56 protein-coding genes (1 of these 56 only partly in view) are annotated in these 54,742 nt (G+C 60.0%); 12 read left to right on the top strand and 44 right to left on the bottom strand.

Annotation, left to right across the window (positions count from 1 at the left end):
• Positions 1–63: 63 nt before the first annotated feature.
• Entirely contained in the window at positions 64–429 is a 366-nt protein-coding gene (locus tag BJQ17_RS05205; RefSeq protein WP_080580318.1) for a DUF3085 domain-containing protein, read from the bottom strand.
• Between the two features lie 464 nt (positions 430–893).
• Here BJQ17_RS05205 and BJQ17_RS05200 point away from each other — a divergent pair, with 464 nt between their 5' ends.
• Positions 894–1,256 carry a hypothetical protein gene (locus BJQ17_RS05200; RefSeq protein ID WP_070095668.1) on the top strand — a complete coding sequence of 121 codons (363 nt, stop codon included), beginning with the start codon at positions 894–896 and terminating at the stop codon, positions 1,254–1,256.
• 4 nt (positions 1,257–1,260) lie between these two features.
• Here BJQ17_RS05200 and BJQ17_RS05195 read toward each other — a convergent pair whose 3' ends face one another.
• The 4 genes from BJQ17_RS05195 to BJQ17_RS05180 are packed head-to-tail and all read right to left on the bottom strand — an operon-like array spanning position 1,261 to position 5,443.
• Positions 1,261–2,799: a conjugal transfer protein TraG N-terminal domain-containing protein gene (locus tag BJQ17_RS05195; RefSeq protein WP_070095667.1), complete on the bottom strand. Its 1,539-nt coding sequence runs from the start codon at positions 2,797–2,799 to the stop codon at positions 1,261–1,263.
• A gap of 9 nt (positions 2,800–2,808) precedes the next feature.
• Positions 2,809–3,114: a hypothetical protein gene (locus BJQ17_RS05190; protein WP_070095666.1), complete on the bottom strand. Its 306-nt coding sequence runs from the start codon at positions 3,112–3,114 to the stop codon at positions 2,809–2,811.
• Positions 3,111–4,466, bottom strand: a complete 1,356-nt coding sequence (locus BJQ17_RS05185; RefSeq protein WP_070095665.1) for an integrating conjugative element protein — start codon at positions 4,464–4,466, stop codon at positions 3,111–3,113. The genes BJQ17_RS05190 and BJQ17_RS05185 overlap by 4 nt, the downstream gene beginning before the upstream one ends.
• A complete protein-coding gene (locus tag BJQ17_RS05180; RefSeq protein ID WP_070095664.1) occupies positions 4,466–5,443 on the bottom strand; it encodes a TIGR03756 family integrating conjugative element protein in 978 nt (325 codons plus the stop codon). The genes BJQ17_RS05185 and BJQ17_RS05180 overlap by 1 nt, the downstream gene beginning before the upstream one ends.
• Between BJQ17_RS05180 and BJQ17_RS32005 the strand changes: the two genes are divergently transcribed.
• Entirely contained in the window at positions 5,442–5,570 is a 129-nt protein-coding gene (locus BJQ17_RS32005) for a hypothetical protein (protein ID WP_256559446.1), read from the top strand. The genes BJQ17_RS05180 and BJQ17_RS32005 overlap by 2 nt on opposite strands.
• A gap of 93 nt (positions 5,571–5,663) precedes the next feature.
• Here the strand turns inward: BJQ17_RS32005 and BJQ17_RS05175 are convergent, their stop codons facing one another.
• The 9 genes from BJQ17_RS05175 to BJQ17_RS05135 are packed head-to-tail and all read right to left on the bottom strand — an operon-like array spanning position 5,664 to position 13,089.
• The gene (locus BJQ17_RS05175; RefSeq protein ID WP_070095663.1) at positions 5,664–8,405 is read right to left on the bottom strand and encodes a conjugative transfer ATPase; all 2,742 of its coding nucleotides are present in this window, start codon (positions 8,403–8,405) and stop codon (positions 5,664–5,666) included.
• Entirely contained in the window at positions 8,405–8,824 is a 420-nt protein-coding gene (locus BJQ17_RS05170) for a TIGR03751 family conjugal transfer lipoprotein (RefSeq protein ID WP_070095662.1), read from the bottom strand. Before BJQ17_RS05170 ends, BJQ17_RS05175 begins: the two co-directional genes overlap by 1 nt.
• On the bottom strand, positions 8,787–10,295 hold the full coding sequence (locus tag BJQ17_RS05165; RefSeq protein WP_070095661.1) for a TIGR03752 family integrating conjugative element protein: 1,509 nt from the start codon (positions 10,293–10,295) through the stop codon (positions 8,787–8,789). The genes BJQ17_RS05170 and BJQ17_RS05165 overlap by 38 nt, the downstream gene beginning before the upstream one ends.
• The gene (locus tag BJQ17_RS05160) at positions 10,285–11,091 is read right to left on the bottom strand and encodes a TIGR03749 family integrating conjugative element protein (protein WP_070095660.1); all 807 of its coding nucleotides are present in this window, start codon (positions 11,089–11,091) and stop codon (positions 10,285–10,287) included. Before BJQ17_RS05160 ends, BJQ17_RS05165 begins: the two co-directional genes overlap by 11 nt.
• Positions 11,088–11,729, bottom strand: coding sequence for a PFL_4703 family integrating conjugative element protein (locus BJQ17_RS05155; protein ID WP_070095659.1), 642 nt, complete (start codon positions 11,727–11,729; stop codon positions 11,088–11,090). Before BJQ17_RS05155 ends, BJQ17_RS05160 begins: the two co-directional genes overlap by 4 nt.
• The gene (locus BJQ17_RS05150; RefSeq protein WP_070095658.1) at positions 11,726–12,127 is read right to left on the bottom strand and encodes a TIGR03750 family conjugal transfer protein; all 402 of its coding nucleotides are present in this window, start codon (positions 12,125–12,127) and stop codon (positions 11,726–11,728) included. Before BJQ17_RS05150 ends, BJQ17_RS05155 begins: the two co-directional genes overlap by 4 nt.
• 7 nt (positions 12,128–12,134) lie before the next feature.
• A complete protein-coding gene (locus tag BJQ17_RS05145; RefSeq protein ID WP_070095657.1) occupies positions 12,135–12,512 on the bottom strand; it encodes a TIGR03745 family integrating conjugative element membrane protein in 378 nt (125 codons plus the stop codon).
• A 15-nt stretch (positions 12,513–12,527) separates the two neighbouring features.
• Complete coding sequence (locus tag BJQ17_RS05140; protein WP_041167230.1) at positions 12,528–12,767, bottom strand: TIGR03758 family integrating conjugative element protein; 240 nt, start codon at positions 12,765–12,767, stop codon at positions 12,528–12,530.
• On the bottom strand, positions 12,754–13,089 hold the full coding sequence (locus BJQ17_RS05135; RefSeq protein ID WP_041167229.1) for an RAQPRD family integrative conjugative element protein: 336 nt from the start codon (positions 13,087–13,089) through the stop codon (positions 12,754–12,756). The genes BJQ17_RS05140 and BJQ17_RS05135 overlap by 14 nt, the downstream gene beginning before the upstream one ends.
• Before the next feature lie 271 nt (positions 13,090–13,360).
• On the opposite strand from BJQ17_RS05135, the gene BJQ17_RS05130 reads away from it, so the two are divergent.
• Together BJQ17_RS05130 and BJQ17_RS05125 are read left to right on the top strand one after the other, a co-directional pair.
• Positions 13,361–13,753, top strand: coding sequence for an NUDIX domain-containing protein (locus BJQ17_RS05130; protein ID WP_041167228.1), 393 nt, complete (start codon positions 13,361–13,363; stop codon positions 13,751–13,753).
• Between the two features lie 537 nt (positions 13,754–14,290).
• Positions 14,291–14,581 (top strand): hypothetical protein, encoded by a 291-nt coding sequence (locus tag BJQ17_RS05125; protein ID WP_041167227.1) that lies wholly within the window; start codon positions 14,291–14,293, stop codon positions 14,579–14,581.
• Between the two features lie 598 nt (positions 14,582–15,179).
• Here BJQ17_RS05125 and BJQ17_RS05120 read toward each other — a convergent pair.
• Complete coding sequence (locus BJQ17_RS05120; RefSeq protein ID WP_070095656.1) at positions 15,180–15,566, bottom strand: DUF1360 domain-containing protein; 387 nt, start codon at positions 15,564–15,566, stop codon at positions 15,180–15,182.
• A gap of 128 nt (positions 15,567–15,694) precedes the next feature.
• Between BJQ17_RS05120 and BJQ17_RS05115 the strand changes: the two genes are divergently transcribed.
• Positions 15,695–16,366 carry a metalloregulator ArsR/SmtB family transcription factor gene (locus BJQ17_RS05115; protein ID WP_139139749.1) on the top strand — a complete coding sequence of 224 codons (672 nt, stop codon included), beginning with the start codon at positions 15,695–15,697 and terminating at the stop codon, positions 16,364–16,366.
• Positions 16,367–16,700: 334 nt separating this feature from the next.
• A complete protein-coding gene (locus BJQ17_RS05110) occupies positions 16,701–17,180 on the top strand; it encodes a carboxymuconolactone decarboxylase family protein (RefSeq protein ID WP_012314955.1) in 480 nt (159 codons plus the stop codon).
• On the opposite strand, the gene BJQ17_RS05105 is transcribed toward BJQ17_RS05110, so the two are convergent.
• Positions 17,173–18,609 carry a PLP-dependent aminotransferase family protein gene (locus BJQ17_RS05105; protein ID WP_012314954.1) on the bottom strand — a complete coding sequence of 479 codons (1,437 nt, stop codon included), beginning with the start codon at positions 18,607–18,609 and terminating at the stop codon, positions 17,173–17,175. The two genes, BJQ17_RS05110 and BJQ17_RS05105, sit on opposite strands and share 8 nt — an antisense overlap.
• A gap of 90 nt (positions 18,610–18,699) precedes the next feature.
• Here BJQ17_RS05105 and BJQ17_RS05100 point away from each other — a divergent pair, with 90 nt between their 5' ends.
• The 3 genes from BJQ17_RS05100 to BJQ17_RS05090 all read left to right on the top strand — a co-directional run bounded on the left by BJQ17_RS05100 (position 18,700) and on the right by BJQ17_RS05090 (position 20,439).
• Entirely contained in the window at positions 18,700–19,182 is a 483-nt protein-coding gene (locus tag BJQ17_RS05100) for a GNAT family N-acetyltransferase (RefSeq protein ID WP_012314953.1), read from the top strand.
• Between the two features lie 30 nt (positions 19,183–19,212).
• Positions 19,213–19,878 (top strand): FMN-dependent NADH-azoreductase, encoded by a 666-nt coding sequence (locus BJQ17_RS05095; protein ID WP_070095655.1) that lies wholly within the window; start codon positions 19,213–19,215, stop codon positions 19,876–19,878.
• 111 nt (positions 19,879–19,989) lie between these two features.
• Positions 19,990–20,439, top strand: coding sequence for a carboxymuconolactone decarboxylase family protein (locus BJQ17_RS05090; RefSeq protein WP_012314951.1), 450 nt, complete (start codon positions 19,990–19,992; stop codon positions 20,437–20,439).
• A 125-nt stretch (positions 20,440–20,564) separates the two neighbouring features.
• On the opposite strand, the gene BJQ17_RS05085 is transcribed toward BJQ17_RS05090, so the two are convergent.
• The 18 genes from BJQ17_RS05085 to mobH all read right to left on the bottom strand — a co-directional run bounded on the left by BJQ17_RS05085 (position 20,565) and on the right by mobH (position 43,296).
• Entirely contained in the window at positions 20,565–21,293 is a 729-nt protein-coding gene (locus tag BJQ17_RS05085) for a TIGR03747 family integrating conjugative element membrane protein (RefSeq protein ID WP_070095654.1), read from the bottom strand.
• A 34-nt stretch (positions 21,294–21,327) separates the two neighbouring features.
• A complete protein-coding gene (gene traD / locus BJQ17_RS05080) occupies positions 21,328–23,454 on the bottom strand; it encodes a type IV conjugative transfer system coupling protein TraD (protein WP_070095653.1) in 2,127 nt (708 codons plus the stop codon).
• Positions 23,455–23,463: 9 nt separating this feature from the next.
• The gene (locus BJQ17_RS05075; RefSeq protein ID WP_083285007.1) at positions 23,464–23,883 is read right to left on the bottom strand and encodes an integrating conjugative element protein; all 420 of its coding nucleotides are present in this window, start codon (positions 23,881–23,883) and stop codon (positions 23,464–23,466) included.
• Positions 23,880–24,434: a transglycosylase gene (locus tag BJQ17_RS05070; RefSeq protein WP_070095652.1), complete on the bottom strand. Its 555-nt coding sequence runs from the start codon at positions 24,432–24,434 to the stop codon at positions 23,880–23,882. The genes BJQ17_RS05075 and BJQ17_RS05070 overlap by 4 nt, the downstream gene beginning before the upstream one ends.
• Positions 24,416–25,135 carry a TIGR03759 family integrating conjugative element protein gene (locus tag BJQ17_RS05065; RefSeq protein ID WP_070095651.1) on the bottom strand — a complete coding sequence of 240 codons (720 nt, stop codon included), beginning with the start codon at positions 25,133–25,135 and terminating at the stop codon, positions 24,416–24,418. The genes BJQ17_RS05070 and BJQ17_RS05065 overlap by 19 nt, the downstream gene beginning before the upstream one ends.
• 10 nt (positions 25,136–25,145) lie before the next feature.
• The gene (locus BJQ17_RS05060; RefSeq protein ID WP_070095650.1) at positions 25,146–25,817 is read right to left on the bottom strand and encodes a hypothetical protein; all 672 of its coding nucleotides are present in this window, start codon (positions 25,815–25,817) and stop codon (positions 25,146–25,148) included.
• Positions 25,814–26,323, bottom strand: coding sequence for a PilL N-terminal domain-containing protein (locus tag BJQ17_RS05055; RefSeq protein WP_070095649.1), 510 nt, complete (start codon positions 26,321–26,323; stop codon positions 25,814–25,816). The genes BJQ17_RS05060 and BJQ17_RS05055 overlap by 4 nt, the downstream gene beginning before the upstream one ends.
• Positions 26,324–26,453: 130 nt before the next feature.
• On the bottom strand, positions 26,454–27,170 hold the full coding sequence (locus tag BJQ17_RS05050; protein WP_070095648.1) for a hypothetical protein: 717 nt from the start codon (positions 27,168–27,170) through the stop codon (positions 26,454–26,456).
• A 65-nt stretch (positions 27,171–27,235) separates the two neighbouring features.
• On the bottom strand, positions 27,236–27,730 hold the full coding sequence (locus tag BJQ17_RS05045; protein WP_070095647.1) for a JAB domain-containing protein: 495 nt from the start codon (positions 27,728–27,730) through the stop codon (positions 27,236–27,238).
• Between the two features lie 66 nt (positions 27,731–27,796).
• The gene (locus BJQ17_RS05040) at positions 27,797–28,054 is read right to left on the bottom strand and encodes a hypothetical protein (protein ID WP_070095646.1); all 258 of its coding nucleotides are present in this window, start codon (positions 28,052–28,054) and stop codon (positions 27,797–27,799) included.
• A gap of 67 nt (positions 28,055–28,121) precedes the next feature.
• Positions 28,122–28,634 (bottom strand): STY4534 family ICE replication protein, encoded by a 513-nt coding sequence (locus BJQ17_RS05035; RefSeq protein ID WP_070095645.1) that lies wholly within the window; start codon positions 28,632–28,634, stop codon positions 28,122–28,124.
• Positions 28,635–29,376: 742 nt separating this feature from the next.
• Complete coding sequence (locus BJQ17_RS05030) at positions 29,377–31,314, bottom strand: DNA topoisomerase III (protein ID WP_256559436.1); 1,938 nt, start codon at positions 31,312–31,314, stop codon at positions 29,377–29,379.
• A 120-nt stretch (positions 31,315–31,434) separates the two neighbouring features.
• The gene (locus BJQ17_RS05025; protein ID WP_070095644.1) at positions 31,435–37,377 is read right to left on the bottom strand and encodes an ATP-binding protein; all 5,943 of its coding nucleotides are present in this window, start codon (positions 37,375–37,377) and stop codon (positions 31,435–31,437) included.
• Between the two features lie 207 nt (positions 37,378–37,584).
• A complete protein-coding gene (locus BJQ17_RS05020; protein ID WP_070095643.1) occupies positions 37,585–39,141 on the bottom strand; it encodes an IS66 family transposase in 1,557 nt (518 codons plus the stop codon).
• An 18-nt stretch (positions 39,142–39,159) separates the two neighbouring features.
• Complete coding sequence (gene tnpB, locus BJQ17_RS05015; protein ID WP_019437365.1) at positions 39,160–39,519, bottom strand: IS66 family insertion sequence element accessory protein TnpB; 360 nt, start codon at positions 39,517–39,519, stop codon at positions 39,160–39,162.
• Positions 39,520–39,910: 391 nt separating this feature from the next.
• A complete protein-coding gene (locus BJQ17_RS29670) occupies positions 39,911–40,339 on the bottom strand; it encodes a hypothetical protein (protein ID WP_083285006.1) in 429 nt (142 codons plus the stop codon).
• Positions 40,317–41,183: a hypothetical protein gene (locus BJQ17_RS05010; protein ID WP_070095642.1), complete on the bottom strand. Its 867-nt coding sequence runs from the start codon at positions 41,181–41,183 to the stop codon at positions 40,317–40,319. Before BJQ17_RS05010 ends, BJQ17_RS29670 begins: the two co-directional genes overlap by 23 nt.
• 394 nt (positions 41,184–41,577) lie before the next feature.
• The gene (gene mobH, locus BJQ17_RS05005; protein ID WP_070095641.1) at positions 41,578–43,296 is read right to left on the bottom strand and encodes a MobH family relaxase; all 1,719 of its coding nucleotides are present in this window, start codon (positions 43,294–43,296) and stop codon (positions 41,578–41,580) included.
• Positions 43,297–43,517: 221 nt separating this feature from the next.
• Between mobH and BJQ17_RS31995 the strand changes: the two genes are divergently transcribed.
• Together BJQ17_RS31995 and BJQ17_RS05000 are read left to right on the top strand one after the other, a co-directional pair.
• Positions 43,518–43,712, top strand: coding sequence for a hypothetical protein (locus BJQ17_RS31995; RefSeq protein WP_028700071.1), 195 nt, complete (start codon positions 43,518–43,520; stop codon positions 43,710–43,712).
• A 126-nt stretch (positions 43,713–43,838) separates the two neighbouring features.
• On the top strand, positions 43,839–44,204 hold the full coding sequence (locus BJQ17_RS05000; RefSeq protein ID WP_070095640.1) for a histone-like nucleoid-structuring protein, MvaT/MvaU family: 366 nt from the start codon (positions 43,839–43,841) through the stop codon (positions 44,202–44,204).
• 78 nt (positions 44,205–44,282) lie between these two features.
• Here the strand turns inward: BJQ17_RS05000 and BJQ17_RS04995 are convergent, their stop codons facing one another.
• From BJQ17_RS04995 to BJQ17_RS04990, 3 genes are all read right to left on the bottom strand, one after another.
• Complete coding sequence (locus BJQ17_RS04995; RefSeq protein ID WP_070095639.1) at positions 44,283–45,221, bottom strand: ArdC family protein; 939 nt, start codon at positions 45,219–45,221, stop codon at positions 44,283–44,285.
• Positions 45,222–45,307: 86 nt separating this feature from the next.
• Positions 45,308–45,634 carry a hypothetical protein gene (locus BJQ17_RS30870; RefSeq protein ID WP_139139748.1) on the bottom strand — a complete coding sequence of 109 codons (327 nt, stop codon included), beginning with the start codon at positions 45,632–45,634 and terminating at the stop codon, positions 45,308–45,310.
• A 297-nt stretch (positions 45,635–45,931) separates the two neighbouring features.
• Positions 45,932–46,297: a DUF3085 domain-containing protein gene (locus tag BJQ17_RS04990; RefSeq protein WP_046856157.1), complete on the bottom strand. Its 366-nt coding sequence runs from the start codon at positions 46,295–46,297 to the stop codon at positions 45,932–45,934.
• Between the two features lie 457 nt (positions 46,298–46,754).
• On the opposite strand from BJQ17_RS04990, the gene BJQ17_RS04985 reads away from it, so the two are divergent.
• The gene (locus tag BJQ17_RS04985) at positions 46,755–47,114 is read left to right on the top strand and encodes a hypothetical protein (protein WP_070095638.1); all 360 of its coding nucleotides are present in this window, start codon (positions 46,755–46,757) and stop codon (positions 47,112–47,114) included.
• Between the two features lie 4 nt (positions 47,115–47,118).
• On the opposite strand, the gene BJQ17_RS04980 is transcribed toward BJQ17_RS04985, so the two are convergent.
• The 7 genes from BJQ17_RS04980 to BJQ17_RS04950 all read right to left on the bottom strand — a co-directional run.
• A complete protein-coding gene (locus tag BJQ17_RS04980; protein WP_070095637.1) occupies positions 47,119–48,657 on the bottom strand; it encodes a conjugal transfer protein TraG N-terminal domain-containing protein in 1,539 nt (512 codons plus the stop codon).
• Positions 48,658–48,666: 9 nt separating this feature from the next.
• Entirely contained in the window at positions 48,667–48,972 is a 306-nt protein-coding gene (locus BJQ17_RS04975) for a hypothetical protein (protein WP_070095636.1), read from the bottom strand.
• Positions 48,969–50,324, bottom strand: a complete 1,356-nt coding sequence (locus BJQ17_RS04970) for an integrating conjugative element protein (RefSeq protein WP_070095635.1) — start codon at positions 50,322–50,324, stop codon at positions 48,969–48,971. The genes BJQ17_RS04975 and BJQ17_RS04970 overlap by 4 nt, the downstream gene beginning before the upstream one ends.
• Positions 50,324–51,214: a TIGR03756 family integrating conjugative element protein gene (locus BJQ17_RS04965; RefSeq protein WP_375731029.1), complete on the bottom strand. Its 891-nt coding sequence runs from the start codon at positions 51,212–51,214 to the stop codon at positions 50,324–50,326. Before BJQ17_RS04965 ends, BJQ17_RS04970 begins: the two co-directional genes overlap by 1 nt.
• Before the next feature lie 301 nt (positions 51,215–51,515).
• Entirely contained in the window at positions 51,516–54,257 is a 2,742-nt protein-coding gene (locus BJQ17_RS04960) for a conjugative transfer ATPase (RefSeq protein WP_070095633.1), read from the bottom strand.
• Positions 54,257–54,676, bottom strand: a complete 420-nt coding sequence (locus BJQ17_RS04955) for a TIGR03751 family conjugal transfer lipoprotein (protein WP_070095632.1) — start codon at positions 54,674–54,676, stop codon at positions 54,257–54,259. Before BJQ17_RS04955 ends, BJQ17_RS04960 begins: the two co-directional genes overlap by 1 nt.
• On the bottom strand, positions 54,639–54,742 hold the end of the coding sequence (locus BJQ17_RS04950) for a TIGR03752 family integrating conjugative element protein (protein WP_070095631.1). Its footprint extends 1,405 nt past the window's final position; 104 of the gene's 1,509 nt are visible here — the last part of the coding sequence; its start codon lies off the right edge, out of view; the stop codon is at positions 54,639–54,641. The genes BJQ17_RS04955 and BJQ17_RS04950 overlap by 38 nt, the downstream gene beginning before the upstream one ends.

Here is a 54,742-nt window from a genome sequence, read left to right as displayed (position 1 = left end):
AGATGCGTCCAAAGCGGCCCGGTTAAGGTGCCGCACTGGATACGCGTGGACTTCGCATCTGCGTCAAGATTTGCCTGCGGGATCAACCTCAGCGGCCAGGTACAGGTGGGTGGAGGCGGCCTCCACCACCAGCGATCCTGCGGTACCGCGAAGGCTGGCGAGGACAGGATCATCAATGTCGAAATACTCGGCAAAATCATCGCCGCCGAACTCATCGCGGGCGCGATTCCACCAGGTGTCGAAGTCGTCGACGTTGGGGTTGCAGCCAGTGGCATAGGCCACGCGTTTGCGGCCGCCACCGTCCGGTTTGCTTTCGCCGATCTCGGACATGAGGTAAACACCGTGGTCCTTGACCAGTATCAGTCTGCAACCATTGATACCTGCCTCGGCCAACACGGCGTGAAGTTCAGTGCCTGTGAAACGCAGCATGATGAGATCCTCCAAAGGGTGCGGAGGAACGTCATCCCGTGTGGGAGAGCTCCCAGCACTGGAATGGATGTGAGTAAGGTGCAACGAAGACGCAGGTTCAATGAACCCGGGGGATTAGAAAGCGTTCATCACTGGGGATCGGTGACCATGCGAGCTGCCGAACGCGAATCGCATTTCGGGGTAACCATCACATGCGTGACGTAGCCTCAAAGGTTGTGGCTACCTGGGGTGCTGGATAACCAGCGATTGCAAAATTGGTTTACCAAGCGAACCGATGTAGCGTCAATAGCGCTTTTCGGTGGAGGCAATTTTCGCGATCCAATGAGCGCCACTGCCGATAATCCGCGTTGTCCAAGTGATCAACGGTCATGGAATTCAGCGACAGAGGAGTAAGCTAAAGCTTGGATCCAAATTAACGGTAGTGGTTGGCCGCAAGCGCGGTGACGGGTAAGGGAGGCAATCAAATGTCGACTCCAGCTTCTGCCAGTTCGGGCCGGACCGGTCTCGGCAGGTTTCTCATTAGCACTGCGGTTGGTGCTGGTCGAATGATGCAGCGACTCGAAACGAAAGTGCTGAACTCCAGCATATTGGTCTCAGTACCTTGCAAGTATCGGCGATTTGGCTTGCAGATTATCAAGTTGCTCCTCGTCCTTGCGGTTGCATCAGTTGCACTTTTCCTGGCGATCGGAATGGTTGCTCTCTGGGCCATGGCGATACTCCCCATTACGGCATCCGATGATGAGGAACCTGGTGTGCATCAGGTCAGTCACCCTCAACATCAACACAAATATCCAGAGCTGTATGACGAGTACGGGTCGCTCAAGTAGAGTCTTATTTGAGTTTCTGGACACCTGTCATTAGCTGTGTTGAGCCTCTTCCTGCTTGTGTCTGAGCGGCCTCTGTTCCACGAGTAAGAAGTGTCTGGATAGCACTTCCCACGTTATACCCCGCCCAACTCATTGCACCGATAAAGATCATCGGTAGCAAAACAAACATTGCGCCCATGACGTACTCGATCACCTGCGCGGTGACCGTTCCGTCCATGAAGCCTGCTGTCGGCAACGACAACAGCGCCTGATCTGTAGCAGAGACTTGGTTGTACAGAGTTTCCAGCATGCTCGAGTCGATCCAGCGCGCGAGCTCCCACCAGAACGTCAGCATGTGCAGCGTGAACAGCGCGAAGGTGATCGTCATAAGCGCCTTGAGTTGATAGGTACTGATCAGCAGTACCAGCGGCAAACTGATGATCGTGCCCATGATCATAAAGGCCTGGACCATCGGCAATGCCGCGCGCAGCGCATTCATCGCTGGGAAGTTGCTGAACGAGCCCAGTGCCAGGCCGGTGTTGGTGGCTAGGTTGTTCAGCCCTTGCGTCAGCGATCCGCCTCTCGCGCTACTGCCATAGTCCTGGAACACCTGCCCAGGTGCCATGCTCAATGATTGCTGCCGTGGGCTTACCAGCTCGCGTAAGGTGGCGTCTTCGACCTCCGTAGAGGTGCGCCCCGTCAGCCAGCCCCGCAGCTGCGATAGCAGCGATGGATCAACCTCGGCCACCAAGCGATCGCGCAGTCCGATTGTGCCGTCGCTCCACCACTGCTTGCAGGTGGGGTAGCCGGCGCCGTTGTCGAGCCGAGGCAGGGAGGTGTCTCGAGTTTCGTCGTATGGCCAATCGACTCGGGGCGTTCGCGAGCGGTCGGTATCGTAGTAGCCCGGTGTGTTGAGTAGGTACGTCGAGCCAATCCAGGACGCGTCGTAGCTCTGCGACTCGTCCAGCTCGGGGCGATTGGTGAACAGCCGCGAGCGCGAAAAACCGTAGCAGTCCCGGGTGAAGTCGGCGACTTCCTGTAGCAGCACCTGGTCGTTGATCCTCGAGCTGTCGATCTCCATGCGCATCGCCCGGATGTCGGGCGCGCAGGGAATCGCCGCGGTGGCAGCGGCGGTGATGCCTTTGCTCATGGCATGCACGAGGAACCACCACACCGGCACGTTCGCTGACTTCTCGCCGATGGTGTTGAAAGTCGTGGCCCAGGCCGTGTCCGCGGGCCTGGCCATGGACACCCCACAGCGCTGGCTCGCGGCATCGTCGAAAGTCACGGAGGACAGGTTCAGCGGGAAGAACGGCATGCAGCCGAACAGAATGACCACGTAGCTCATCCACAACCGGTTCTCGACGCGAGGGATCGACAGCAGGCCCTTGTTGCCTTCGTCAGCACCCTGTTGGCGGGCCGACAGCCATTCCTGCAGGATGACCGCACCGAAGGGAGCGGCGAACAGCCCGGTGTCCACCAGCGTGTTCCAGATGCCGTTGTTGATGATCCAGGCCAGCAGCGACAGGTAGTACTCGAGGTAGCTGTTGGTGCTCATGTTCATGGCTGCACCTCACACGCGAGACAGTTCGACCAGGATGATCGAGCTGAAGCCAATCAATCCCAGACGCTTTAGCCGTTGCTGGTCCACAGGCGCAGATCGCATGTGCAACGCTTTGGTCCAACCGATGAAGATCAGGGTGTACAGCAGGGCGCGCCACCCCGCGAAGTAGGCGGCAGTCGCCCGCGTTGGTGCGAGCCAATCCAGTTGGGCGGCGGGCAGTTGTAGTGCCATCCAGGCAATCAGCAACATGATCAGCATGGTGCCGAGGATCAGCAGCATTTGGGCGATCATGGACCTCACAGAAATCGGCATCATGGCGTGCTCCTTTGCTGGTCAGCCCGACGCAGTCGGTCCGGCTCCGGATCGCGCTGATCAATACTGCGCGAGGCGTCGGCGCCGCCGGCGTGGCGATCGAGGACCAGGCTGGCGGTATTGGTGGCCAGCGACTGGCGTACCTGCAGTTCGGTTTGCAGCAGGCGGATCTCCCGTTCCAGGGTTTCGACGTTGCTGTTGAGGGCGGTGGTGGCGGGCTGCGCCGATGCCACGTTCGGTTCGTGGCTGCCGGCGAACAGCGTGCGCTGCAGCAGCATCGCCTTGTAGATCACGCTGGACAGCGCGGTCTCACTGGCCAGGCGCCGGGCCAGCAAGTTCTGGTCGGGGTCATCGCGCAGCCCCTCGATGACGCCGCGGGAGACCTGCAACAAGGGGCTGGAGACCTTGCTGAGGTTCTCTGGGGTAGGCTGGTCGGCGCCTGAGACCATGTGCTGCAGGCCTTCCAGGTGTTCCGTGTAGGTTTCCTGGATCAGCGGCGACAGACCCGTACCGGCGGTTGCGCGCAGCGTCTCGCAGTCATCGCAGGTTTCCACCTCGGTTTCACCGAGCACCCGTGTCGCCCATTCCGAGGCCTCCTCGGGGCTCGACCAGGCTTGGCAGATGGCGCCATTCTGGCAAGCCGACCCGACGGCGGAGGTGTCCTCGACGGCCCGGTTGTGCAGCAAGTTGTAGCCGGCCTTGACCACGTCCGATGTCACCCGGATAGGTTGCTGGCCGTTGCCGCCAGCTTTCTGCCCGCCGACCCAGCTGACGCCGTTGTTGCCGTTGTTCGACTCGGTATCCTTCACCGCCATTACGGCATCGCCGCCGGACTGCTCGAGGTTGTGCTGCATTTCCTGATTCTGAGCCAGCGCGCCCCAGCCGGCTTGGTCGACCTTGTCGGCCATTTTCGCCGCCATCGCCTGGCAGGTGAGCTTGGAACGATCGAAGTCGATGCGTCCCTGCAGCACGCCATTGCTCAGCAGCTCATACAGCCCGGGGTTGGCGCGCTGGATGATCATCGCCGGCAGCGACATGACCGCCTGTGTGGCGTTCTGGATGACGTTGCCCATGATCTGCTGAAAGCCCTGGGTGGCACCATTGAGCTGGTTCTGCAGGGTGTTCGAGAGGTTCATGTTTCCGCACATCATGTTGGCCCGCCAGGACATGCCCACGCCGAGGCCATTGGGGCGGTAGAGCGAGGAGGGCGCTCCCGCCGCGGAACCGCCGCCGATGGTGTACATCACGCGGTCATCCAGGACCGGCGCCTGGTCACCGAGGTGGTAGCCGTTCTCGGCAGCATGGCCTGCGGCACACATGAGGAAGCACACCAATCCGAGCGTGATGTTGTTCATCATTGGCCTCCATCAAAGTCGATGCTGAACAGAAACGTCTGGCCCATGCGCTGGCAGCAGCGGTAGGGCCGCCACAGCGACCAGGCATAGGCGCCGTCGGCGCTTTGGACCGTTGGGCTAGGGAAGATGGCGCAGGTGTTCTGGATGACCGGGGTGAGTAATTGCCAGCGATGATTGTTGACGTTGTTCTCCATCACCGGCTGCGGCGGCCAGTAGCCGGGAGCCGGCATCGGCTGCAGCGGTAGATAGACATGCGGCTGGCCGACGCGGGTGATGAAGTCGCTGGCGCGCTGGGCCATCACGGCAGCTGCCTTGAAATCATCGGGCTGCACCAGAAAACCGTGCCGCGGATACACGCTGCCCCACATGTCGCCGAGTGCCTGATTGCCGATCTCACGCATTCCCGGGACCAGTGCCTGCGGGTAGACCGACTCGGGGATCGCCTGGCGCCACGCCAACGGGTCGAGCGTGCTGAGGTAGTAGGGCGCAAATGGCACCGCCCCACTTGGGCAGGCATAGCCGAACGTATGCGCCAAAGCGGTGAGAGCTGCCCCGCCGGGATGGCCAATGCCGTCGACATTCTTGAACCTGGGCAGGTTATCGCGCTGCGGCGAAGGCGTGATCAGGTTGCCACCCCCTTGCGACGCCGGCGTCGGCGCCGATAGCGCCGACATCTCGCTCCAGGGATTGGCGCCGGTGTCGGCATAGCTCGATACCACCAGCTCGGGAATGAAGTGACGGATCTTTGGTGAGGTTCGCATCGTGCAGCCGAAGGGCGTACAAAGTAGCCAGTAGCAGATGCCGACGACTCGGTACTCCAGGCACTGCAGCGACCCGACGGAGGCGATGATGGAAGGCGTGGTCAATGCCAGACACTGCTCGGCGGCGACCAGCAGAGCTGCCGCGGTGAAGGCTCGGCTCCGGCGAGCCGTTCTGGGTTTCGGCGATCTGCTTCGGGTGAAGGCGGTGACGTTCATGGGCAACGCTCGGCAGGTGACAGCGGTGTGCATCCGTGCGCCAAGTTTCAGCATCCCGGATCCGGTGCTGGAAGAGGGCGGACAAACCGAGTCCGGGGTGATCGGTTTCGTCGGGCGCTCGATTTAGCGGCGCGAGATGAGCAAACTGCCAGAGGAAAACAAATGTGCTCTTTCCGATTCTTATTGAGCAGAAGGGCTCGAATAGCCCTGACGGTGTCATTCATGAGATGCCGCGCAGGCGATCAATCTCCGCCGCGACCTGAAGGGCGGCCTCCAGCTCTGTCTGTTGCTGCTCCTCCATCAACCGCCAGCGCTGGGCTTTTTCCTCCGGCTCGGTCATGGCCAAGGCGAGGTACAGACTCGGTGGCACCGCCCGGAATAGCGTCTCCAGGTTCTTCGACAGGACCACGCCCTCGGTGTATTTGCCCGAGGCCTTGCTCGCGGAGAGCAGCAACGCTTTCTGCGCCGGCGTGAGTTTCTTGAATCGGGCTATCTCCTCGATTTCCGCCGGCGGCATGTTCAAGCAGATCCACCACTCGATCATGTTGAGCATGGTCTGCGCCGCATCGGGCAAGTCGGCCATGTTCTGTGTTGCCAGCCAGAACCAGGCGCCGAGCTTGCGCCACATCTTCGTGCCCTTGACCACAAAGGGGGCCAGCAGCGGGTTTTTGGTGATGATGTGGCCTTCGTCGGTGACCATGATGATCGGTCGCCCCAGGTACTGATCGCGCTCGGCGATGTTGTTCACCGTGTTCATCAGGCTGATGTAGCTGATGGACATCTGCGCCTCGTAGCCCTCACGGGCATAGGTGGCGAGGTCGACGATCGTCACGTCGCTCTCCGGCCAGGGTGTGCCGGGCCGGTCGAACAATGCACCTTCGAAACCCTGGCAGAACAGGTCGATGGACTCGGCCATCTCCTGCGCACGCTCACGGCGCTTGTCGGGCAGGTGGGTGTCGCTGGCGACCTTGCGCAGGGCATCGCGGACATGGCGGGTCAGCACCTGCTGCTCAGTCGTCGCGCAGTACCGGGCGGCATCGAGGATGCACTCGCGGATTAGACTGCGGTCCGCCCGGGTCAGGCGCGCCTCTTCCTTGGCTTCGCCGCCGGTGATCATCAGCCGAGCGGTGATCTCCAACTCGCCCAGCACATCGCGCTGCTCGTCACTGTCCGGCGTGGACTCATCCAGGTCTTCGGTCGACAAACTGGCGACCTGGTCCGGATGCTCGATCAGGCGCCGGGCATGGGCGAACGGCGCCAGGCTCACATCACTGCCCGGTTTGAGCTGAACCTTGTTGACGGTTAGGCCGAGGGTGGCGAAATAGTCGCCCTGCAGGCCGAAGGAGTTGCCCGCTTCGACGATGAACAGCCGCGGCCGGTACACGGCCATGACCTGCATGAGGATCGAGACCAGGGTGGCCGACTTGCCGGCGCCGGTCGGGCCGAACAACAGCAGGTGGCCATTCATCGAGCGGTCGAAGCGTGACAGCGGATCGAACGACAGCGGCGCACCGCCACGGTTGAAAAAGGTGATGCCCGGGTTGCCGGTACCGATGCTGCGTCCCCAGAGCGGCAGCAGGTTGGCGACGTGCTGGGCAAACAGCAGTCGGGTATACCAGTTGCGTGTGTCCCGCGCCGGGTTGTAGACCATCGGCAACCAGCGCAGGTAGCTGTTGCACGCGGCCACTTCATCGCCCTCGCGCACCGGTTGTAGGCCGGCGCCGAGCAGCACATTGGCGGCCTGGACCGAACGCTGGCGCAGCTGCTGTTCATCGCCGCCGCGCAAGTACAGCGCCAAGGTTCCGCGGTACAGCTTGTGCTGGCGGCCAATCAGCGCGCGGGCCTCTTCCACGTCCTGGCGGGTCTGGGTGGAGGCGAGGTTCTCGCCGATGGCTTTTCGCGCCAGGCGATTGAGCTGCTCCTCGAGCACATCCTGGGGCGTGATCACCAAGGTCAGGCTCATGACCGACCGCTCGGGCAACTGATCGAACAAGGCGTTCAACGCTTCGCCCTTGCGTGTTTCACCGGTCAGCTGGCCGATATGCGGTGGCCTGCGCAACTTGTCGACCACCATCACGGCGTGAGGCTTTTGATCGAAGTACCACAGGCCCTGCTCGCTATCGGAGCGCGGCTCTTGAAAGAACAGCCGCTCGGCGAAATCGTGGTCGAACGGCAGCGGCAGCTCCTCGCCGTCATCCACGTCCGGGTAGGGCACACGTCGATAGAACGCGGCGGGGAACTCGCCAGTGAGGGCTGGGGCCGGGTTGAACCAAGGCAACAACCAGGCGTAAAAGTCGCGCCCGGTCAGCCGCCGAGGGCTGACCCCGCAGGCCTGCAGCGAGGCCACCAGGCGGTCGCAGGTGCGGTTCAACAGCTGAACCGGGCTCTGCCCATCCTCGTCGGCCTGCTCTCCGAGCCAGCGGTAAACCACCAGGCGAATCCGCCGGTTGCTGCCGCGCCACGGCAGGTGGGACACCACATGGTCGTCGAACAGCCCACCCGGTTTGCCGACGGCTTCAAGATGGCGGCGCATCGACGCGAGGAAAGCCTCGGTGAACGGCGTACCTCGCGCGCGCGGCGCGATGTAGCGCTCCAGGCGTTCAAGGTACGGGGCGAAGTCACTGTCGTCCTGGCAGAAGAACTGCACCACCCAGGGCGCCTGGTCGAACTCGTCGAAGCTGTCCTGCAACGCATCTTCCAGCGCATCGCGTGCCGCCATCAGCCATTCGGGCTCACGACCCTCGGTACCGATCGGCTGCAGCTCGAACACGGCGCCCACGGAACGGTTGTCGTCGAGCAGAAAGCACTGCGCATCTTCGAGGTATTCGACCCAGGGCAAGTGGTCGGTGAAGCTGGGGTTGTGCGCGTACTGGGCGGCCTCGTCGGCCAGCGTGGCGCGCCGACGTTGCACTGCACGCCAAGACTTCCAACATGGTGGTTCGCGACTCGTGTCATCGGCCATCACAGATCGTCCAGGCGCTCGCCGGGCAGCGCGTACTGGACCTTCTCGTACAGTGGGAACACGGTCGAGTAGCCTGGCACCGGCGTCTGTTGGGTACCGGCCAGATGCGGGTAGACGTACATGACCAGGTCTGGGTTAGGTAGACGCGGGAACTGGGCACGGATTTCGTTGGCCGCCGTGCGCGTGTAGGCGCTCTGGTCCTTGCTCAGGCGCTCAGGATCCAGCACCGGGCGACGTAGTTCTCCACGCGCCTCAACTAGCTGTTGCTGAGTTCCGACCGAGCCACCGCCGTTCCAGATATCCAGCATGGTGTGATCGCCGTGGGGCAGCATTTCCTCCTTGCTGGTGGAGCAACCGGCCAGGTGCAGGCCGAGCAACAGGCTAATCCAGATCCAGTACCGAGACGGATGCGCTTTCATGGTTCACTCTCCGGCCTTTGGGTTCGTAGTCGATGCTGATTTCGTGGTCCAGGTGCAAGGCCACCTTGGCCCCAGGGGGCACGTAGATGGCGGCGAAGGCTTCGCCGTAGAGCTTGTTGATCCACTCACGGATGTCGCCAATGCCCCCGCTAATCACCGAGTTCAGCGCGCTGTTACCGTTGTTCTGGGATAGGCCAAGGCTGCCGCTGGCCGAGTTGATGAACGAGGTGTTGTTCTGCTCGCTGCCCAGGGCTGCAGCAAAGCCGGCGCCGGCCGCAGTGATCAGACTCTGGCTGCCCAGGTACTGCTGGGCGTTGGAGCGGCGCTCACCGGAAATGCAGGGGATGCCGTAGGGGTCAGAAATGTAGCCCAGGCCGCCGCGGATCTTCTCGGTGTCCGAGGTCTGGGTGCTGCTGCGATTGCGGCTGACGACCTTCTGCGGCTGCGGCACCGTGCGGACGGTGCCGTCGCCGAAGACAAAAGTGATCGACTCGACCTGGCCGCGCACGCAGGACAATGTCCAGTCACCAGCGGCGGTGCCGTTCATTACCGCGCCGACCACGTCCGGCAGGTCGATGCCGTTGGCAGTGAGGTTGTCCGGCCCCACCAGCACCTTGAACGGATAGGGGTCATTCACCGTTCCGTCTACCGGTACCCGGCCAATGAGCGCGGTCATGGCGATCGAACCCATCAACGTCGAGTTCTCGGGAATGGTGTAGACGGGGCGGGCGCCTTCGGTACGGTCCTGGGCGTTCTCCAGGTCACGTTCGCCTTTAGCGACGGCCCGTAAGCGATCTTGGCCACGGTCGATGGCGTTGTCGTCCAGACCGTGCAGATCCTTGAACTTCGAGGTCAACGACGACAGCGGTCCCTCGGCTTTGCCGGTGTTCTCTTGGCCGGCGCGGGCATTCGATGGTTCGATCCACTGCACCGCATCTGCCGGTGCCTGAGGGCCTGCAAACTGCTGCTCGTCGCCTGGCTCAAGACCGAATCCCGCAGGAACATCCGACTTTGCGGCGGGCTTACCGGTGAGCTGGTCCTTGAGCCTGGAGAGCAGCCCTTGGGTCTCGCGATGCTGCTGCTCGGCCTTCTGCCGAGCATCGTTGGCCTGCTGGCGTTGTTCGGTAACCTGTTGGGTGACACTGCTCAGCGTGCTCTGGATGCGCGTATCGATATTGCCTTCGCGCGTGCGCAGCCGGTTGTTCTCGGTCTGCAGGGCATCGTTGCCTTTCTTCAGCGTCTGCATCTCGCTGCGCATCGCCTTGACCTGGCCGATCAAAGTGGCCACGGTGTCGCGCGGAGTGTCGCCGGCGATGCCCAAGGCCTTGGCCTGTTCCGCGCTGAGCGTGGCATTCTCCGGATCGTGAGTGGGCTGGCCATCTGGGGTGGTCACCCAGGACTTGATGATGATCAGCACGATGCCTAGCAGGACCGCAGGCACAAACCATTTCAGCAGGCTGTTAGCTTTCATGATCGTCAGCCTCCGGCTTTGGCGGGGGCAACAGCAGCGCATGCTTCAGGTCGCCGCCGCGGGTGACGAGGTAGGCCACGGAGGTGTCTTCAGGCGTGCCGGCAAGGCCGAGGTCCGCGTGCTGGAAGGTTGCGGCGAACAGCGTGGCTTGCAGGTGACGCGGGTCGAGCGCGACCTTGCCGGGGCCGCGGTTTACGATCTTTACAGCCGTCACCCAGTAATCGCCCAGCCGCCAGGCGGCGAGTGCCTTGATCGAAACCCGTTCGGTGGGCAGCAAGGTGCTGAACGCGGTAGAGTCGCTCAGCGGCACACGCCGCACACCGGGTAGCGGTGCCACGGTACGCAGGGGCGCATAGAGGTTCTGCGCCGCATAGCGGGTGAGCACCACCGGTACCGGGGTCTCTGCAGGTGATGTGTCCTTCGCAGCTTCCACGTCCGGTGCCTTAGCCTGGACCACGATCTTGACCGGTTCTAGTGCCTCGCTGCCCTCGAGCGCCTCGATGTCGATCAGGATGATGTCCCCTGATTTCACCGACTGCAGTTGCAACCGGGTAGGGGGAAGGGTGTCAGAGGCGCGTAGATACACCGTACCGCCGACGGACTGCACACGCAGCTTACCGGCGATCGTGCCCGGCACCCCCACGCGAACATCCTCATCCAGCAGCAGGACGCGCTCCTGGCCCACCGTAAGTGGAACGGCCAGCGGCAGGCGATCCCAGTATTTGACCTCGACCGCACCGACTGCAGAACACCAGCCGGCGGCTATCGCCAGCATCAGGATCAAGACACGCATCATCTCGCACCTCCAGGCAGCGTCAGCTTCTGCGGTGTGCCTTCGTAGCAGTCCAGGGCCAGGCCCCACTTGTTGTGCTCGGGGTCGACGTCGAAGCGCACCACCCGTAGCGGGTAGCGCACCACCACGCGTTTCACCGGTTCGGAGGCGTAGTACTCGTCGGCGTTGAGGTCGAGCTTGACCAGCCAGCTGTGCTTATCCAGCTGCTTCACCCGCAGGTCGGGGTCGTCGCTGTAGCCGCGGCCCAGCACCTCGTATACGCCACGCACCCGCCCGCGCAGTTCGCCAGCCGCTTTGCGGTACTCGAAGTCGCCGTCGAAGAAGGTCTTGCACGCCGGTGTCAGGTAGGGTTGCAGGGCAAAGATGGCGCGGTGATAGTCGACTTCGCCGTCGGTGGGCCAGCGGTTGAGCTGGCCGAAGATGTACAGCGCGAACGCATAGATGTTTTCCGGGGGTACATCCCACCATTTGCGTGTGCTGCCGGAGCGCAGGTCGGGCGGCACGTGAATGGTCAGCTCGGAGGGCGAGGACTGCCAGCCGTACCACAGCCCGCAGCACAGCAGTGCCAGGATCGAAACGGCCAAACGCAGGCTGAAGATATGCGCCTGCTGCGCATCCACCTTGTTGCGGAAGCGGCTCATGCAACGGCCCTCATATGTCGACGTGAACGGCGGACGGTCCAGGGCCCCGAATACAGGATCAGTCGATGGGTACCTATGCCCCAGTGCACGGCCAGGTGCCACTGTAGACGTCGGTACAACCAGGTTTCCGGGCGGGCGCGCTTGGCTCGGCGCATCAGCTTGCCGCCACCTAGCAACGCCAGCGCCATACAGAGGAACATGCAGGTAGGGAGGGTGGCGATGGAGGCTGTGGCCACCGCCAGCGGTGCACCAAGGATCACACCCAAGCCGGCCCCGACGATCAGCGCGACCCACATCTCGTCGTTGGTGAGCCCGCGCAAAACAGCCGGGTCACGGTTGAGGCGCTCGGGGAGGAAGGTCAGAGTGCCGTCAGGCAGAGTGGCTGGGGCGTCGGACATGGTGACCTCAAAGGATCGTCGCGGCTTTCGTGAGGAACCACAGGATCACCACCACCAGCAGGGCGCCGACGCCGACCACGGCACCGAGGTCCTTCCAGGTCTTGCGCTGGTTCTGCACGTCGGCGTAGACGGTGAGTGAGTGCCAGGCCACGCCTAGGAAGGCTAGAGTGGCGATCAGCAGGCCGAGCAGGATGCCACCGTCGTAGGCGTAGTTCTTGATGGTGTCGATCAGTCCCGCCCCCTCACCGCGAGACGGTGCTTCCATGGTCGGCAAGTCGGCCCAGGCCAGTGTCGAACTCAACAGCATCAGACCGCCGAACAGGGCTTTCGAACAGGATTCCCGCAGCAGAGCGAGTGGGCGATGACAATTACGGGGGAGGTTCATGGCAAGGTCTCCTGATTACGACAGCATGAAGAACATCAGCACGATCAGGGCGAGGGCCAGGCGCAGTGTGCTGCCGCCGAGCGCACCGAAGTTGAGGTTGCCGGCCGCCCAGCCGCGGTAACCGGTCCACAGGGCCCAGGTGCACCAGAGGAGTGCGAGCACCAGCACCGATGAGCGCCAGAGCACTGAGCTGAGCTGCGGAGTGAACCCGGCCACGGCAGAAAACGCGCTTAGTTGGGCGTCAGTCATGCTCATCGGATGGTCTCACGAAGGCACCTTGAGCATGGTAATCACCGGTCAGCTCAACAATGTCAGCTGGCTGCGCACGCGAGGGGGACAGGTATTTTTGGATGCCGTGGCGCATGCGTTTGAGGTCCGCCGCGAACCTCGAGTAATCGAAGCGGTAGCGGGCGCCTGCGGCGTCGACGGAGCTGCTGTTTGCGCGGTCAGCCAACAGTTCGATGGCAGTGATCTGCCGCTGCACGAGTCCGAGATCCGAGCGCTCCGGCGTACCTAGAGCTGCGGCACCGAGTGACATCAGACAAGCAAGAAAAAGGACGGAAGAGGTAGTTTTCATGGTGAATACCAGCCTTGGATCTGGCATCCACCCTGATCGGTTAGGTAGTTTTTGACATGGATTAAAGGGATCTGCGAGCTCTCGGTTTAAACCTGAGGCAACAGCGAATGTGTCCTGTGCTGATGCAATTCTCTGTTGGTCGGCTACAAACTGGCTCTCCTGCGCTCATTTCGTTGAACGAGTCGTCTTACCCATAAGTCTCTTGGGAAGAACGCCTTCTCAATTTCCCAGCGAGTCGGCTAAATCCTGATGTGAACAGTTGAGCCTGCGGATGCCAGACAGGAACAAAGGAAAGTTAAAAGCGAGAGCGACAATCATCTGTCTGCACAGCGGCAAGGTGCTGCTGGTGCGCAAGAAAGGGGGAAAGTGGAATTTCCCAGGCGGGGCGATCGAAGCGGGCGAAACTCCACTTGCCGCTGCGGAGCGAGAGCTTCGGGAAGAAACGAGCATCAACGGCCATGGCTTACTTTACTTGTCCACCATAACCGTGGAATCAACCATCCACCACATTTTCATCACTCACTTTCACGGCGGCGACAAGGTCGTAGCCTGCAATGAGATCGCGGCCTGTAAATGGTTGCCGCGCGACAAGCTGACCCCTTCCATTCTCAAGGCCACGGCAGCAGGTTTGATAGCGACTCAGCTGCCAGCCTTGATCGCTTAGCGTCCGGCCTAGCCTGGCGCCGCCGAGCGCATGACCGGTTATATCTGACTGATCGACCTTGTTCTGCGCCAAGGAGGACTTCGGCAAGCTTTGCAGGCAATAAACGCTGCAAAAGCTTTCGAGGATCAGAGACTCTTCAACTGGAGCGTTACGCAAAACACGTTCGAGCGGCATCATCAGCAGGTTGAACAACACTGCAAAGCGGGCGAGCAACAGCATGTGGGTTCGAATGCATGAGACCATAGTCCTTTCCATTGGACGAGCACCGGCATTGAGCCGAAATCAGCATAGCCTGTCAGGCACCTTCAGAGGTGATCGGCGATCCGCATCACGCTTCATATCCCCTCCCGGTAACTAAGCGATTCAGCTTCGCTACACACCGATTTCGGCCTCAAGCTTATACAAAAAAAATTATCTGTATCGCTATTCAAGCCAACTGTCTGATATTCCAGGGCGATCGTCATGCTGTCATTGAACTGCCGCCTCGCTTTGCTATGGTTAGGTTTCCGTATAAGACTAAAGTCGTAGGAGGGCGGCATGCGTATTCGAGGTGACGTTTTTTGGGATTGGGCGGATCCAGTGCTTCATCATCGTACCCATGACGAGGAGCTCGATGACGGCACCACTATCGATGTTCAGGTCAGGCTCTCGCGCACCGGTCAGACGCAAATGTTCATCGGCGTCTACGCGGGATGTGGCATGGCCCTTCACGAAGAAGCTTTCGATTCTCGACCGGGTGAGTCAATGACTAGAGCATTGGCTTGGGGTGTAGGGCGTGCAAGACGCCTCGCGACTGATCAGCAGCCTGCCGTGCAGCGGGTGGCTTAGACGTCAAAATTAGCACTTTGGTGGTCGCTGTGCCTCAGATGCCAGCGATCACTCATTCTTGGAGTGTCCTGCAATGACGGTAATTGCGGGCAAAAGAAAGCCCGCTGCTAGGCGGGCAAGATCTATCACACGTAGGGATTATTAACTTTCCCACGCTGAATGTGAAAAAGCTGTGAAGATTGTGGGAGGAGACGGGCTTTCCACCGTTTGCGTATCAAAAATGTGGAAGCTGAAACCAGTCCCTGCGGAATGGTTGGTTAACCCTGCCCAATCTCTGCCAGTCTCGAAGGACTGCCTAATCAGTCAATGACCCAGGTTACCAATCTCAATCGGGATGCGGGGCGCTAAGCGATCTGCTGTTCAAGCTCATCAGCGATGCAGGCCAAACGCTCGATGCTGTTGTCCAGTGAGTGACCTGATCCTGTTCGTTTTCAAGAAAGGCCGAGACGAGTCGAAAGCTGCCATTCGCGACAGACCGCTTCCGACCCATAGCTGCCGTTGGTGGAGGGGGAACTAACCTGTAGGTGGGCTTGCTCTAAAGCTTCGATTGCCTAGCTGTAGCTCACAAGCTGATGGAACCCAGGCATATGAACAACCATCACTTCTTGGAAAGGATTTCCTTGATTTCTTTCTCTTTGATTTTCATGGCCATCGCGACCAGGAACACCTTGAAGATGAAACCGCAGACGAAGGCGCTGAGCGTGATGGTGAAGAACATCGACACCAGGAGATCGACAGCCAGATAACCGCTGCTCAGCAAGACTGGTTTGTAGATTAGTACGCCAGCGAATACGACCCAATGGCTCATGCAGTAGAAGCAGTTGAAGAGGTAGCCGACCATGTGCCCCAGCTTCTGGCTCCAGGTCCGCACCGGGACAAACAACTCGGTCATGGTGATGGTGTAGGCGATGCTGCTGGCCGCTACCGCGATAACGAAGCAGGCCCAAAGGGCGCCCATGGTTGGATCGTTAGCAAAAGTGCTCATATCTTTTCCTGGCTAGGGTTAAGGTTGGGTATGAAGCGGCGACCTTTCATGGACGTTTCTTGTCCAGCTCTGCCGCAATAACATTCAATTGATTGATTGAATGTTATTGCGGTGATATCGTGCTGTCAATGAGCACACACCCAGTCCCACATGCCACTGAACGGTTCGTCCCCATTGCCGACGTCGCCAAGACGTTGGGCAACCCGCAACGCCTGACACTTCTTGAGCATCTGGTTAAAGGTGAGCAGTCCGTCGAGAAGCTGGCCGAGTTGTCCGGGCTAACAATCGCCAATACCTCTCAGCATCTTCAACACCTTCGCCGTGCCGGATTTGTCGCCGCGCGCCGCTCAGGTAAGCACATGCTGTATCGCTTGGGGGATGGTCCGCTTGCACCGGTGCTCGCGGCCCTCAAAGGCTTTGTCGACTTTCAGCAGGACCTTGTACGCCAAGTGGTTGCAGATAGCCGAGACCCAACAGTGCATTTGGAGGGAGTCTCTGTGCAGGAGCTTCTCCGACGACTGGCTGACGGCTCAGTGATACTGCTGGATGTTCGTCCCGATGCCGAGTTTTCCTCGGCACATGTGCCAGGCGCCATCAGCATCCCAGTTCACGAACTGGCACAGCGGCTTGCTGACATTCCTGGTGATTTCCCTGTGATCGCCTACTGCCGTGACCCCTATTGCGTACTCTCTGTCGAAGCAGTCGCGATTCTGAGATCGAGTGGCCGCGACGCAGAGCGCTTGGCTGGTGGAATTTCGCAATGGATTGCCGCAGGACAAAGGGTGGATGTAACCCGGTAAGTCCAGAAATAATGGGTACTCCCTCCGCCCGGATTGTGAAGTCTGACGTTATAACCCCATTGCCGCAGGCAACTTCTGAGAACCCATCGCCAGAGCCCGCTTTGGGTCGAAAGTGGCCGTTCGCCAGTGTCCGCTTTCGACCCATTGCGGCCATTTGCGGAGGCCAATAAACGGCCTATTGCGCCCCTTCGACCCTATCGCTCGATAGGTGATCATGGCGCACTTCGATACAGATATGGCCTAGTTCGAAGCTACTATCTTGGCCCTGTGGGGCTATTCCAAGCGTTGCTACAGTGGGCTCCATCAACCATCCACCCACTACGAGCAACTACCCATGAACAACCGCCTTGATTACTTCAAACTGTCTCCCCAAGCGTCCAACAAACTGGTGGAGCTCACCCTGCAACTGAGCAAGAAGCCGCTACTGGCCGATCTCGCCCACCTGATCATGTTGCGCGCTTCGCAGCTCAACGGCTGTTCGTTCTGCGTGGATATGCATGTGAAAGAGGCCAAGATCCATGGCGAGCGCGAGCTGCGTCTTCACCACGTGGCCGTCTGGCGTGAGTCACAGCTGTTTTCGCCAGCAGAGCGGGCGGCGCTGGAGTGGACTGAAGCCCTGACCCAACTGCCGCCTCATGGCATCTCCAACAGCCTGTATGCGAGTGCGCGTGAGCAGTTTTCCGAGCAGGAGCTGTCGGATTTGTCGTTCCTGATCGTCGCCATCAATGGCTGGAATCGCCTCAATGTGGCTTTCCAGGCGATCCCGGGCTCGTCCGATGAACTGTTCGGCCTGAACAAGGCCAACCTCAACTGAGTAACTTGCTGATCAACGCGCCAAGCTGCTCGCCTGGAGCAGTCGTGGCGCAGTTGGTAAAACTCAGGAGCAGACCTGACTGACGCTGCGATGAGGCAGCCCAGCGCGACAACGCTTGTACCGACATGCCCCTCGCCAGCACCTGCTCGGCCAGGGCGGTGTCGCTTACGTCCTCCGGCAAACGCAGTACCAGGTGCATACCGCCTGGCGAGCGTTCCACCTGCATACCCTTCGGCAAACTCCGCTCCAGTGCTTCGATGGTCAATGCCCGTCGTTCGTTGTAGAGGCGGCGCATGCGTTGGATGTGCCGAGCGAAGTGTCCCTCGGCAACGAACTCCGCCACCAAAGCCTGGGTAATTGACGGTGACCCGGCAGCAAACAAGGCCCGTCCGACGCGCTCGAACGCTGCCACCTGCGCCTGCGGCACCACCAGATAAGCCAGGCGAATACCGGGAAACAGCACCTTGCTGAAGGTGCCGGCATACAGCACGCGCCCATGGCGATCCAAGCTGGCCAGCGCTGGAAGTGGACGGCTGACGTAGCGGTACTCGCCGTCGTAATCGTCCTCGACAATCCAGCCACCGGTGCGGGCAGCCCAATCGAGTAGCAGTTGTCGGCGTGGCAGCGACAGTGCCATCGACAGCGGGCTCTGATGCCCTGGCGTCACCATGACGACCTGAGCAGCCCGAGAACCCGCGATGGCGTGTTCTACGTTCATGCCTTCGGCATCAACCGGCACCGCTTCCAGGTCCAGGCCGAACTGGCGAAGCACCTGGCGCGTAGTGGGATAGCCCGGGTCTTCCACCCAGGCGCACTCGCCTGGCTGCAACAGGGTATGTGCGACTAAAGACAGGCTATTGCGCCAACCGCTGGTGATAAACACCTGATGGGCACCGCAATCGATACCTCGGGACACCTGCAGATACGAAGCAATGGCGCTGCGCAACGCTGCCAGGCCGTGGGGTGCTGGATAGTCCAGATCTCCCAGACGCATCCCACGGAGATACCGAGCACCGAGACGCGCCCATATCTTGCGCGGAAATGCATCCAGCGCCGGTACCCCCATCTGGAACGGCAACAACTGCGGTGGGCGCCAGAGCGAATCAGGCGCGTCTTCGATCACTTGGCTGCTGACTGGTAATACGGTGGCCGCTGACACAGGCTTCTGCAGTTCAGGATTGATTACGGTGCCTTTCTGCCCGAGCGCCAGGAGGTACCCTTCGCTGGCCATCAGCGAATAGGCCAGTTCGACGGTGCCACGTGCCACCCCCAGCTCCTTAGCCATGGCGCGCGCCGACGGCAAGCGGTCACCGGGGGACAACGTGCCAGCGGCAACGGCGGCCAGCACGCGGTCGTACAGTTGACGATACAGGGGCAAGGCGGACTGCTCTTCCAAGGGAGCAAAAGGCGGCTTGGGGGAGGTCATCATGGCCTAGTTCATATCCCATTTCTTGGCTCAATCAAGTGGGTCAATGGTAGTCCAATATAGCGCCATCACCTACTGATGAGGGCAACTCCCATGAAATTCCCTTTGCACAACTTCATACCCAGCGTGCTCGACCTGGCCGACACCGCCCTGCGTCCCTTGGACAGCACCCATGACCTGTGCAGCGCATTCCCGGTAATGCAGCAATTGCGCCCTCATCTAACGAGCGAAGCCGACTTCGTCCGCCGCATCGAGCGTATGCGCCTTGAAGGCTATCGCCTGATTGGCGCTTATGACGCAGGCGTTCTTGTAGCACTGGCTGGTTATCGCTTACAGGAAAACCTGGTCTACGGCGCATTCCTGTATGTCGATGACCTTGTAACCGCCGAGGCTCAGCGGGGTGGCCAGTGGGGGTCGCGCTTATTGCAAGCCTTGGAACGACTGGCGCGCGCCAGCGGTTGTGCACGCCTGGTGCTCGACACGGGTTTGGCCAACGCCCGCGCGCAACGTTTCTACTTCCGTGAAGGCCTGTTGACGGGTGCACTGCGCTTTCAAAAACAGTTCGATACGCCATAACCCGCATGCACACCCAAGGAGGCAAACCTCATGACATCGTCCCAACAGCCACTTGCTCCTTTGCGCATTCTTCGCCTGGTCGCCAGCCCCAATGCAGAGGCTTCGGAAAGTCTGAAACTGTCCCAGCAGATACTATTTGCCTTGGCCAGTCAGGCCGGCAGAAGGGGTATCCAGTTGATCGATTTAGACCTCAACACCTTTGCCCCAGTTGATTCGCCTTACGCCCAGGCGTTGGCCAATAAGCGCGTAGTCATAGCAAGCGGTCAGAAGGGTACGTTGAGCCGTTCCGACGAGTTGATCGACCAACTACAGGCATGCGACGTACTGCTGATTGCCACGCCGATACACAACTATAGCGTGCCCGCCCCACTCAAGATGTGGATCGACCACGTGGTACGCGTGGGCAAAACGTTTTTGGGCACCGCCAAAGGCAAAGTCGGAAATCTGACGGATCGTCCGGTTTACGTCGCAATCGCTAGCGGGGGCTATATCGGCGGCCCACAGGCCCGTCAACCGGACTTTCTGCGCCCCTACCTGTCCGCCGTCCTTGCCACCATCGGTCTCACTCAGGTGCATTACTTCACCGTTGAGGGTACCGCCAAGGGGGGGGAGTCACTGAATACTGGAAGGGCAACAGGGTACGGTGATGTGCAGGCGTACTTTGTTAGGCATAGCCGTCGAGTGGATCAAGTCTAAAGTCCGCTTCAGGGCCGACATCTACTCCAAGCGTTAAGGTTTGCATCTCAACTGGGCCGTATGCCAACAAGCGGCCACGCTCTTCATCGCTCATACAAAGGAAAAGAAATCATGAATCGTCTCAATTGGTTTGAAGCTTCGCCTGGTGCAGCTAAGGCCCTCGGCGGCCTGCATCATTTCGTGACCACCGCGACAAATTTGCCAGCCTCGTTGATCCACCTCGTGTTTCTCAGAGTGTCTCAAATCAACGGCTGCGCTCATTGCATTGATCTTCACTCACGCGATCTGATCAAAGCAGGTATGTCAGTGGACAAGGTGCTGTTAGTGCCGGTATGGCATGAAGCGCAATATTTGTTCTCGGATCAGGAGCGCTCAGCACTGGCTTGGGCGGAAGAAGTCACCAGGGTAAGCGAGACACAGGTATCCGACGAAGCTTATGCAGCCGCATCGGCGATGTTTGCAGAAAAGGATCTTGTTGACCTGACAGCGGCGATTGCCGCAATGAATGCGTTCAACCGTATGGGCGTCAGCTTCCGACTCAAACCTGCGGCTAGGGCTTGATGACCTAGTGACTCGGCCTGGAGAGGTAATACTTCGAAGACGGCACCTCGCTCCTATCGCGTACCGTCTGCTTCAGGCCATTTGCTGACCTTTCCGAACGACCGCTATGGGTCGATAGCGGACTGTCAAAGATATTTTTTGAAGGTCGCAGCGGTAATCGCCACCATGCTGCCGAGAAGTGCTGCACAAGGCACCAAGACCCAGATGGGGTTGAGTGTCCAGGGCAGGGAAAGGTAGATCACCCAAGGGCTGATCACCAGCGGTAGCAGTGTTCGCTTCGCTCGGTGGTATACAAAGCTGCTCTCCCGGCCTGCCCCGAACTTGCGCAAGTCACGGCGCATCAAACCGTCAACCGCACCGGTGATCACCGCGAGCAGGAACAGAGGGGTAGCGAGTATGAGAACGGCCAGTCGTACTACGAAAGTAAAGACCGTAAACAGGGCCGCCAGCAGATAGTCCTGCATCACAACGTAGACCTGCGCGAACTGCCCCTGGATTGCCGCTTCTTGACTGAGCAGTTTCAGCTGGGTGTCGGATTGCGCCCATCCAGAGCGCACTACGAGCCAGTCGTTCAGGTGTTCCAGGACCTTGGCGGTCGCTTGCGCCGGCTCTTGCACGAGCAATGAATTCTTGAAGTTGCCACTGAGCCAGCCCAGCTCGCTCAGCCACATGGCATGGCTGTGATGCCAGCCCTGCTGGGGCCAGAACCACAGCATGCCCGCAAACTCCAGCAAAATGGAGAATATCAGCGAAGCGAACAGCAGGCCGAGCAGTCGCAGACACAGCTCGAGCATGCCGAAGATGGGCCCCGGACTTCGCTGTGGAGGAGGTGAGCTGGCCGGGGTGGTAGGCATACGGGCTCCGCATACTCGGTTGCTGGCTGCGCGACTACGGGGTGTGTCTGCGCCCGGGTGGAGGCTGCTCTGGATCGAAATCGACCGTCGGAGCGCCGCCGGTGGTGCTCCACCAACTTCCCGCATTGGCGTTGTAGGACTCGCGCATGCGCGCAGCCAGGGTCTGCAGGTCCGCTGGCATCGCGTCGTCGCTAGCCGGTTTCGGTAGCGGCATGCGCACCTTCCACAACTGTCCGCCCTCCTGGAATGAGAACATCTGCCCCTTGGGCAAGGCGATGATGTGCGCGGGTTCAATCAGTGGTACCGAATTGGTGGTGACTCGATCCTGCGAGGAAGAGGTGAAGTCGGTCCGGGCATCAGGATCGGCGGTGTCCGTCGCGCCGGAGACCAGGGTTCGGGTCTGCACGTTGACCTTGGGCAGCTGGTTGGTCAGCAGTTCTGCGGTGGCGGTCTCCCGTACCCGCAGCATCTGCAGGGTGTTGAAGTTGCCGATGACCTGACCGGCCTTGGCCCGGTTGCCGATACGCGCCTCGATGTCGCTCAGGGTCTGGGTGTAGGCGGTGACCTGGATACCGGCGCCACCACCCTTATTGATCAGCGGAATAAATTCGTCGCCCATCAGTTCGTTGAATTCGTCGGCGTGTAAGTTGATCGGCACCTTGTCCGTGGCACTGGAGGAGCCTGGCAGCCCGTGGTCAATGCCGTGCTTGTAGATATGGCCGGCGACGGAGACCAGATCGGCAAACATCGAGTTGCCGACGGCACCGGCAACTTCAGCATCGGACAGCGCATCCAGACCGACGTAGACAATGCCGCGTTTGCGGATGACCTGCAGCCAATCGAAGATCGGCCTCGGATCGTCAAGGTCGGTGTAGTTGGGGGCGAGCAGCTGCGCTGTCTTGCCGCTGGTGAGCTTTTCCAGCAGCGGCAACAGCGAGGCTACGATCTTGTCGAAGTAGGTGCGGTCGTAGCGTACCGCCGAGCGCAGGCCGTCCATCACCGGATCGAAGATGCGTTTGGCGGTCAGGTACTGCTCGATGGCGACTACGCGTTTTTCTCGGCCGATCATGTGCCGTGGGATGTTCTTCTCGTTCAGGCGACCTTCGATCAGTACGATCGCTTCCCAGGCCTGCGGGTCATGCCGGGCAAAGAAGTGCTGGGCGTATTCGATGAACAGCGCGTCGATGTTCACCACGTGCCGCTGGATCTGCAGATAGTCTGGGCGCCGGCCGAGCTCGATCAGCGCCCGGGCGATGATGTTGACGAAGCGCCAGGCGAACTCGCGAAATGCTGCCGAGTTGCCTTCGCCGCTCAGTTGGCCAGCGATGCGGGTGGCGACTTCGGAGATGCGGCCGAAGCGGCCGATGGCGTTGTAGCGGGCGGAGATCTCCGGCCAGCCCAAATGGAAAACATAGAACTCATGCTCGCGGCCGGCGCGCCGCGCTTCCACGTACATGCGCTTGAGCAGATCGGCATCGCCCTTGGGGTCGAAGACGATGACTACCTCTTGGCTCGGCCGGTGGATGTCCTGGGTGATGTACACCTCGGCCAGGCGCGTCTTGCCGACTCGCGTGGTGCCCAGTACCAGGGTGTGCCCGACACGCTCGCCCAGCGGCAAGCTGGCCTCCTGTTCCTTAGGCTCGACGCCATGCAGCAGCGGTGAGCCACCCACCGGCGGCAGTGGCCGCACCGGGTTGAGTGGGCTGTCCCAGGCCGTCAGGCGAGGTAGCAGTGACAGCCCAGGTGGGGCCTTCTCCAGCAGATGTTCCATTCGCCGCGCCCATTGATGGGCAGCCGATTGATTGACGTAGCGGGCCAGCGCCGGGTCCTGCGCCTCAAGAAGGCGCTGGGTGTGCAGTCGGGTCCAGCGAAAGCCGCGGCCCATGAACAGGCGCTTGCCGCTCACCGGAATCTGCCGGCTAGTCAGCGAATAGCGCGGCAGGCGGCGGATATTGCGCCGGTAGCGCAGAACAATGCGTGCCTCGTTGAGCCGCTTCAGGCCAAACGCGGTGTAGGCCAGTGCCATGCCGGCCCCCACCTCGGGTGACAGCGCCACTGCCCAAGGTGAGTGCAGACACAGGGCGCCGGCACCAGCGCAGATGCCCACGGTGTACAGCTCCACCGCAGGACGCAGCAGGGACTTCATCGCATGTTCGCCCATGGCGCACCCTCACTGTTCCAGGCTGGTCGGCGTGATCAGCACGGGGTAGTGCTGTAGTTCCAGGCGTTCGGCGATGTCGTCACCACTCACCGGCCAGATGTCCACGCCCGGGGCTGCCGCCTGGATGCGGCGCAATGTTTGGGCGTCGGCCACTTCAACAGCCAAGCCGCTGGCGCCCAACTCCTGCAGCTTCTGTGCATGCTGGGCCAACCATTCCAGAGAGGCGGCGTCGTGCCCGACCAGGAACAGCGGCGTCAACCCGGGCAGCTTCAATGTCCTTGGCGACACGGCACCGGGTGACAGGCGTGTGCTGTGTACGGGCAGGGCCCACGTCAGCGCGCGGGGATCGGGCAACTGGCTGGGTGCCGCGAGCGCGCCAACCGTCCACCAGAGACAAATACACAGCGTTACCCAGCACCGACGGTTCATGGCTGCGGCCCTCTCGGAGACGCCACGACCGCTTGTACACGCTGCCAGTGCTGGCTGAACTGTCGGCGGTAGCGCGCTGCAGGTTTACCACCGGCAGGGCGGTGATAGCGGCCCGCCGCCACGACCCAGTCACCGCTGTCGGCGTAGTGGGCGCGGAGCAGCTCTGCCGTCACGGCAAGGTTGGTGCGAGGATCGAGAGCCTCGCAGGCGCTGTGGTAGCGGTCCGGGTGGTAGCCGAGATTGGTCTGGCCCAGCCCGACATCGATGCGCTTGGGATCGTGACGGATCAGCGCCTGTTTGAGTGCGGCACACGCCTCATCACGGCGGGCGAAACGCTGCGGCGTACCAGCAACATTCAGGGTCCAAGGCCAAGGCATGAGGTGACCTCGCAGCGGCGTGCCGCTCTCTTGGAGGGCGATGGCGAACAGCACGGAGGCGGGGATGCCGGCGTGCTCGGCGGCCAATTGATACGCAGGCGGCGGCAGCACGCCCGCTTTAACGGCCGTGGCGCCGGATAAGGCCAGTGCCAGAATCAGTCGATGCGCTGCCATTTGCCGTCCACCTGGTGGAAGCGCGCTGGCAAGGGGCGGCTGGCGCCCAGGGCGAACCAGCGGCCACGGTCATGGTTGAGAGTGACCTGGCCACTGCTGACCTGGGCGGGGGTAATGGCCGCGCCCCGAGCCCACCGGCGTAGACGCGTATCGTCACCCTGGCTGCCGACCAGGTACACATCGAGGTGTGCGCCGCCTTGCAGCCATTGCTGGGTATCGGTGACGCAGGGCGGGCAGCGTTCCTCCACAAACAGGGTAAAGCGGCCGGCAGGGGTAGCCGCTGGATCGTCGGCCATGCCCTGCACGGGCAGCATGCCCGGGAACAGTCGTGCCCAGGCGGCGGTGTAGGCCTTCTGGTAGGCCAACTCGCGCTCGGCGCGCTTGGCCTCGAGACGGACCTGCAGCTCGGCGTAGCGTTGCCGTTCCTGATCCGAGTCGGTTTCCACGCCGAGGGTGGTGAGCGGGTCGAGCTGCGGTGACCAGTAGTGGCGAGGCCCAGCCTGCAGGCGCTCGAACTTGGCCCACTCATCATCGGTCAGCCCCCAGGCCTTGGCCCGAGCCGCGTCGGATGCCTGCCGGCCCAGTGGCATCTGTTCGCTGAACTGCGGAGCCGAGTCGACCAGTTTTGGCGCGGTCCACGCCAGTCCTGCGAATAAACAGGCGGGGAGCAGGATGAGCGAAAGGCGGGAGAACCTAGCCATAAGCACCTCGTCACGGCAGGGGCAGTGTGTGGTCGCCCTGTCCGGGGACATGGAACACCACCTGGTTCGTGCGGATCGCGCGCAGCTGCCAGCTGTTCAAGCTGTCGCCAGGCTGTAGCAAGTGCACGGTCGTCAGCGAATGCGCACCTGTGGGCAGGGCTGCCACAAACCTGACGTCACCTCGAGTCTCGATACCCAGCAGGGTGAAGGGCGGGGCCAGAGGCTTGGCCTTGGCTTTCTCACCGCTGGAGGCCTGCGGTTGCGTGTTGGCGGTTGCAGGCGCAGCAGGGCGGGCCGACAGTTTCTCGAGCGTGGCCTCTGCCGTGGCCAGCCGTTGTTCCAGCGCCGTCAGATCGTTGCTGCTTGGACCTGGCGGAGCTGCCTGGAGCGTCTTGAACGAGGCGGCCAGCTCATCCTGCTGCCGGCCGAGGGCGGCCTGCGCCGCAACGTGTCGACCTTGCGCCTCGCCCAACGCCACGACCTGCGGCTGTAGCGTCGTGAGCTTGTCGGCCAAAGCATCGATATCGCGGCGCAGGGCGGGCGCTGGATCGGCTGGGGCATTGCGGGCGGCAGCTTGAAGCTCGGCCAACTGCTGGTGATGGTTGTACGTTTCGGCGGCGAGCACCGCGGCGCCCAGGCATAGGGCACCGACCACCAGCGCCTGAAAATGGAGGACCTTCATGGCGCAATCTCCAGTGTGGAGAAGGGAGGTGCAGGCGACGGCACGCGCAGGGCATAGCACACGCTCCGTTCTACTGGATCGATGTCGAGTCGCCAGGCCGAGCCGCCGATGATGGTCAGGGCGTCCAGCAGCGAGATCGGTCCGAGCTGGTGCTGTACCGCAGGCAGCGGCCGTCGGAACAAGCGATCCACCGCTGCGCTATCGGCACACAGCGCGTAGCCCGAGCGTTGCAGCACGTGACGCAGGGCTTCACCGACGGTGGCATGCAGGGCTGGCGCGATCTGTACGTTGACCAACTGATACAGCGGCTGGCGCTGCTCCAGCGTCGGCCGGGTCGTGACCAGGGTGTAGCGGTCCTGGCGCACCCAAGCCGGAAGCGAGGTTTTCGGCTGCGGCGATGCCGCCGGCAAGGCGGGTGGTGCTGCCGGTGCCGGGGCCGGTGGCGGGGTGCTGCAGCCGGCCAGGACGAGCAGCAGCCCGAGGATGGGGAGTGTGGGTGTGTGCATGACCGGGCCTCGACAAATGTTGCCGACACGATGGCGAAGGCACGAGGCGAGTCCCTACTGGAAAACCGAATTCGGCGAGCCAGCTTTTCAGTCGGCCATCACAAAAAAGGCGCCCGAGAGGGCGCCTTGGTCAGTCTTCGGTGAATAGCGGTAGCTCTGAGAGCGGTGCCGCATCAGGGTCAAAGATCAGCAGGCGGGTGTCTGCTTGGCCTGCCAGCATCAGCAGCTGGAGTAGCACCGGCGGGACATGGTCATCGCGCATGCGCGCACAGACTTCGCTGGCGCTCCAGCCGATCCTGCTGGCTTGATGTGCCGCTACCCAGGGTGTCGAGTACAGCTTGCACCCCACGGCATGGTTGCTGTTGAGCTCGAAACACTCGAAGAAGCCCGCCGGTGAATTGCACCAAGCGCGCACCTGCAGGTACTCGAAGTCGTCTGCGGGCAGGTGGGCGCTGCTGATTTCCCAACTGCGACTGTAGTGCCCGGTGCTGAAGGACAGTTGTTCGACCAGGTGTTGCGCCGCCTCGACATTGCCGAGGTCGCCGACATGCATCGGGCGTCCGAGCTGATTGCCCATGATCTGGTAGAGCACCGTGTTCACCAGACCGTCGACCGGGCAGCGCATGCGCAGAAACTCGGGTACGCACACGCCGTCGGTGATCACCGCGACGTCGTCATCGAACAGGCACGGCTGCAGGCTGATGGCCTCATCGGGCAGCTCGTTCTGAGCCGGGTGCAGCGCGCGGTAGCACGGTGGGCAATCGTCGGCATAGCTGATCTGCAGGACACGCTCATAGCGCAGGTCTTGGAAACCGCGAAGAAACGGATTGGGCAGGGAAGGGTGCATGGTGATTCTCCGAAAGCGCCGAGGCCACCCCGAACGGGCGGTGACCTCAAAGGCAAGGTGGGCTGTCACATCCAGCCGTACTCGGCCAACGAAAGCGGGATGCCTTCGCCGACGATGATGTGGTCCAGGACGCGTACCTCGACCAGGGCCAAAGCCTCGGTCAGGCGGGTGGTGAGCACCCGATCGGCGCCGCTCGGTTCCGAGCAGCCGGAGGGGTGGTTGTGGCTGAAGATCACGGCGGCGGCATTGTGTTCGAGTGCCTTGATGACCACTTGGCGGGGATACACGGAGGCACCGTCAATGCTGCCGGTGAAGAGAATGTCGAAGCTCAGCACACGGTGGCGCGAGTCGAGGCAGAGCAGGGCAAACACTTCGTGGTGGTAAGGGGCGAGTTGCAGTTTCAAGTAGGCTGCAGCATCGGCGGGGGTTATCAGCACCTCGCCGCGCTGGAAGTGCCGCTGGTCCAGCAACTGCAGGGCCTCGGTGATCAGCGCATCCTCACGGGCGCGTTGGGCCAGTACCGAATCGAGCGGTTCGACCAGGTTCAAGGCGGTGTTCATGGGCAATTCCTCGTGGCAGATGGAGCGCCCCGTGGGGGCGTGCCCCAGGCTGGTTTAAGTGCGTGATCAAAGGCGCGTGAAGCGATGTCGCGTGCCATGCAGCGGGCTTTGGCAGCCCTCGCACGGTTGCATCGAGAAGGCCTCGATACCGGCGCCGGTATGGGGATCGAAATCGGCGCTCAGCGGTAGCAGGGCTTGCAGTTGGGCGCGCATGTGAGCGATGCGGTGTTTGACTTCAGCCTCGCTGTAGTACAGCGACAGCGCGCTGAAGTCGTCGTAGGCGACCGCCTGCAGGCAGTCTTCGCAGAGCCAGAAGCTTTCCATGGCGGCCTCCGACGTGAATGAACAACAGGCGCTCATAAGAGCGCCTGCTGCGTGCGGTCAACCTGCCTCAAGCAGACTGGCGTGCAGCGGGTGGAGTTGGCTGGCCTTGATCAGCGTCACCGTCCACCTGTTCCGACTCTGCTGATTCAGCAGCCTCAGGGGCGGCGGCGTCGGTGCGCGCTGGCGCACGGTAGCTGAATTGGCCATCGACTTTGATCCACTCGATGAAGATCAGTCGGCCTTTGAGGCTGGCGCCGGGTTGCCCCTTGCGTTCGCCTTTCTCGTACAGGAACGGATCGACCCAGATGTCGCCGATGCGAAACGCGATAAGGACCTTGCGTTCAGCTCGGACGTCTTCCAGGTGTTCACGGATCAGCCGGTCGGCTTCACCGCTGGCGACCTTGCAGTCGAAGCGGGTGTACTCGACGTCGTCCGAGGCACCGTGCAAGGCAGCGATGTCACAGGCCATGAACGCTTGGCCGCGGCGAACCGGGACTTCGCGAACACGGTTCAGGTAACCGATGCCTTGGGTGTGCAGGTTGAAGTAGGTGGTGGGGGCGTTATTGCTTGCAGTCGTCATGATGGAGCTCCTGTTCAGCAGAAACGCGGACATCCACCGGCCCTGGCGGCTGGTGAGTTCCGCAAGGGGAGGTGCAAACACATGATCGGTCGAGAAGGCGCTCATCACCGATGGGACGGTGACCGTGCGAGCTGCCGAGCGCGAGTCGCACTTTGGGAAAGAACCACCCGAACTGGGCGTAGCCTTGAAGGTCCTGGCTACCTGGGTGCTGTCAACGACAGCGAGGTGCAGCTCATCTATAAAACGCTGCAAAAGGCCCGTCAACCGTGGTTTTCGGGCGGGCTGGGCGGGCGGAATCGGGTGGCTTTCGGTGGATTGTCGGCGACGAAAAAATAGCCCGACGGTCATCAGGCTAGGAGGAGTTGGACCACCCTTGACCCGGCGATGTGGCACCGGAGTCCGTCGCAGACCTCCACTGCCGATCCACCTGGATCAACCGACCCTTGTCGTGGCCTGGGTCGGAATCAACTGGCACGCATCCGCGCACAAAAGGTGCCCAGTGTTTCGCCGGCGGGCACCGGAGATGAGCATCGTCGCCGAGGCGGATGACCCCTATGGCCTGGTACAAGCCGCACGGGTCATCCACCTGGGAGACTCGGAACGCTGAGAAGTCATCCGCGGATGCGCTGAAGTGTGGCTCCGAACTCTAGGAGTCTGACCGAGCTGCCCGGAGCGAATCGGTCTAGGTCGCCAAGCGGCGAGGGGCCAGATCACTACACCAGCGCTGTGGTGTGCCGTCAAGTCATGTGTTTTTCGCCCGCTTGGTCTTGGCCACCGGTTTGGTGCCCTTGCATTCGGGGTAGCGGATACACGACCAGAAGCTGCCGGTGCGACCTTTGCGCTGGTGCATGGCGCTGCGGCACACCGGGCAGAACGGCCCCTTGCTGGGGGGCGGGCGCAGGGTGAGTGTGGCGTTACTGCGCACCAGTCGGGTCAGCCACTCCGCCTGCTTGGCGAGAAAGGCCTCGACGCTCAGCTGGCCCGATTCGATGCGGTCCAGCGCCTGCTCCCACAGCGCGGTCATGACCGGATCGGCCACCTCCGGCGGCACCGCTTCGATCAGGGTATGCGCTGCAGCTGAGGCGGCCAGACTGCGTTTCTTCTTGATCAGGTAATCATGGTCGATCAGGCCCTGGATGATGGCCGCGCGGGTAGCTTCGGTACCAAGCCCGCAGCTGTCCTTGAGCTTCTGCTTGAGCCGCGGGTCTGCCACCTGATTGGCGATGGTTTTCATCGCTTTGACCAGCGTGCCCTCGGTGTAGGCCTTGGGTGGTTGTGTACGCTGTGCGTTGAGCGTGGCGTCGATCAGCGCCACCGTCGCGGATTCACGCAACGTCGGCAAGCGCTGCGCCTGTTCGGCCGGCTCGGTGCCGTCGGCCTCGTTGATCACTACCTTCCAGCCGCGGACCAGAATCTGTTTGCCGCGCGCCACCAGTTGGTCTGCCTGACTGTGCAGCAGCGCCTGGGTTTTCAGGTACTCGTGCTCGGGCATGAACTGCGCGAGGTAGCGGGCCCGAATCAGCGTGTACACCGCCCGCTCGCGCTCGGAGAGCTGCGCGAGATTCAGCGAAACGGCGGTGGGAATGATGCCGTGGTGCGCGGTGATCTTGCTGCTGTTCCAGGCGCGTGAGCGGCGGCTGGGGTCGACGTCCTTGAGTACTGCCCCCAGCGATGGTGCGGCTGCGGCCAAGGCGTGAAGGACGCGCGGCACCTCATCGAGCATGCTTTCCGGCAAGTAGCCGCAGTCGCTTCTCGGGTAGGTCGTAACCTTGTGGGTCTCGTACAGGGCCTGGGCAGTGGCCAGGGTCTCCTGTGCACCCAGTCCCAGCTTGGCCGAGCAGATCTCTTGCAACGTGCCCAGGTCGAACGGCAGCGGCGGACCTTCCCGCACGCGCTCGACCTCGACGCTGTCGATCTGCGCGGTGCCAGCTTGCGTGAGGCGCCTGACCGCCTTCTGCGCGGCGGTTTCGTCGTTGCAGCGTCCAACCACATCGCTGACATCGGCGCTGGGTTGCCACCGCGCTTGAAAACAAATGCCGTCCTGCTCCAGGTGCGTATCGACGGTCCAGAATGGCTGCGGCACAAAGCTGGCGATCGCCCGGTCGCGCTCTACGACCAAACGCAAGGTGGGGGTTTGCACGCGTCCCACCGGCAGCAGACCATCGAAACCGGCGCGGCGGCCGAGCAGCGTGAACAGCCGGCTCAGGTTGATGCCGACCAGCCAGTCGGCACGCGAGCGGGCCAACGCACAGTGGTACAGCGGCAAGGTCTGCTCTCCTGGGCGCAAGGCGCTCAAGGCCTGGCGGATCGACGCTTCATCCAGTGCGGACAGCCATAGGCGCAAAATCGGCCCTTGGTACTGACAGCGGTCGAGAATTTCCCGGGCGATCATCTCGCCTTCGCGGTCGGCATCGGTGGCGATCACCACTTCGCTGCAGGTGCTCAGCAGCTGGCTGATGACTTTGAGCTGGCCAGCGACCTTGGGTTTGGCTACCAGTTGCCAGCGGCTGGGAATGATCGGCAGGTCGTCCAGCGACCAGCGCTTGTAGTCTCCATAGGCTTCAGGCGGTGCAATCGCCTTGCATGATGAGAGCGGCGTGCCTTTGCGCTCACTGGGTACAGGCTCGTCCCAGCTGCTTGTTGCAGGTTTGTAGCGTACTGCGGCGCAGCGAGCATCCATAGTCCAGGTAGACGAGGTGGAATATGGCCTGGAACCGCATCAACTTGTCAGGCTGCTCGACTCCCTCGGTGCGAAGAAAAATCCGCCAATCGCTCTGACGGGGCTATTCCGATTAGCAGGTTATCGCTCAACTCGGCTCAGGTACCTTTCCGCAGGTTTATCACCGTCTACTGAGCGACAAGCGTGTACCCAGATATCTAGAGGACCTGCAACGTCTTCTAGAGTTTTACGCCCCTTCGACGTAACGACGAGCGCTACTCCTTCTCCCCAGAATTGATCTTGATCAACATCCAGCGGGGCGCCATCACGCCACCAGATTAGTTTCGCAACGCAATCGCCGACCTGATCAATGTAGTACATCCAATTATCTGGATCATGTTGCCACTCCAAACGCTGCAGCCACTCAGGGCACAACACCAATAAATGCTCTGGATAACTGGGTATGTGACTGATCGATACCCTACGGACAATTGTCGGAGATGGCTCCTCAGGCGCCCTCACTCCTTCAATCCACAGGGCGCCGGGAAGTGAGTAGCCCGTGCTCGCTCTGCGTTCCTTGTCGGCAAAGAACGGCGCTCTTGCCCTTGTCATTTCAAGGTTGCGTCTGACAAGACGGCAGTAAAAATGAGATATCTCGGCAATGACGGAGTCGCCGTTATCCATCAGTGGCGAAATGTCGAGTTCAGTCTCATCCAGCCACTGCATCTGCCCCGAATGCCACCCTGCTTCTTGGTGCACGGAAGGACGTGGCATGAAGGCTGGCCGCACCGTCGGACCAATGAGCGGTGGCGCGTCGGCTTGATAGTTCATTCCGTAGAGCAATCGGGGGATGGCGGGTGCTCCCACTAGTCCTGCCAGACGAAACTCTCCCGCAACATGGCGAAGTGCTCTGAGCGCTGCGAGCATATGCGGTCTCATGAAAGTGATCTTCATGTCCAATTTAGACAGCCCGGATTGCAGGCGCATTGTCTCGGATTGGCCAAATGCCTCCAACCCGCCCCATGACTCAATCAGCGAGTAGCAGCGATGGCGGATGGTTGCCATTGAGACGCCGGTTCGGGCCAGGTCATCGACTTGAGAGGTCAGTGCAGCTGTCCATCCGAGTGGGTCGTTCACACGCATCGCCCCGGACGAGGGGTCGGTCAGAAACGAGGGGTCGACGTCACCCTTGCTGGCAGGCATCTGCAAACGATAGAAAAATGGTAGCTCTTGTCGTGTCATTGCCCAGGCGTTTCCCCAACGATCCAGAAGACAACTTGCGAAGACAGCCACTACGTAGTCCGGATCATTTACCAACGGCGAAATCCGATCGGCCCAATCCTTCGCAGTAGCGTGCGTGTCGCGCAGAAGTAGCTGAAGCGACTCCGCTGGCTCATCCCTGTTGCCTTCCAATAGGGCATCCACCAGTAAATGGAAGGCCGCCCTGCCTTGGGTTGCCCTCGAAAGCTGCAGGGCACCAGCGCGGGCAAGATTTGTGAGTTCAATCGCAGAAAGGGAAAAGGCCCATTGGAACAGCGCGGCAATCAGTGCTTCATCTGATTCAGGGGCCTGCGTTGGGAGGTTAATCTGAGCGAGCGAACGCTCTCTGGTCGTTGCAAGTTGTTCGGCAAGAAGCTCCCACACCGCTACCCAATTTGGTGTTGCGCAGATAGTCGACAGCACATCCTTAGTGTCAAATAGGATCGGAGATGAATTGTCCGGTGCGGTAATGAGTTCCTCGAGCAAGTCTGCGTAGGCTTCTTTATGCACCTTAGATCCATCAAGCTCGATGAGTGCTTGAAAGTACTTTAGCTTCGCTGCGCCTCTCCAGTAGCTCCAACTAGGGCGTCCATCGTCATGGCTCTGGCTATCAGTCACCAGACGCCTAGCCAGTGTCTTGTCATCTTCGGCAAGCGCTCGTTCGATCAGTGAGAAGCGGGCATGGCTGTCACGTTGGATGAAGGGCCAGCGTTCAAAAATGGAAGTCGCTTCTTCCAGTGTTGCGGTATTCAAGAGGAGCGAGAATGCGCGGGCGGAGTCGTAACTCGGAGCTTTGTCGCGGCTGAGCTCATCATCAAGGAGGCTCAATGAGCCAATGTCATCGTACTTTCCTGGCGTGCCCCTATCATGAGGTATGGGTGTCTCAGCTTGCCAACGGCGCAGTGCATCATTGGCGCGTTCGTTGTTGATTCCCCTTTGCTTCAGAGCCGCGAGGAGACGCTGAAGCAACCTGACTCGTGCTGCGCTCGTGCTGTGAATCTCAATACCATCCAGCAGGTTTCCAACAACCGTGGAAAGGTCTGATTCTGGAGCAATGGCAACGACTTGGCTGACGAACTCTCCGGTTTGATCTTCCCTATAGTAAGGTTCGGTGTAGAAAGGAAGGGCAAGTGATCTCCAAGTGACCGTGCATGACACGGCCAATCCTGGATTTCGTCGGATTACTCCAATCATCAGCGCATTGATAGCGCGATCCCAGCTCAAAAGCCCCTCTGAGGTGAGCACTTTGGCGGCGCGATACCCGAGTGCAGAATCGCACAGCGCCGCCTCTGTAAGCACTCTGGAGGCCAGACGGTGAGCAGCACCACGGCCCTCCGTCAGGTTCATGCCGGCAAGCTGTTCTAGCATAAGGACTACACGCTGCGCGCGACCATCCGGATCCTGATGGTTGGCGCATTCTAGAAGATTTCCCCACAAAGAGTATTGTGGATCTTTTTTGGCCGGCAAGGCGTAGCCGAGCGTGTTGGCATGCAGCTGTTGCAACAGCTCGCGGGCGCGTTCGGTGTTGCCCATCTCAGCGAACAGTTTTGCCAGGCCTGCGATCAGATCGATGTGTTCTTCCGGGGTATTACCGTGGATCACACCCAAAAGGTCTTCCAGTCGATCGAAGGCTGCTTGCATATCGCCATTGCTGTGAAAAATCTCTTCAATCGCCGCTCTTCGGGAGGGAATGTTCTGCTTGGCGGTCCCCTTTCTATTGGCAAATGACGAGTCAAACAGTTGAACCACTGCTTTGAATTCTTGCTCTCCACACATTGAGGCGATCCGTATCATCATCTGGCTCAAGATCGGATCAATGTTGCTCAGTTGATGGGTCGCATAGAATTCACTAGAACTGGCGGCGCGAGCATTGTCGAGAAAGCCAAGCAGAGCTTGAGTCGCCTGAACGACTTCGCCTAGAGCGATTTCATGACCTGTACGTGCTCGACCCAGCAGCATGCCAATTGTGTTGGCATGGTGCTGCAGTGGTCTCAGTACCGGGCTCTTCGACTTTGCGGTATTGGTAACGGGTAGCCTAAGTGCTGCGGCGAGTGCTGCGTGTTGTATGACTGCTTGAGTGATGTTCTCCGCACTGTGCTCACCGCTAGCGTTATCCATTAATGCGATGGATGGAGTTTCCAGTCCTTCAAAAATCGTGGTGGATACTGTTTCGCTACCGAGGCGCAGGGCGAGGGTTGCCAATTGCCTGCGCATACCATTAGCAATGCCTGGGAAGCTTGGATGTGTATACGCGGCGTCGACAAATGTTTGTGCTCTATCAAGTTCTCGGCGATCGTATGCGCGTAGGCCGGCTTCTATCAGCAGGTAGGGCAGTTCAGGGTCACTGACACCGAGCTGCAGTGCCGTGAGCGATGGGTCGCTATCAGGATCAGCGAGCATGGCCGAACGGGCGATGTTGCACCGAAGTGTGGTGATGTCTACAGTGTCTAGCCCGTGTCCACCTTCGGTGGCGGTCAACTTCGCCAAACACATCTCTATCTGTTCCGCGTCCCGAAAGTGGAAGACCCGCTGTGCCCACTCTTCCAAATCTGAGTGAATAGGGGACACCTGTGAGTCCCTGGAGAAGGGGTCAATCTCATTGAATAGAGCCTTGGCACTATCGATTTCGCCTGCTACAAGAAGCGCATCAATAGCCTTGTAGTGGTCACCGATTTGCCCCTCTGCCATCGTTCGGACTCCATCAATATCGCCGAGCGCCAGCAACGCATCGACAACTGAAGGGGCTTGCTCAATTGCGGAGGAGCGGCGTTCCATTTCATCTCGTGCGAGCAGCAGACGAAAGACCGCAGATGCGTCTGGCTCGTGCTTGGCACAAATCAATGCCAAGCGAATGTCACCTTGGATCTCAGTCGCTGAGCGTGAATCTGCAAGTTGATGCCTGAATCGGCGCGGCTGTGCCAGCCTGAGTACTTCCTGGTGTAGCTCGGCGCGTGCCAGGTACCTCAACTCGAGCCAGCGCTGCGGGTTATCCGATTCAGCAAAGCGGGTGAGCTCCGCCAGCTTGCGATAGATCAATGGTGCATAGTCTGGGTCGAGTTTCCCAAAGCGAAGTTTGGGTTGTTCTAGCACAAACAGGCGGAAGCTGTTGTGGAACACACTCCAACCGTGAGTAGTCTGGCTGAGTAGATGGCTCGTCGACCTCAATGCGGTTTCTACAGCGTGCTCTGACGTAGCCACTGCCAGCAATTCGGGTGGGATTGGACCTTCAGCGCGTGCAATAAAATCGATGACCTTTCTCGCGTCTGCATCATCGGAAATTTCGCGCCAAGCCGCCTTGTAGACGCGCTCGATGTCGCCTTCAAAGCTGAAGGCCCCGTTCAACAGTGCGTCCCGACGAGCTGTGTCTGCCTGACGCAGAGCTTCTATTAAGTACCGTGCTACTAGAGGGTGTCCCTGGCAAAGCTCGTAGATGCTAGGTCGGGGCACGGCTTCGTCCAACCCAAGCTTCAGTGCCATCTCGCTGACGGCTTCTGGTGAGAGCGGTGCGATCTGAATATTGCGATCCGCCAGGGAGGCTTGTTCCCGAACCTGATGCTTGAGGTTAGTCAGTTCCAGTCGCTGGGTTCCGAGCAGGATCAATACGCCCGCTGGCAGCGTCTCTGGAAGTGGCAGCTCTGTCAGTAGTGAGCGAGCAGGGTGCTCTTCTCGGGGGATATGATCCAATCCATCGACGATGATAAGTGTGCGGATGTCTTCATCGCGATAACGGTCCCCAGCTTGGCGTAGCAGTTGCTCAAGCTCTAGCTGTCGCTCTTGTAGGGTGTTGTTGCGGGCCAAGCGTCCTGCCAAGCCACTTTGCCTAAGCTGAGTGTTGAGATCGTCGAGAAAGTCATCGGCTTCGGCACGGCCAATACCTTGGCCTTCGCCAGGCATGTAGGCAAGGTATCGCACCAACTGCCGCTTCGGCCCGCCACTGAGTGCCGATTGGAGTAGAGTTGACTTACCGGCTCCTGGAGGACCGACAAGGGCCAGGTATCCGTGGTCCAGTCGGTCAATGCATTCCAGAAGTTGTTGTTCGGTTTTACGATTGCGCTGAACGTGCTCGCCAATAGGGAATTGGTGGGGGCGGTGCACGATGAAGCGATCCTTCCAGCCAAGTTCTGCAAGCAGCTCGGCGCGGCTCCAACGATCCTTATTGCGTCGGTCGGCGACCAAGTCGGGGAGCTTTGAGGCAATTTGCTGGACTAGCTTTAACGACGCTGACGACAGGCGATGGCTCAAGATGAAGTCAGCGGCTGATCCCGTTAGAAAATGGACGGCATGCAGGAAGGTCTCGAAGTCCGTGTCAGGGAGTTTGGACGCCACCGCAAGTTTGTCAATGAAGGGCTGCCAACGGGTGGCTCGCCATTCGGATAGGGTGCGGCTGTGGTAAAGCTCGAACTCTCGCAAGAAAGCAGCGCTGTGATCGTCCTTGTCGCTTAGCAAGTGATCATTAGTGGTGGGTATGTCGTTGGTAACGAAGCGAACCTCTGTTAAGGCCTCACTATGGGATTGGCGCAGACTCGCCCATGCGGTCACCAGCTTCAGCAACATGCCTTCTGCGCCAAGCAGCAGGGCTTCAACCTGGAAAGCTTTGGGGAACATGGAGGTCTTGAATTGGTGACCAACTGCCATTCCCGGAAGGCCTAATACGAGATCGTCAGCGATGCCTGCGCTACGATCAGCTAGTCCAACCCAATTCAACTGGTCTTTATCTAACGCGGCATAGATCGCTGCTGCGCCGGATTGATACTGTTGAACGAATCCGCGTTGAGCGTTGCGTTCGCCCTCTCCTGAGGGCATGGTGTTGGCTGGCTCTGTCATTATGCCTCTCAACTATCCGTACTGTCCGTGAGTGACGGACGTTGTTCAATCCATGAAGTAAAGCAATCAGGTGGTCTTGAGTGCGCGGGCGCACTGTGGGGACAGTGTGGCGCCCCAGCGGTGATCATATCAACTCGGCTTACCGTGATGCGCAGGTATACCGAGTGCGATCCATGAACCCCACCTTCTAAAAGATAGGGCCTCAGCTTACCGTGGTATCTCTGGCGAGCAGTTCCATGGCAGCAAGGCTTCGTAGTCTGAGACCGACGACGCATACGGCAGGCGCTGAAGTACGTGGCGCAGCCACGTATAGGGCTCCTGGCCGTTGACCTTGGCGGTCTCGACCAAGCTGTATATCTGCGCACTTGCCGTGGCGCCCTTGGGCGTGTCACTGAACAGCCAAGCCTTGCGCCCAATGACAAACGGTTTTATCGCACGCTCTGCCAGGTTGTTGTCGATTGGCAAATGGCCCGCTTCGACATACCGTTCCAGGCGGCTCCAGTTGTTTGCCAGGTAATGCACCGCCTTGCCCAATACGCTTTGCGGCGTCACCTGGGCGTACGTCTTGTCCAGCCAGCTTTTCAGCTGACCGAGGATCGGTAAGCTTCTTTCCTGGCGACCGATGAACCGCTGTTCGTCGCTGACCTCCTTGAGGTCGCGCTCGATGTCATACAGCTTATTGATCATCGTCAGCGCCACATCGGCTCGTCCGGTCTTACCCTTGGGCTGCACCTTTTGTGCTTCGACGAACTTGCGGCGCGCGTGAACCATGCATGCCAGTCGCTCGATACCGGGCTGCAACGCCAAAGCGTTGTAACCCGCATAATCGTCGGTCATCACATAGCCGCGATAGCCTTGCAGCAGACGCAATGGTACTTCCTGCGCACGGCTGGTGGTGTAGTCGAACAGCACAACTTGTCGATCAGGCGGGCCACTGGCTTGCACCCACATCCAGGATTGGCTGGTCGGGTCTCGATCCGGTTCTTTCAACACCTGGACGCGAGTCTCATCGCAATGAATCACCGGACTTTCCAGCAGCCGATCACGCATCAGGTTCAACAGCGGCTGGAAGTATTTACTGCACTGGATCACCCAACGTGCCAGGGTTTGTCGTGGAACCTCGATGCCGTGGCGGGACAGCACACTTTCAAACCTGTGTAGCGGCAAGCCATCGACGTACTTGGTCGTCAGCAGCATGGCCAGCACGGTTGGGCTGGCCATGCTTTTTTCGATTAACTGGGCGGGCTTGTCAGCAGTGACAGGAGCAGCCTCGCAACCACGGCAGCCATAGATCTTGCGCACGTGTTTGAGTACGCGGATCTGCATCGGCACGATATCGAGCTGCTCGCTGGTTTCTTCGCCGATGACATGCTTGCGGCAACCGCAGGCGCAGGTCAGTTCGTGTTCGGGCAACTCATGGATAACTTCGATACGTGGCAGATTAGCCGCCAATGACTTGCGCTTGCCACGGCGCTTGACCGGGACAACGACTTCTTCATTGGCATCATCGACTACAGCCAGCAGAGGGTCATTTTCCGCTTCATCGAACATGGCCAGTTGCGGCGTTTTGGGATCGACGGTTTGCTCGGACTTGCGGCCAAAGAAACGGTCACGCCATAACTTGATTTGTTCTTTCAGATCGTCAATTTGGACGATGTGGGCCTGATTGACTTCCTGCTCGCGCAAACGGGCAGCATAGCTCTCAAGCAATAATTGCTTGAGCAGGGCAGGATCGTCTGGGAGATTGTCGGGCACGGAAATCATGCCGCGGATTATACCGGGTCAGGCGACGTAGCGCGGAGTCAAAACCTGATGAGGACGGTTGCGCCAAAGGTCGAAACCGTCGAGCAGCCAATTGAGTTCTTGGACGGTCAGGACAATCGCTTCGTCGCTGGGCTCAGGCGACATTTTGAAGCGCTCGGCTTCCAGGCGCTTGAGCCAGAGGCAGAAGCCGTTGCGCTCCCAGTACAACACTTTGATCCGATTACGCGCCTTGTTGAGGAAGACGAAGAGCACGGGGTCGAACACGGCGACTTTGATATCCAGTTCTACCAAGGCAGTAAGGCCGTCGATGGACTTTCGAAAGTCCACAGGCTTGGGGTAGAGGTAGACTTTTTCGACTTTGCTGTCGGGGCGCATCATGCAGGGCTGGCTCCAGAAGGAAATCGGGAGCACAGCATCGGGCATCAGGTAAGCGCTTTGAATGTGGGGTTCATGGAGCACTTACGGTATACCGTGCTGTAGTAGCCGATCAGCACGATTGCTGTGAATTCGTCTCTGAGAGCTGGATCGATCGACCTGTGACAGGCTCTGGTGCAGTGGGATCGGCCTGCTTGGACTGAGAACAGCGCCAAGACGGAACGTTGGCTGATCTCAATGGGTTCGGTTAACGGTGAATCGAAGTTCCTCCGGATCCTGGAGCGGCAAACCGTGAGAGATATCGGGAACTAGCGGATCACGTGGCGCTCTTTTTGAGGCAGGCTCAAAGTTTTTCTCGGATCTTCAACGAGAAGATTTGTCGCGGAGAATGTGTTCACGCAGTAGTCACGGTTCTGTGTTCGATCGCTTTCGCAGCAACGCCATCTTTGAAATGAAAAAAGCTTGCTAATGCGAACAGTCCAAGCTGTCCAAATCCAAGGCACAATGTAGGTTTAGCGATCATGCCGAAGTAAACCAAGAGGGACATGGCTACCAAAAAGAAACGTTTGGATGAGTACCAGGAGAAGTGTCGATCATCTACTGTGCGGTTTTTAATGGCGGCGCGGGATGTCCTTATCGCGATTTGACCAAATATAATGCATGATACCAGCGACCAGTCGGCAGCTAGGAATATATCTTTCCATGAGTAAGCGTATAGTTTTATCGCTACCAAAAAAACGAATGGAGTTACGATAAAAAGGTATTCAGAGCACAGCTCTGCTAGGATTGCTTTCTGCTCTTTAGAGCAAGGGTATTGTTTCATGTTGCAATCCCACGTTTCGATGGATATCAATAATTTTCACAATTTTGGCATTTGATATATACGGTTTGCCTTGGCCAGGAGGTGGGGTGTAGAGCTGAAACGAGACTTCAGCTTCCATTACATCCTTCGGGCCGATGGCTCGAACCAAGCCATTTTGATAGTCATCAAGCCACTTTACATCAATAATGTTGGCGTTGTACCGGCTGCCTGTTGTAACACTTACCATCGACCAAGCGCCTTTGCCTATGTTTACTGGGGCGCGCACGTAAAGCCGATCTATGCCGTTAAAGCTTGTTGTAATCCCAAGAAACATATTCTTTGGGTTAGCGTTGAAACGCCAGTGGGTGTTGATGGGGGTGACATTCTCTGTATCCGCCAGGGACGTTAGGACGGTTTCGTCCGGCAGAAGCTTCTTGTTGGCTTCAGAGAACTTCTGGAGGGCGAACGCTAGCTCTTTCCTGTCGATTTTAGGGTGAATCATTTGCGGGTTATCAGTTTTGGTCAGCTCGTTCTCAAGTACGGAAGCAATTGCATCGACCTCGCCTTCAGTGGCCGTACTCTCAACTCCTGAGAGGGTATCAGCGAGTGTGAAGCCCGACTCAATGATTGCGGAGGACATCCACTCTTTGAGCCGACCAGGCACAGCTTTGATGAAGCTAGCAACTGAACCCGCCTCAACGCACTCGAGTTGTAGCGCGAAGTCTTCCGGATCTCCTAGCGCATTGACCAACACTTGGCCGAGCGCTTGGTAGGCCTCAATGTAGCCGCTCATTGCCTGGAAGACCTCTGCCGGACGCTGACGCTTTTCGGCGAAGTCGATTTTGATTTTCAGCGTTTCGGACATGCCAGACTGCTTCCTTGAGAATGGTTGATGCTGCCAGCTAAGACGCACGAATTACAGCTGGCATGAGTGGCTAGTGCCAACCGGAAATCGCGGGGAGGGAAGATTCTACAGCCGATGATGGCAAAATGTCCTCAGCCGAGTTGCACTATCGTTTTTCCATCTTAGTGGAACAGGCCTAGCGGAGGATTGGCGCTGAGCTGCCGGCGTGTTGAAGCGCCTGCCGCTTCTCGGCCAGGCTATCTTGATCGGCGTACTGCCTAAATCGGCCCTGGAAGGCCTTTCTGCTTTCACACATTTGGCCATCCAGGCCTGCGCGCTCCGCTTGACGGCACAAGGGCCCGTAACGCTAATCATCATGCCGTTTCGGACACTCATTTCAAAGCGCGTAAGGAGCTCAAATCATCAACGTTAAAAAAGGATTGTTGGCAGGAGGCTCTCCTGAAATTGTCCTGGGGTCGCTTAACAAGTAGCCATTCAACGAGCTGGTGCTCCGACGGCCTCTGACTGTGCATGTCCAAATGTTCTGGCCATTGGGCGTCTTTAAATGTACATGCAGCTTCTCAAATTGACGTTGTATGCGCCGCCAGGCATCGCTCTTAGAGTCTGCGTCAGCGAAGCTTGGGTGCTCTGCTGCGTAGCATTGAAAAATGCCAGGCGTGACCAGGAAAAAAGTATCTTCCACGGTATGGACCTTGGCCTTGCTATCGTTGACCACCAAGCGATGATTGAGAACTCCATTGCGCAGCCACTCGAGAAAGGCCAGCCCCACGGCATCCTGTGGTGGAGCAGTGGCGGATTGCGTCTTTTCAGTGACTGATCCACTCTCGCGTTCGCCCGGCACTTGCAACATGTCCATGAGATCGTCGAGGTAGTCAAATTCCTGATTCTGCAGCACGGCTCCGGGTTGCTTGGCTTCTGGTGCTACTGGCGGCCGATCTTGAGTTGGCTTGCTGGTTTCACCGGTCGGCAGGGTACCATCTGTCATCTGCTCAACTTTGCCACTAAAGCAGTCTGGCCTCGGCCCATCGGCCCAAATAAGACTTGGCTGCAAGCGGAGGAAGGTAAAGCGATGTTGCCAGTCATCGTCTGTAATGGTGGCGCTCCATACCGCTTTGCCTTCTGGTGTCTTATCCACCAAACCATGTGACTGCAGTTCATCGAATAAGGCAATGTTGGAAGAGGGGATGCCATCCACCGCCTGGGCTAGCAGATAAGCACGCAGTTTGTCGGTCGCGGCTTTACTGACCAACCAAAGATACTCTTCGGTGAGCCAACCGGCGGCGCCGGGCTGATTGAGCTTGAACTCGTTCTTGACCAGATGACGCAAGCCCGCTAACAGGTGATGCTGCAGCGAATGTTTGGGTGCCTGTAGGGCCTTGGTGGGGTTGGCACCAATGTTCTGCGCGGTGGATACCCGGTCCGCTTGCAGCACCAATTCCCCGAGGGTGCCGGCATGCTCGTAATGGTTAGACAGTAGGTACAACAGATGGCCCCACAGGACAGGAAAACTGCTGAGCCAGTCGAGCTGGAGTGACGTCAAAATCTGGATGTACAGCAGCCCCGATGCGGCGCCGTGCAGCTTATAGTCGCGGCCGGCCACGTAGCGAAAGCGATAGGGCTGGGCCAAAGGCCCGTGCCAGGGGTGCCACACCTCGCCATTCTGATACTCCACCTGCAAATCCACGGCAATCTTGCCAATGTCATGGAGCAGGGCGCCGTATGCAATCGCCGCGCTCCAGGCGTCGGCTTGCGCGGCCTGATCCTCCGGCGCTGCGCCGCTGGGTAGCAGGTACGACTGGCGCAGCTTCAGGCTGCAGGCCACCAGTTCCAGTCCGTGATCCAGCATGCCGCCCGGGTAGGCATGGTGGTGGCTTTCGCTGGCGGGGAGTTGCTGCACATAGCTGGCGTACCGACGGATCGGGTCGAGGTAGAGCTGATCGAACTGGGGCTCGGAGAGCGCCGTGTATTGCCAGATGCGCTCCAGCAGCTTTTTCCGGTGGTCGGCACAGAGCAGGGATTCAGCGGGTAGGGGGAGAAGAAACCCCACGGGCGCTGCAGCGAGTGTGGGCGCCGCGGCATTGCCTTTTTGATGTTTGAGCCACCAGCGTTTCATTGCGTTACCTGCTTTGCATTCTGAAGGTCCTTTTGCCTTTTCGGATAGGCCTCTTACCCTTGTGCCCCCTTACCTTTGCCGCCGTTACCCTTTAACGCCTTGAGCCTTTTCGCGAACGCGAAAATTTGAAGCCTGGCGCATCGGGTACCTGTGGGACCGGAATGGCCTGTCCTTTTCCCGGGAGGTAGACTGTCCGACATTTTTTCGAGGATTGTGGCGTGATGACGTTGAGCGATGCCATTTTGATCGTGCTACTGGCTGATCGAATTCATGGGACGGATGCTGCTATTCGATCGGCCGCTACGCGTTGCGCGAAAAAGCTACCACGCAGTCAGCGCGACATGCTGTTCAAGATCGGCAATAGTGCCGCACCTCGTGAACTAGTGGGTCACCTTTGCCAGTTCTTGCCGGACTGATTAGTCACATAGATATGTGCATATTTGAAGGATGAAAAGTTGGATGAAGAGCGAATTAACGCTCGGCTAGTACTTTTGCCTAAGGTACTATTGCCCCACATGCCCCAACCTTAGGAAAGATTTCACATGTCCAAACTTGCCGAATTCAAAGCACTGGAAGCTCAACTGGCTGCTCAACTTCAACAGCTGGACGCGATGAAGAACGATTCCGGCCTGAAGCAAGAAATCGAGTTCGAACAAAAGCTCAAGGCCTTGTTGGATCAGTACGGCATGAACCTGCGCCAGGTCATCACCATTCTCGACCCGTCCAAGGGCGTAAGCGTGAGTACTTCCAGCGCCTCCACCGGCGCTCAGCGCAAGCCGCGTGAGGTCAAGCGCTACAAGCACCCGCACAGCGGCGAGATCGTCGAAACCAAGGGCGGTAATCACAAGATCCTTAAGCAGTGGAAGCAGGAGCACGGCTCGGATACGGTCGAGAGCTGGCTGCAGTAATCGCTTGCAGCGGCCGATGCTCGGCGTTGTATGCAAAACAAAGGCCCCGGTTGGGGCCTTTCTGTTTGAGGTGAAAATTCACGCCGTGAGCTGTTCGGTCGTCTCGCTAGACTGATCCGACTGCAGCGCCACCAGGTACTCGGATGCCTCACGTGCCTGCCCGCTGGCTCGGAAGATGGCTCGCTTATCCTCCTTGAGGATCTTCAACCAGGGCGCCAGATATTCTTCGTGGCGCAGCTCACCCTGCGTGCTGGTGAGGGCGCAGAGAAATGCCGCGCCCATCTCCGCGACCAACTCCTCGAATGCATAGGCTGCAGAGCCAAACGCGTGCCCGCCTGTGATGCCTTCACGATTGAGGCGGGTGTGGTGACCCGACCAGTGCGTCAGCTCATGCAGCGCGGTCGCGTAGTAGCTGCCGACGTCCACGAACTGGGCCTTGGTGGGCAATTGAATGAGATCCCGTATCGGTAGATAGAATGCGTCATCCCCATAGCGATGCTCGATGCGTGCGCCGCTGGCGGACAACAGACGCTCGGCAGGTGCATGATCGATGAACGCCATCGGTTCTTCACCCTCGGCGTGATGCTGCTCTTCGTTGGGAAGTCCCTCGGTCTGCTCGATGTTGAACAGGCAGTGCGTCCGTAGCAGTGCGAACTGCACCATCTTGACGTTGCCTTGCTCATCACGGACGACCTGACCGTCTTCGTCGTGTGCTTCCTTGCTCATGGGTTTGTACAGCACCGCAAGGGTCGATTGCTCGCCCTTGCGCACATGGCCGCCGGCCTTGCGCGCCTGGTTGTAGGTGAGCCAGCGATCCTGGCGATACCCACGCAAGCGCGCCTCGGCCCACAGCAGTGGAATGTTAATGCCGGCGTAGGGACGTCGGGTAATCGCGTTGATGGGAAAAGGCGAGTCATTCTGCAAGCCTGTAGTGGTCCAGGGCTTGATCCACGGGATCACCCCCTGATTCAGGGCGTTGACGATCTTGTTGGTGACGTCCAGGTAGATGTCGGACATGACGTTCTCCAGTGCAAAAAGGGGAACGCTGCCCGGCCGGGAAGGGTTCCCGGTGGGGTAGGTGGACAGTGGTGGAACGAGGTGTATCAGGCCGATGAGAAGTCGACGCTGATCTCATGTGGCAACCTGATGTGCAGAAATACGGGGCCGTTGCGCGGCGTCATCTGAGCTACCAATAGCTCTGGGATAGCGGCTAACGATGCTGAGTTGCCTTGCAGCGGTCGAGTGCGCAATCGCGCGAGCGGCAGGCGTAGTCGGCGACGACCTACACATGCCAAGGCGATGTCCATTAGGGCTTGTAGGCGCTGTCCTGATTGCTCGACTTCGTCAGTAGCCGTACCAACCGCGGCGATGAATTGCCACACCCCTGGGCTCAGGACAATGGCGGGTAAGGAGCGGTTCTTCTTGGACACTGGTGCCTCCCGGGAGCTGAGCTTGCGATGGCTTCACGAACAACTCGGGGGAAGTCCCATCGCCACAACTCACACTGTGAACTAGGCGTGTCTAGGCATTAAAACGCGCTTTTCTGAGAGGGCAATACCCGATAAAGGGCAACGAGCAGTGCAAGTTTCCACCCGTTTCCAGCAAAGGCTTTCCATTCGAAAGGTCCAGATGAACGGCTACTGTCGGCGTAAAGATTGAAGTGGGCGATATCCCAGAGAGGCACTAGCTCGTGCATCCCTGGGACATCGCGGGTGTTGCGAGAGCAGTCAGGATTTCCCGGAGCGGGCAATCTCGGCAGCGATGTACAGGTGCGTGGATGTGGCTTCAACTACCAGCGACCCGTTGGTGCCGCGTAGGCTTTCCAGAACCGGATCATCAAGGTCGAAGTACTCGGCAAAATCGTCGCCACCGAATTCACTGCGTGCGCGATTCCACCAAGCGTCGAAGTCGTCGACGTCAGGGTTGCAGCCCATGGCGTAGGCGATGTGTTTGCGGCTACCTCCGTCGGGTTTGCTTTCACCGAACTCGGACATGAGGTAGACACCGTGGTCTTTGACCAAGACGACTCGGCAGCCGATGACGGCCGCTTCGGTCAAGACGGCGTGAAGTTCAGTTCCTGTGAAGCGCAACATGGTGAGTTCCTCCAAGCAGTGCGGAGGAATGCCACCCATGCGGGAAGAATTCCCAGCACGGAAATCGAAAAGGAGCTTCAACGGAGCAGGGCTCCGTGAGGCAGATGTGAAAGAGCGCTCATCACCGCGGGAGCGGTAACCGGGCGAGCCACCGAACGCTAATCGCCCTTGGGACAACCATCACGGGAGTGACGTGGCCTTGAAGGTTGTGGCCACCTGGGGTGCTGGTTTTCCAGCGCTTGCCTGTCCGGTTTATCAAGCGGGTCGGCATAACGTCAATGGTGATTTTCAGAAGAGTGCACTGCATCAATCCATGCAGTACCACTGGCGATCAGCAGCGTAAACCAAGTGATCAACGGTCATGGAAATCCGCAGGGGAGGAGTAAGCTAAGGCTTGGATCCAAATTTTTTAAAGCGGTTTGACCGCACGTGCGGTAAAGTTAATGGAGGTAGGAAAATGGCGACCCCAGCGTCTTCAAACCCCAGCCGTACTTCTTTCGGCAAGTATTTGATTCGTGCCGCAACTCGCGCGGGTCGATTGGTGAATCAGCTAGAAGCCAGCGTGCTGCATTCACCGATGTTGGCGAGCGTTCCGTTTGGGTATCGCCGGCTCGGTATGCAGATTGTTAAGGTGATTCTTTTGCTTGCTGTCGCATCAGTTGCATTCTTCCTGGCGGTCGGAATGGTAGCCCTATGGGCGTTTGCCGCGCTGCCTATTGAAGCGAATGATGATGAGCCCGATGTATTCGAGGTTAGCCATCCTCAGCACCGTTTCAAGTATCCAGAAATGTACGACGAACACGGATCACTTCGTTAACTGATTACTTGAGCTTTTGTATGCCTCCAACAACTTGTGATGTTCCCTTCCCAGCTTGGAGTTTGGCACTCTCTGCACCTTGAGTAAGAAGGCTCTGAACGTTGCTGCCAACGTTGTACCCCGCCCAACTCATGGTTCCCAGAAAGAACATCGGGAGCACCAAAAACATCGCCCCCATCACGTACTCGATCACCTGCGCGGTGACCGTCCCATCCATGAACCCTGCCGTTGGTAATGTTAAAAGCGCCTGGTCCGTGACAGAGACCTGGTGGTACAGGGTGTCGAGCATGCTCGAGTCGATCCAGCGGGCGAGCTCCCACCAAAGCGTCAGCATATGCAGGGTGAACAGCGCGAAGGTGATCGTCATCAGCGCTTTGAGCTGATAGGTGCTGATCAGCAGCACCAGCGGCAGGCTGATGATCGTGCCCATGATCAGGAAGGCCTGCACCATTGGCAGAGCAGCGCGTAGCGCATTCATCGCCGGGAAGTTGCTGAACGAGCCCAAAGCCAGGCCGGTGTTGGTGGCCAGGTTGTTGAGCCCCTGCGCCAATGAGCCGCCTCTGGCACTGCTGCCGTAGTCCTGGAACACCTGACCAGGTGCCATGCTCAATGACTGCTGGCGCGGGCTCACCAGCTCACGCAGGGTGGCGTCTTCTATTTCGGCAGAGCTCCGCCCGGTCAGCCAGCCGCGCAATTGCGTGAGTAGATTGGGATCCACCTCGGCGACCAACCGATCGCGCAACCCGACTGTGGCATCGCTCCACCATTGCTTACAGGTCGGATAACCCGCGCCGTTATCTAGTTGTGGGAGGGAGGTGTCCCGTGCTTCGTCGTAGGGCCAGTCAACCCGGGGCGTGCGCGAGCGATCCGTGTCGTAGTAGCCCGGTGTGTCGAGCAGATACGTCGAACCAATCCAGGACGCATCGTAACTCTGCGACTCGTCCAGCTCAGGGCGGTTGGTAAACAGCCGCGAGCGCGAATAACCATAGCAGTCGCGGGTGAAATCGGCGATTTCCTGCAGCAGCACCTGGTCGTTGATCCGCGAGCTGTCGATCTCCATGCGCATCGCGCGGATGTCGGGTGCGCAGGGGATGGACGCAGTCGCTGCAGCGGTGATGCCTTTGCTCATGGCATGCACCAGGTACCACCACACCGGCACGTTGGCGGATTTCTCGCCAATGGTGTTGAAGGTCATGCCCCAGGCCGTGTCGGCGGGCTTGGCCATCGACACACCGCAGCGCTGGCTCGCCGCATCGTCGAAGGTCACGGAGGAAAGGTTCAACGGGAAAAATGGCATGCAGCCAAACAGGATGACCACGTAGCTGATCCACAGGCGGTTCTCGACGCGGGGGATCGACAGCAGGCCCTTGTTACCTTCGTCGGCGCCCTGTTGGCGGGCCGACAACCATTCTTGCAGGATGATCGCGCCAAACGGCGCGGCGAACAGTCCGGTGTCCGCCAGCGTGTTCCAGATGCCGTTGTTGATGATCCAGGCCAGCAGCGACAGGTAATACTCGAGGTAGCTGTTGGTGCTCATGTTCATGACTGCACCTCACACGCGTGACAGTTCGACCAAGACGATCGAGCCGAAGCCGGCCAGCCCCAAGCGTATAAGCCGTTGCTGGTCTTCTGGGTGCGGCCGCAAGCGCAATGCTGTGGTCCAGCCGGCGAAGATCAGGCTGTATAGCAGAGCCCGCCAGTATGCGAAGTAGGGCGTATTCCCCCGCGCATCCTCGAACCAATCGAGTTGGGTGCCGTTCAGTTGCAGCGCCATCCAGGTAATCAACAACGTAACGATCATTGCGCTGAGGATGAGCAGGACTCGGACGACCGTGTTTCTCGCGGAAGACGGCATCATGGCGTACTCCTTCCTTGCTCCGCACGGTGCAGGCGGTCGGGTTGCGGATCGCGCTGGTCGATGCTGCGCGAGGCATCGGCGCCGCCGGCGTGGCGATCAAGAACCAGGCTGGCGGTGTTGGTGGCCAGGGCTTGGCGCACTTGCAACTCCGTTTGCAGCAGGCGAATCTCGCGCTCCAGCATTTCGACGTTGCTGTTGAGTGCAGTGGTGGCCGGCTGTGCCGACGCCACATTGGGCTCACGGCTGCCGGCCAGCAACGTGCGCTGCAGTAGCATCGCTTTGTAGATCACGCTCGACAGCGCGGTCTCGCTGGCCAAACGTCGGGCCAGCAGGTTCTGATCGGGGTCATCGCGCAGGCCTTCAATCACTCCGCGCGAAACCTGTAGCAACGGGCTGGAGACTTTGCCGAGGTTCTCTGGCGTGGGCTCCTCTGCGCCCGACAGCATGCGCTGCAATCCCTCGAGCTGCTGCGTGTAGGTTTCCTGGATCAATGGTGTGAGCCCTGCACCCGCGCTCACGCGCAGCGCCTCGCAGTCATCGCAGGTCTCCACCTCGGATTCGCCGAGCACACGAGTGGCCCACTCAGCTGCCTCATCGGGGCTCGACCAAGCCTGGCAAATCGCGCCGTTCTGACAACCCGAACCGACCGCCGAGGTGTCCTCGACCGAACGGTTGTGCAGTAGGTTGTAACCCGCCTTAACCACGTCCGAGGTCACCCGGATCGGCGCCTGGCCATGGCCGCCGGCTTTCTGCCCGCCAATCCAGCTGACGCCATTGTTGCCGTTGTTGGACTCGGTGTCCTTCACCGCAGTCACGGCATCACCTTCGGACTGCTCCAGGTTGTGCTGCATTTCCTGGTTCTGCGCCAGTGCTCCCCAGCCGGCCTGATCCACCTTGTCAGCCATCTTCGCCGCCATCGCCTGGCAGGTGAGCTTTGAACGATCGAAATCGATGCGCCCCTGTAGCACGCCGTTGCTCAGCAGCTCATACAGTCCGGGGTTGGCGCGCTGGATGATCATCGCCGGCAGCGACATCACCGCCTGGGTGGCGTTCTGGATGACGTTACCCATGATCTGCTGGAAGCCCTGCGTGGCCCCATTGAGCTGGTTCTGCAGGGTGTTGGAAAGGTTCATGTTTCCGCACATCATGTTCGCGCGCCAAGACAGGCCCACGCCGAGACCGCTGGGACGGTAGAGCGAGGAAGGCGCGCCCGCCGCCGATCCGCCACCGATGGTGTACATCACCCGGTCGTCCAACACCTGGGCCTGATCGCCCAGGTGGTAGCCGTTCTCGGCGGCGTGGCCGGCGGCGCATACGAAGAGACATACCATCCCGAACGAGAGGGTGTTCATCACTGGCCTCCATCAAAGTCGATGCTGAACAGGAAGGTCTGGCCCATGCGTTGGCAGCACCTGTACGGGCGCCACAGCGACCAGGCGTAGGCGCCCTCGGCACTCTGGATCGTTGGGCTGGGGAAGATGGCGCAGGTGCTCTGCACCATCGGTGCGAGCAACTGCCAGCGGTGGTTGTTGACGTTGTTCTCCATCACCGGCTCTGGCGGCCAATAACCGGGAGCTGGCATCGGCTGCAGCGGCAGATAGACGTGCGGCTGGCCTGCACGGGTGATGAAATCGCTGGCGCGCTGCGCCATCACCGCAGCGGCCTTGAAGTCGTCGGGCTGTACCAGGAAGCCTTGGCGAGGGTAGACGCTGCCCCACATGTTGCCGAGGGCCTGGCTCCCGATTTCGCGCACGCCCGGGACAAGCGCCTGCGGGTATACGGACTCGGGAATGGCGTGGCGCCAGGCCAACGGATCGAGCGTGCTGAGGTAATAGGGCGCAAGTGGCACCGCACCGCTTGGACATGCATAGCCGAAGCTGTGGGCCAGGGCGGTAAGTGCGGCGCCGCCGGGATGTCCGATACCGTCGACATTCTTGAAGCGGGGCAGGTTGTTGCGCTGCAGCAAGGGCGTGATCAGGTTTCCCCCGCCTTGCGACAGGGGCGTTGGCGCCGACAAGGCAGACATCTCGCCCCAGGGATTGCTGCCGGTGTCGGCATAGCTCGACACCACCAGTTCGGGAATGAAATGCCGGACCTTGGGCGAGGTTCGCACCGTGCAGCCGAAAGGCGTACACAGCAGCCAATAACAGATCCCGACGACGCGGTATTCCAAACACTGCAGTGATGTGATGGAGGCAATGATGGCGGGGGTGGTCAGCGCCAGGCACTGCTCGGCAGCCATGAGCAACGCGATCGCGATGAAGCCGCGACCTCGACCAGGTTTGTTCGGCTGTGGCGTTCGGTATGGGGCAATCAGGTTCATCGGCAGCGCTCGGCAAGTGGCAACGGTGTGCATCCATGCGCCGAGTTGCAGCATCGCGGATCAGGCTGAGGAGGGGGACGGACAAACCGAGACTCGTACGTTCGGTTTCTTCAGTCTCCAGGGGGAGGCTGCGGTTTGTCCAAAATAACCGTAGGAGTACAAATGTACTCATGTCGATTTTTATTGATCAGCGGGCACAGAGCATCGTGTGTTCCGAGGTTCAGGACATGCCGCGCAGGCGATCGATTTCCGCTGCAATCTGCAGCGCAGCCTCCAGCTCGGACAGCTGATGCGCTTCCATCAGCCGCCAGCGCTGGGCTTTTTCCTCGGGCTCGGTCATGGCTAGGGCGAGGTACAGGCTCGGCGGGACTGCGCGAAACAGCGTCTCCAACTGCTTCGACAAGACCACGCCCTCGGTGTACTTGCCCGAGGCCTTGCTCGCCGACAGCAGCAGGGTCTTTTGTGCTGGCGTCAGCTTCTTGAACCGAGCGATCTCTTCGATTTCCGCTGGTGGCATGTTCAGGCAGATCCACCACTCGATCATGTTGAGCATGGTCTGTGCCGCATCGGGGAAGTCGGCCAGGTTCTGCGTCGCCAACCAGAACCAGGCACCGAGCTTGCGCCACATCTTGGTGCCCTTGACCACGAAGGGCGCCAGCAGGGGGTTCTTGGTGATGATGTGGCCTTCGTCAGTGACCATGATGATTGGCCGACCGAGGTACTGGTCGCGCTCGGCAAGGTTGTTCACCGTGTTCATCAGGCTGATGTAGCTGATCGACATCTGCGCTTCATAGCCCTCGCGGGCATAGGTGGCGAGGTCGACGATCGTGACATCGCTCTCCGGCCAGGGTGTGCCTGGTCGGTCAAACAGCGCACCCTCGAAGCCCTGGCAGAATAGGTCGATGGACTCGGCCATTTCTTGGGCCCGCTCGCGACGCTTGTCGGGCAGGTGGGCGTCGCTGGCCACCGTTCGAAGCGCATCACGGACATGGCGCGTCATGACCTGCTGGTTGTTGGTCGCACAGTGCCTGGCCGCGTCGAGAATGCACTCGCGGATCAGACTGCGGTCTGCCCGGGTGAGGCGCGCCTCTTCCTTGGCTTCACCTCCGGTGATCATCAGGCGGGCGGTGATCTCCAACTCGCCAAGCACATCGCGTTGCTCGTCACTGCCCGAAGCGTCTTCATCCAGGTCTTCGGTTGACAGGCTGGCGCCCTGATCGGGGCGCTCGATCAGCCGCCGAGCATCGGCGAAGGGGGCCAGGCTCAAACCGCTGCCCGGTTTGAGCTGGACCTTGTTGACGGTCAAGCCGAGGGTGGCGAAGTAGTCGCCCTGCAGGCCAAAGGAGTTGCCGGCTTCGACGATGAACAGCCGCGGTCGGTACACGGCCATGACCTGCATCAGGATCGAGACTAGGGTGGCCGACTTGCCGGCGCCGGTCGGGCCGAACAACAGCAAGTGACCATTCATGGCGCGGTCGAAGCGTGACAGGGGATCAAACGACAACGGCGCGCCACCTCGGTTGAAAAAGGTGATGCCTGGGTTGCCGGTACCGATACTGCGTCCCCACAGCGGCAGCAGGTTGGCGACATGCTGGGCAAACAACAGCCGGGTGTACCAGTTGCGTGTGTCGCGGGCGGGGTTGTAGACCATCGGCAGCCAGCGCAGGTAGCTGTTACACGCGGCGACTTCATCGCCCTCACGCACCGGCTGCAGGCCGGCACCGAGCAGCACATTGGCCGCCTGGATCGAGCGCTGGCGCAGTTGCTGTAAATCGGCGCCGCGCAGGTACAGCGCCAAGGTGCCGCGGTACAGCTTGTGCTGGCGGCCGATCAGTGCGCGCGCTTCTTCTACGTCTTGGCGAGTCTGGGTCGAGGCCAGGTTCTCGCCGATGGCTTTGCGTGCCAGGCGGTTGAGCTGCTCCTCAAGCACATCCTGGGGGGTGATGACCAAGGTCAGGCTCAGGACGGCCTGCTCGGGGAGTTGATCGAACAAGGCATTGAGCGCCTCACCCTTGCGGGTCTCGCCGGTCAGCTGGCCGATATGGGGTGGCCTGCGCAGTTTGTCTACCACCATCACGGCATGCGGCTGCTGGTCGAAGTACCACAGCCCCTGCTCGCTGTCCGAGCGTGGTTCGTGGAAGAACAATCGCTCGGCAAAGTCGTGGTCGAACGGTAGCGACAGCCCATCGCCGTCATCGGTCTCCGGGTAGGGCACGCGTCGATAGAATGCCGCTGGTGAGTCGTCCGTGAGGGTGGGGGCTGGGTTGAACCAAGGCAGCAACCAGGCGTAGAAGTCACGTCCGGTCAGCCGACGAGGATTGACCCCGCAGGCTTGCAACGAGGCCATCAAGCGGTCACAGGTCCTTCCAAACAACTGAGCGGGGTTTTGCCCGTCGTCGTCGGCCTGGTCACCGAGCCAGCGATAGACCACCAGCCGAATCCGTCGATTGCTGCCGCGCCAGGGCAGGTGCGACACAACAGGGTCGTCGAACAAGCCGCCTGGCTTGGCAATGGCATCGAGGTGGTGTTGCATCGAGGCGAGGAAAGCTGCAGTGAAGGGGGTGCCTGTCGCCCGTGGTTCAACGTACTGTGCCAGGCGCTCCAGGTACGGGGAAAAATCACTGTCGTCCTGACAGAAGAACTGCACCACCCAGGGTGCCTGGTCGAGCTCGTCGAAGCTGTCCTGCAACGCATCCTCCAACGCATCGCGCGCCGCCATCAGCCACTCGGGCTCACGGCCCTCGGTGCCGATAGGCTGCAGCTCGAACACAGCGCCCACCGAACGGTTGTCGTCGAGCAGAAAGCATTGCTCCTCCTCGAGGTATTCGACCCATGGCAGGTGGTCGGTGAAGCTGGGGTTGTGCGCATACTGGGCGGCCTCATCCGCACGCGTTGCACGCCGACGCTGTGCCACGCGCCAGGGCTGCCAGCGAGGCGGGGTGCGATCTGCATCATCAGCCATCACAGATCGTCCAGGCGTTCGCCGGGCAGCGCGTATTGGACCTTCTCGTACAGCGGGAACACGGTCGAGTAGCCGGGCACCGGCGTTTGTTGGGTACCTGCCAGATGCGGGTAGACGTACATGACCAGGTCTGGATTGGGCAGACGTGGGAACTGGGCACGAATCTCATTGGCGGCGGTGCGCGTGTAGGCATTCTGGTCCTTGACCAGGCGCTCGGGATCGAGCACCGGCCGGCGCAGTTCGCCGCGAGCCTCCTGCAACTGCTGCTGCGTGCCGACCGCGCCGCCGCTGTTCCAGATATCCAGCATGGTGTGATCGCCGTGGGGCAGCATTTCGTCCTTGCTGGTGGTGCAGCCAGCCAGGTGTAGAAACAGCAGCAGGCTAATCCAGGTCCAGTACCGAAACGGATGGGGTTTCATGATTCACTCTCCGGCCTTTGGGTTCGTAGTCGATGCTGATTTCGTGATCCAGGTGCAAGGCCACCT

The organism is Pseudomonas sp. NBRC 111139 (genome assembly GCF_001753955.1).
Taxonomy (GTDB): domain Bacteria; phylum Pseudomonadota; class Gammaproteobacteria; order Pseudomonadales; family Pseudomonadaceae; genus Aquipseudomonas; species Aquipseudomonas alloputida.
Note: the sequence above shows the minus strand (reverse complement) of the source record. Positions and strands in the feature narration are given on the sequence as shown.

What these genes read in the sequence shown, in the direction of transcription:
- BJQ17_RS05205 (WP_080580318.1), bottom strand. Translation starts at nt 429, where the DNA reads ATGCTGCGTTTCACAGGCACTGAACTTCACGCCGTGTTGGCCGAGGCA.
- BJQ17_RS05200 (WP_070095668.1), top strand. Translation starts at nt 894, where the DNA reads ATGTCGACTCCAGCTTCTGCCAGTTCGGGCCGGACCGGTCTCGGCAGG.
- BJQ17_RS05195 (WP_070095667.1), bottom strand. Translation starts at nt 2,799, where the DNA reads ATGAACATGAGCACCAACAGCTACCTCGAGTACTACCTGTCGCTGCTG.
- BJQ17_RS05190 (WP_070095666.1), bottom strand. Translation starts at nt 3,114, where the DNA reads ATGATGCCGATTTCTGTGAGGTCCATGATCGCCCAAATGCTGCTGATC.
- BJQ17_RS05185 (WP_070095665.1), bottom strand. Translation starts at nt 4,466, where the DNA reads ATGAACAACATCACGCTCGGATTGGTGTGCTTCCTCATGTGTGCCGCA.
- BJQ17_RS32005 (WP_256559446.1), top strand. Translation starts at nt 5,442, where the DNA reads ATGGGCAACGCTCGGCAGGTGACAGCGGTGTGCATCCGTGCGCCAAGT.
- BJQ17_RS05180 (WP_070095664.1), bottom strand. Translation starts at nt 5,443, where the DNA reads ATGAACGTCACCGCCTTCACCCGAAGCAGATCGCCGAAACCCAGAACG.
- BJQ17_RS05175 (WP_070095663.1), bottom strand. Translation starts at nt 8,405, where the DNA reads ATGGCCGATGACACGAGTCGCGAACCACCATGTTGGAAGTCTTGGCGT.
- BJQ17_RS05170 (WP_070095662.1), bottom strand. Translation starts at nt 8,824, where the DNA reads ATGAAAGCGCATCCGTCTCGGTACTGGATCTGGATTAGCCTGTTGCTC.
- BJQ17_RS05165 (WP_070095661.1), bottom strand. Translation starts at nt 10,295, where the DNA reads ATGAAAGCTAACAGCCTGCTGAAATGGTTTGTGCCTGCGGTCCTGCTA.
- BJQ17_RS05160 (WP_070095660.1), bottom strand. Translation starts at nt 11,091, where the DNA reads ATGATGCGTGTCTTGATCCTGATGCTGGCGATAGCCGCCGGCTGGTGT.
- BJQ17_RS05155 (WP_070095659.1), bottom strand. Translation starts at nt 11,729, where the DNA reads ATGAGCCGCTTCCGCAACAAGGTGGATGCGCAGCAGGCGCATATCTTC.
- BJQ17_RS05150 (WP_070095658.1), bottom strand. Translation starts at nt 12,127, where the DNA reads ATGTCCGACGCCCCAGCCACTCTGCCTGACGGCACTCTGACCTTCCTC.
- BJQ17_RS05145 (WP_070095657.1), bottom strand. Translation starts at nt 12,512, where the DNA reads ATGAACCTCCCCCGTAATTGTCATCGCCCACTCGCTCTGCTGCGGGAA.
- BJQ17_RS05140 (WP_041167230.1), bottom strand. Translation starts at nt 12,767, where the DNA reads ATGAGCATGACTGACGCCCAACTAAGCGCGTTTTCTGCCGTGGCCGGG.
- BJQ17_RS05135 (WP_041167229.1), bottom strand. Translation starts at nt 13,089, where the DNA reads ATGAAAACTACCTCTTCCGTCCTTTTTCTTGCTTGTCTGATGTCACTC.
- BJQ17_RS05130 (WP_041167228.1), top strand. Translation starts at nt 13,361, where the DNA reads ATGCCAGACAGGAACAAAGGAAAGTTAAAAGCGAGAGCGACAATCATC.
- BJQ17_RS05125 (WP_041167227.1), top strand. Translation starts at nt 14,291, where the DNA reads ATGCGTATTCGAGGTGACGTTTTTTGGGATTGGGCGGATCCAGTGCTT.
- BJQ17_RS05120 (WP_070095656.1), bottom strand. Translation starts at nt 15,566, where the DNA reads ATGAGCACTTTTGCTAACGATCCAACCATGGGCGCCCTTTGGGCCTGC.
- BJQ17_RS05115 (WP_139139749.1), top strand. Translation starts at nt 15,695, where the DNA reads ATGAGCACACACCCAGTCCCACATGCCACTGAACGGTTCGTCCCCATT.
- BJQ17_RS05110 (WP_012314955.1), top strand. Translation starts at nt 16,701, where the DNA reads ATGAACAACCGCCTTGATTACTTCAAACTGTCTCCCCAAGCGTCCAAC.
- BJQ17_RS05105 (WP_012314954.1), bottom strand. Translation starts at nt 18,609, where the DNA reads ATGATGACCTCCCCCAAGCCGCCTTTTGCTCCCTTGGAAGAGCAGTCC.
- BJQ17_RS05100 (WP_012314953.1), top strand. Translation starts at nt 18,700, where the DNA reads ATGAAATTCCCTTTGCACAACTTCATACCCAGCGTGCTCGACCTGGCC.
- BJQ17_RS05095 (WP_070095655.1), top strand. Translation starts at nt 19,213, where the DNA reads ATGACATCGTCCCAACAGCCACTTGCTCCTTTGCGCATTCTTCGCCTG.
- BJQ17_RS05090 (WP_012314951.1), top strand. Translation starts at nt 19,990, where the DNA reads ATGAATCGTCTCAATTGGTTTGAAGCTTCGCCTGGTGCAGCTAAGGCC.
- BJQ17_RS05085 (WP_070095654.1), bottom strand. Translation starts at nt 21,293, where the DNA reads ATGCCTACCACCCCGGCCAGCTCACCTCCTCCACAGCGAAGTCCGGGG.
- traD (WP_070095653.1), bottom strand. Translation starts at nt 23,454, where the DNA reads ATGGGCGAACATGCGATGAAGTCCCTGCTGCGTCCTGCGGTGGAGCTG.
- BJQ17_RS05075 (WP_083285007.1), bottom strand. Translation starts at nt 23,883, where the DNA reads ATGAACCGTCGGTGCTGGGTAACGCTGTGTATTTGTCTCTGGTGGACG.
- BJQ17_RS05070 (WP_070095652.1), bottom strand. Translation starts at nt 24,434, where the DNA reads ATGGCAGCGCATCGACTGATTCTGGCACTGGCCTTATCCGGCGCCACG.
- BJQ17_RS05065 (WP_070095651.1), bottom strand. Translation starts at nt 25,135, where the DNA reads ATGGCTAGGTTCTCCCGCCTTTCGCTCATCCTGCTCCCCGCCTGTTTA.
- BJQ17_RS05060 (WP_070095650.1), bottom strand. Translation starts at nt 25,817, where the DNA reads ATGAAGGTCCTCCATTTTCAGGCGCTGGTGGTCGGTGCCCTATGCCTG.
- BJQ17_RS05055 (WP_070095649.1), bottom strand. Translation starts at nt 26,323, where the DNA reads ATGCACACACCCACACTCCCCATCCTCGGGCTGCTGCTCGTCCTGGCC.
- BJQ17_RS05050 (WP_070095648.1), bottom strand. Translation starts at nt 27,170, where the DNA reads ATGCACCCTTCCCTGCCCAATCCGTTTCTTCGCGGTTTCCAAGACCTG.
- BJQ17_RS05045 (WP_070095647.1), bottom strand. Translation starts at nt 27,730, where the DNA reads ATGAACACCGCCTTGAACCTGGTCGAACCGCTCGATTCGGTACTGGCC.
- BJQ17_RS05040 (WP_070095646.1), bottom strand. Translation starts at nt 28,054, where the DNA reads ATGGAAAGCTTCTGGCTCTGCGAAGACTGCCTGCAGGCGGTCGCCTAC.
- BJQ17_RS05035 (WP_070095645.1), bottom strand. Translation starts at nt 28,634, where the DNA reads ATGACGACTGCAAGCAATAACGCCCCCACCACCTACTTCAACCTGCAC.
- BJQ17_RS05030 (WP_256559436.1), bottom strand. Translation starts at nt 31,314, where the DNA reads ATGGATGCTCGCTGCGCCGCAGTACGCTACAAACCTGCAACAAGCAGC.
- BJQ17_RS05025 (WP_070095644.1), bottom strand. Translation starts at nt 37,377, where the DNA reads ATGACAGAGCCAGCCAACACCATGCCCTCAGGAGAGGGCGAACGCAAC.
- BJQ17_RS05020 (WP_070095643.1), bottom strand. Translation starts at nt 39,141, where the DNA reads ATGATTTCCGTGCCCGACAATCTCCCAGACGATCCTGCCCTGCTCAAG.
- tnpB (WP_019437365.1), bottom strand. Translation starts at nt 39,519, where the DNA reads ATGATGCGCCCCGACAGCAAAGTCGAAAAAGTCTACCTCTACCCCAAG.
- BJQ17_RS29670 (WP_083285006.1), bottom strand. Translation starts at nt 40,339, where the DNA reads ATGAAACAATACCCTTGCTCTAAAGAGCAGAAAGCAATCCTAGCAGAG.
- BJQ17_RS05010 (WP_070095642.1), bottom strand. Translation starts at nt 41,183, where the DNA reads ATGTCCGAAACGCTGAAAATCAAAATCGACTTCGCCGAAAAGCGTCAG.
- mobH (WP_070095641.1), bottom strand. Translation starts at nt 43,296, where the DNA reads ATGAAACGCTGGTGGCTCAAACATCAAAAAGGCAATGCCGCGGCGCCC.
- BJQ17_RS31995 (WP_028700071.1), top strand. Translation starts at nt 43,518, where the DNA reads ATGACGTTGAGCGATGCCATTTTGATCGTGCTACTGGCTGATCGAATT.
- BJQ17_RS05000 (WP_070095640.1), top strand. Translation starts at nt 43,839, where the DNA reads ATGTCCAAACTTGCCGAATTCAAAGCACTGGAAGCTCAACTGGCTGCT.
- BJQ17_RS04995 (WP_070095639.1), bottom strand. Translation starts at nt 45,221, where the DNA reads ATGTCCGACATCTACCTGGACGTCACCAACAAGATCGTCAACGCCCTG.
- BJQ17_RS04990 (WP_046856157.1), bottom strand. Translation starts at nt 46,297, where the DNA reads ATGTTGCGCTTCACAGGAACTGAACTTCACGCCGTCTTGACCGAAGCG.
- BJQ17_RS04985 (WP_070095638.1), top strand. Translation starts at nt 46,755, where the DNA reads ATGGCGACCCCAGCGTCTTCAAACCCCAGCCGTACTTCTTTCGGCAAG.
- BJQ17_RS04980 (WP_070095637.1), bottom strand. Translation starts at nt 48,657, where the DNA reads ATGAACATGAGCACCAACAGCTACCTCGAGTATTACCTGTCGCTGCTG.
- BJQ17_RS04975 (WP_070095636.1), bottom strand. Translation starts at nt 48,972, where the DNA reads ATGATGCCGTCTTCCGCGAGAAACACGGTCGTCCGAGTCCTGCTCATC.
- BJQ17_RS04970 (WP_070095635.1), bottom strand. Translation starts at nt 50,324, where the DNA reads ATGAACACCCTCTCGTTCGGGATGGTATGTCTCTTCGTATGCGCCGCC.
- BJQ17_RS04965 (WP_375731029.1), bottom strand. Translation starts at nt 51,214, where the DNA reads ATGGCTGCCGAGCAGTGCCTGGCGCTGACCACCCCCGCCATCATTGCC.
- BJQ17_RS04960 (WP_070095633.1), bottom strand. Translation starts at nt 54,257, where the DNA reads ATGGCTGATGATGCAGATCGCACCCCGCCTCGCTGGCAGCCCTGGCGC.
- BJQ17_RS04955 (WP_070095632.1), bottom strand. Translation starts at nt 54,676, where the DNA reads ATGAAACCCCATCCGTTTCGGTACTGGACCTGGATTAGCCTGCTGCTG.